Annotated in this window: 47 protein-coding genes and 2 pseudogenes (1 of these 49 only partly in view); 19 read left to right on the top strand and 30 right to left on the bottom strand. The window is 69.1% G+C overall.

All coding sequences use genetic code 11. The features are described 5' to 3' along the window. Nucleotides 1-379, bottom strand: partial view of an MFS transporter gene (locus tag P1K89_RS21515; protein WP_284618575.1) — the 5' end (the start) only. It extends 791 nt beyond the left edge of the window; the window shows 379 of its 1,170 coding nt (coding positions 1-379); it begins with the start codon at nucleotides 377-379; its stop codon lies beyond the left edge, outside the window. A gap of 178 nt (nucleotides 380-557) precedes the next feature. On the opposite strand from P1K89_RS21515, the gene P1K89_RS21510 reads away from it, so the two are divergent. Further along, complete coding sequence (locus P1K89_RS21510; RefSeq protein WP_284618574.1) at nucleotides 558-842, top strand: 2TM domain-containing protein; 285 nt, start codon at nucleotides 558-560, stop codon at nucleotides 840-842. Between the two features lie 27 nt (nucleotides 843-869). Here the strand turns inward: P1K89_RS21510 and P1K89_RS21505 are convergent, their stop codons facing one another. Further along, entirely contained in the window at nucleotides 870-2,411 is a 1,542-nt protein-coding gene (locus P1K89_RS21505; RefSeq protein ID WP_284618573.1) for a toll/interleukin-1 receptor domain-containing protein, read from the bottom strand. Between the two features lie 181 nt (nucleotides 2,412-2,592). Between P1K89_RS21505 and P1K89_RS21500 the strand changes: the two genes are divergently transcribed. The 3 genes from P1K89_RS21500 to P1K89_RS21490 are packed head-to-tail and all read left to right on the top strand — an operon-like array spanning nucleotide 2,593 to nucleotide 4,896. Next, entirely contained in the window at nucleotides 2,593-3,579 is a 987-nt protein-coding gene (locus P1K89_RS21500; protein ID WP_284618572.1) for a hypothetical protein, read from the top strand. Further along, nucleotides 3,576-4,328: a pseudouridine synthase gene (locus P1K89_RS21495; RefSeq protein ID WP_284618571.1), complete on the top strand. Its 753-nt coding sequence runs from the start codon at nucleotides 3,576-3,578 to the stop codon at nucleotides 4,326-4,328. The genes P1K89_RS21500 and P1K89_RS21495 overlap by 4 nt, the downstream gene beginning before the upstream one ends. Continuing rightward, nucleotides 4,315-4,896 carry a histidine phosphatase family protein gene (locus P1K89_RS21490; RefSeq protein WP_284618570.1) on the top strand — a complete coding sequence of 194 codons (582 nt, stop codon included), beginning with the start codon at nucleotides 4,315-4,317 and terminating at the stop codon, nucleotides 4,894-4,896. Before P1K89_RS21495 ends, P1K89_RS21490 begins: the two co-directional genes overlap by 14 nt. Here the strand turns inward: P1K89_RS21490 and P1K89_RS21485 are convergent. Beyond that, nucleotides 4,852-6,663, bottom strand: coding sequence for a diguanylate cyclase (locus P1K89_RS21485; RefSeq protein ID WP_284618569.1), 1,812 nt, complete (start codon nucleotides 6,661-6,663; stop codon nucleotides 4,852-4,854). The genes P1K89_RS21490 and P1K89_RS21485 overlap by 45 nt on opposite strands. Before the next feature lie 202 nt (nucleotides 6,664-6,865). Here P1K89_RS21485 and P1K89_RS21480 point away from each other — a divergent pair, with 202 nt between their 5' ends. After that, nucleotides 6,866-7,792 carry a DUF6929 family protein gene (locus P1K89_RS21480; protein WP_284618568.1) on the top strand — a complete coding sequence of 309 codons (927 nt, stop codon included), beginning with the start codon at nucleotides 6,866-6,868 and terminating at the stop codon, nucleotides 7,790-7,792. 16 nt (nucleotides 7,793-7,808) lie between these two features. Here the strand turns inward: P1K89_RS21480 and P1K89_RS21475 are convergent, their stop codons facing one another. Then, nucleotides 7,809-8,258 carry an SRPBCC family protein gene (locus P1K89_RS21475; protein WP_284618567.1) on the bottom strand — a complete coding sequence of 150 codons (450 nt, stop codon included), beginning with the start codon at nucleotides 8,256-8,258 and terminating at the stop codon, nucleotides 7,809-7,811. A gap of 42 nt (nucleotides 8,259-8,300) precedes the next feature. Continuing rightward, nucleotides 8,301-9,305 (bottom strand): alpha/beta fold hydrolase, encoded by a 1,005-nt coding sequence (locus P1K89_RS21470; protein ID WP_284618566.1) that lies wholly within the window; start codon nucleotides 9,303-9,305, stop codon nucleotides 8,301-8,303. Between the two features lie 199 nt (nucleotides 9,306-9,504). On the opposite strand from P1K89_RS21470, the gene P1K89_RS21465 reads away from it, so the two are divergent. The 3 genes from P1K89_RS21465 to P1K89_RS21455 all read left to right on the top strand — a co-directional run bounded on the left by P1K89_RS21465 (nucleotide 9,505) and on the right by P1K89_RS21455 (nucleotide 14,205). Next, nucleotides 9,505-9,996, top strand: a complete 492-nt coding sequence (locus P1K89_RS21465) for a VOC family protein (protein ID WP_284618565.1) — start codon at nucleotides 9,505-9,507, stop codon at nucleotides 9,994-9,996. A 91-nt stretch (nucleotides 9,997-10,087) separates the two neighbouring features. Then, nucleotides 10,088-10,621 (top strand): CHRD domain-containing protein, encoded by a 534-nt coding sequence (locus tag P1K89_RS21460; RefSeq protein WP_284618564.1) that lies wholly within the window; start codon nucleotides 10,088-10,090, stop codon nucleotides 10,619-10,621. Between the two features lie 89 nt (nucleotides 10,622-10,710). Then, complete coding sequence (locus P1K89_RS21455) at nucleotides 10,711-14,205, top strand: ATP-binding protein (protein WP_284618563.1); 3,495 nt, start codon at nucleotides 10,711-10,713, stop codon at nucleotides 14,203-14,205. Between the two features lie 22 nt (nucleotides 14,206-14,227). On the opposite strand, the gene P1K89_RS21450 is transcribed toward P1K89_RS21455, so the two are convergent. Then, the gene (locus P1K89_RS21450; protein WP_284618562.1) at nucleotides 14,228-14,737 is read right to left on the bottom strand and encodes a hypothetical protein; all 510 of its coding nucleotides are present in this window, start codon (nucleotides 14,735-14,737) and stop codon (nucleotides 14,228-14,230) included. 529 nt (nucleotides 14,738-15,266) lie between these two features. Next, nucleotides 15,267-15,902 carry a Crp/Fnr family transcriptional regulator gene (locus P1K89_RS21445; protein ID WP_284618561.1) on the bottom strand — a complete coding sequence of 212 codons (636 nt, stop codon included), beginning with the start codon at nucleotides 15,900-15,902 and terminating at the stop codon, nucleotides 15,267-15,269. 26 nt (nucleotides 15,903-15,928) lie between these two features. On the opposite strand from P1K89_RS21445, the gene P1K89_RS21440 reads away from it, so the two are divergent. The 4 genes and pseudogenes from P1K89_RS21440 to P1K89_RS21425 all read left to right on the top strand — a co-directional run. Then, nucleotides 15,929-16,693 carry an SDR family NAD(P)-dependent oxidoreductase gene (locus P1K89_RS21440; protein ID WP_284618560.1) on the top strand — a complete coding sequence of 255 codons (765 nt, stop codon included), beginning with the start codon at nucleotides 15,929-15,931 and terminating at the stop codon, nucleotides 16,691-16,693. A 26-nt stretch (nucleotides 16,694-16,719) separates the two neighbouring features. Beyond that, the gene (locus P1K89_RS21435) at nucleotides 16,720-17,640 is read left to right on the top strand and encodes a dienelactone hydrolase family protein (protein WP_284618559.1); all 921 of its coding nucleotides are present in this window, start codon (nucleotides 16,720-16,722) and stop codon (nucleotides 17,638-17,640) included. Continuing rightward, entirely contained in the window at nucleotides 17,637-18,023 is a 387-nt protein-coding gene (locus P1K89_RS21430; protein WP_284618558.1) for a darcynin family protein, read from the top strand. Before P1K89_RS21435 ends, P1K89_RS21430 begins: the two co-directional genes overlap by 4 nt. A gap of 142 nt (nucleotides 18,024-18,165) precedes the next feature. Continuing rightward, nucleotides 18,166-18,346: pseudogene (locus tag P1K89_RS21425) on the top strand (integrase); the annotation flags it as partial. A gap of 540 nt (nucleotides 18,347-18,886) precedes the next feature. Here P1K89_RS21425 and P1K89_RS21420 read toward each other — a convergent pair. Further along, nucleotides 18,887-19,360: an NUDIX hydrolase gene (locus P1K89_RS21420; protein ID WP_284618557.1), complete on the bottom strand. Its 474-nt coding sequence runs from the start codon at nucleotides 19,358-19,360 to the stop codon at nucleotides 18,887-18,889. A 160-nt stretch (nucleotides 19,361-19,520) separates the two neighbouring features. Here P1K89_RS21420 and P1K89_RS21415 point away from each other — a divergent pair, with 160 nt between their 5' ends. The 3 genes and pseudogenes from P1K89_RS21415 to P1K89_RS21405 all read left to right on the top strand — a co-directional run bounded on the left by P1K89_RS21415 (nucleotide 19,521) and on the right by P1K89_RS21405 (nucleotide 21,662). Further along, nucleotides 19,521-19,688, top strand: a complete 168-nt coding sequence (locus tag P1K89_RS21415) for a hypothetical protein (protein WP_284618556.1) — start codon at nucleotides 19,521-19,523, stop codon at nucleotides 19,686-19,688. A gap of 145 nt (nucleotides 19,689-19,833) precedes the next feature. Next, complete coding sequence (locus tag P1K89_RS21410) at nucleotides 19,834-20,514, top strand: M23 family metallopeptidase (RefSeq protein ID WP_284618555.1); 681 nt, start codon at nucleotides 19,834-19,836, stop codon at nucleotides 20,512-20,514. A gap of 114 nt (nucleotides 20,515-20,628) precedes the next feature. Next, nucleotides 20,629-21,662, top strand: a pseudogene (locus P1K89_RS21405) (pirin family protein). A 238-nt stretch (nucleotides 21,663-21,900) separates the two neighbouring features. Here the strand turns inward: P1K89_RS21405 and P1K89_RS21400 are convergent. The 9 genes from P1K89_RS21400 to P1K89_RS21360 form a co-directional block, all read right to left on the bottom strand. Continuing rightward, nucleotides 21,901-23,037, bottom strand: coding sequence for an ABC transporter substrate-binding protein (locus P1K89_RS21400; protein ID WP_284618554.1), 1,137 nt, complete (start codon nucleotides 23,035-23,037; stop codon nucleotides 21,901-21,903). Nucleotides 23,038-23,055: 18 nt separating this feature from the next. Beyond that, nucleotides 23,056-23,604: an amino acid synthesis family protein gene (locus P1K89_RS21395; protein WP_284618553.1), complete on the bottom strand. Its 549-nt coding sequence runs from the start codon at nucleotides 23,602-23,604 to the stop codon at nucleotides 23,056-23,058. Between the two features lie 2 nt (nucleotides 23,605-23,606). Then, on the bottom strand, nucleotides 23,607-25,016 hold the full coding sequence (locus P1K89_RS21390; RefSeq protein ID WP_284618552.1) for an amidase family protein: 1,410 nt from the start codon (nucleotides 25,014-25,016) through the stop codon (nucleotides 23,607-23,609). Nucleotides 25,017-25,032: 16 nt separating this feature from the next. Beyond that, nucleotides 25,033-26,250, bottom strand: coding sequence for an ABC transporter substrate-binding protein (locus P1K89_RS21385; protein ID WP_284618550.1), 1,218 nt, complete (start codon nucleotides 26,248-26,250; stop codon nucleotides 25,033-25,035). 42 nt (nucleotides 26,251-26,292) lie between these two features. Continuing rightward, entirely contained in the window at nucleotides 26,293-26,985 is a 693-nt protein-coding gene (locus P1K89_RS21380; RefSeq protein ID WP_284618549.1) for an ABC transporter ATP-binding protein, read from the bottom strand. Further along, nucleotides 26,979-27,728, bottom strand: coding sequence for an ABC transporter ATP-binding protein (locus tag P1K89_RS21375; RefSeq protein WP_284618548.1), 750 nt, complete (start codon nucleotides 27,726-27,728; stop codon nucleotides 26,979-26,981). The genes P1K89_RS21380 and P1K89_RS21375 overlap by 7 nt, the downstream gene beginning before the upstream one ends. Next, nucleotides 27,725-28,657: a branched-chain amino acid ABC transporter permease gene (locus tag P1K89_RS21370; RefSeq protein WP_439898018.1), complete on the bottom strand. Its 933-nt coding sequence runs from the start codon at nucleotides 28,655-28,657 to the stop codon at nucleotides 27,725-27,727. Before P1K89_RS21370 ends, P1K89_RS21375 begins: the two co-directional genes overlap by 4 nt. Nucleotides 28,658-28,772: 115 nt before the next feature. Beyond that, the gene (gene urtB / locus P1K89_RS21365) at nucleotides 28,773-29,648 is read right to left on the bottom strand and encodes an urea ABC transporter permease subunit UrtB (RefSeq protein WP_284618897.1); all 876 of its coding nucleotides are present in this window, start codon (nucleotides 29,646-29,648) and stop codon (nucleotides 28,773-28,775) included. Nucleotides 29,649-29,656: 8 nt separating this feature from the next. Then, nucleotides 29,657-30,487 carry a FadR/GntR family transcriptional regulator gene (locus tag P1K89_RS21360; protein WP_284618546.1) on the bottom strand — a complete coding sequence of 277 codons (831 nt, stop codon included), beginning with the start codon at nucleotides 30,485-30,487 and terminating at the stop codon, nucleotides 29,657-29,659. Between the two features lie 145 nt (nucleotides 30,488-30,632). On the opposite strand from P1K89_RS21360, the gene P1K89_RS21355 reads away from it, so the two are divergent. The 3 genes from P1K89_RS21355 to P1K89_RS21345 all read left to right on the top strand — a co-directional run bounded on the left by P1K89_RS21355 (nucleotide 30,633) and on the right by P1K89_RS21345 (nucleotide 38,230). After that, entirely contained in the window at nucleotides 30,633-32,009 is a 1,377-nt protein-coding gene (locus P1K89_RS21355) for an amidase family protein (protein WP_284618544.1), read from the top strand. Nucleotides 32,010-32,734: 725 nt separating this feature from the next. Continuing rightward, complete coding sequence (locus P1K89_RS21350; protein WP_284618543.1) at nucleotides 32,735-35,737, top strand: TonB-dependent receptor; 3,003 nt, start codon at nucleotides 32,735-32,737, stop codon at nucleotides 35,735-35,737. Nucleotides 35,738-35,875: 138 nt separating this feature from the next. After that, a complete protein-coding gene (locus tag P1K89_RS21345) occupies nucleotides 35,876-38,230 on the top strand; it encodes an alpha/beta hydrolase family protein (protein ID WP_284618542.1) in 2,355 nt (784 codons plus the stop codon). Between the two features lie 219 nt (nucleotides 38,231-38,449). On the opposite strand, the gene P1K89_RS21340 is transcribed toward P1K89_RS21345, so the two are convergent. From P1K89_RS21340 to P1K89_RS21325, 4 genes are all read right to left on the bottom strand, one after another. Continuing rightward, on the bottom strand, nucleotides 38,450-40,321 hold the full coding sequence (locus tag P1K89_RS21340) for an ATP-binding cassette domain-containing protein (RefSeq protein WP_284618541.1): 1,872 nt from the start codon (nucleotides 40,319-40,321) through the stop codon (nucleotides 38,450-38,452). Continuing rightward, on the bottom strand, nucleotides 40,309-42,105 hold the full coding sequence (locus P1K89_RS21335; RefSeq protein ID WP_284618540.1) for an asparagine synthase-related protein: 1,797 nt from the start codon (nucleotides 42,103-42,105) through the stop codon (nucleotides 40,309-40,311). The genes P1K89_RS21340 and P1K89_RS21335 overlap by 13 nt, the downstream gene beginning before the upstream one ends. Nucleotides 42,106-42,126: 21 nt before the next feature. Further along, on the bottom strand, nucleotides 42,127-42,792 hold the full coding sequence (locus P1K89_RS21330) for a lasso peptide biosynthesis B2 protein (RefSeq protein ID WP_284618539.1): 666 nt from the start codon (nucleotides 42,790-42,792) through the stop codon (nucleotides 42,127-42,129). 255 nt (nucleotides 42,793-43,047) lie between these two features. Further along, the gene (locus tag P1K89_RS21325; protein WP_284618538.1) at nucleotides 43,048-43,173 is read right to left on the bottom strand and encodes a hypothetical protein; all 126 of its coding nucleotides are present in this window, start codon (nucleotides 43,171-43,173) and stop codon (nucleotides 43,048-43,050) included. A gap of 366 nt (nucleotides 43,174-43,539) precedes the next feature. On the opposite strand from P1K89_RS21325, the gene P1K89_RS21320 reads away from it, so the two are divergent. Next, the gene (locus tag P1K89_RS21320; protein ID WP_284618537.1) at nucleotides 43,540-43,854 is read left to right on the top strand and encodes a hypothetical protein; all 315 of its coding nucleotides are present in this window, start codon (nucleotides 43,540-43,542) and stop codon (nucleotides 43,852-43,854) included. Here the strand turns inward: P1K89_RS21320 and P1K89_RS21315 are convergent, their stop codons facing one another. The 9 genes from P1K89_RS21315 to P1K89_RS21275 form a co-directional block, all read right to left on the bottom strand. Next, nucleotides 43,855-46,632: a conjugal transfer protein TraG N-terminal domain-containing protein gene (locus P1K89_RS21315; RefSeq protein ID WP_284618536.1), complete on the bottom strand. Its 2,778-nt coding sequence runs from the start codon at nucleotides 46,630-46,632 to the stop codon at nucleotides 43,855-43,857. A 22-nt stretch (nucleotides 46,633-46,654) separates the two neighbouring features. Beyond that, on the bottom strand, nucleotides 46,655-48,043 hold the full coding sequence (locus tag P1K89_RS21310; protein WP_284618535.1) for a conjugal transfer protein TraH: 1,389 nt from the start codon (nucleotides 48,041-48,043) through the stop codon (nucleotides 46,655-46,657). A gap of 84 nt (nucleotides 48,044-48,127) precedes the next feature. Further along, nucleotides 48,128-49,033 carry a conjugal transfer protein TraF gene (gene traF / locus P1K89_RS21305; protein ID WP_284618534.1) on the bottom strand — a complete coding sequence of 302 codons (906 nt, stop codon included), beginning with the start codon at nucleotides 49,031-49,033 and terminating at the stop codon, nucleotides 48,128-48,130. Then, the gene (locus P1K89_RS21300) at nucleotides 49,030-49,428 is read right to left on the bottom strand and encodes a hypothetical protein (protein WP_284618533.1); all 399 of its coding nucleotides are present in this window, start codon (nucleotides 49,426-49,428) and stop codon (nucleotides 49,030-49,032) included. The genes traF and P1K89_RS21300 overlap by 4 nt, the downstream gene beginning before the upstream one ends. Next, nucleotides 49,425-51,893 (bottom strand): type-F conjugative transfer system mating-pair stabilization protein TraN, encoded by a 2,469-nt coding sequence (gene traN / locus P1K89_RS21295; protein ID WP_284618532.1) that lies wholly within the window; start codon nucleotides 51,891-51,893, stop codon nucleotides 49,425-49,427. Before traN ends, P1K89_RS21300 begins: the two co-directional genes overlap by 4 nt. Before the next feature lie 557 nt (nucleotides 51,894-52,450). Beyond that, the gene (locus tag P1K89_RS21290; protein ID WP_284618531.1) at nucleotides 52,451-52,726 is read right to left on the bottom strand and encodes a hypothetical protein; all 276 of its coding nucleotides are present in this window, start codon (nucleotides 52,724-52,726) and stop codon (nucleotides 52,451-52,453) included. A 364-nt stretch (nucleotides 52,727-53,090) separates the two neighbouring features. Continuing rightward, nucleotides 53,091-53,666 (bottom strand): PIN domain-containing protein, encoded by a 576-nt coding sequence (locus P1K89_RS21285; RefSeq protein ID WP_284618530.1) that lies wholly within the window; start codon nucleotides 53,664-53,666, stop codon nucleotides 53,091-53,093. Continuing rightward, entirely contained in the window at nucleotides 53,663-54,130 is a 468-nt protein-coding gene (locus P1K89_RS21280; protein ID WP_284618529.1) for a helix-turn-helix domain-containing protein, read from the bottom strand. The genes P1K89_RS21285 and P1K89_RS21280 overlap by 4 nt, the downstream gene beginning before the upstream one ends. Nucleotides 54,131-54,519: 389 nt before the next feature. Next, nucleotides 54,520-56,187 carry a WD40 repeat domain-containing protein gene (locus P1K89_RS21275; RefSeq protein WP_284618528.1) on the bottom strand — a complete coding sequence of 556 codons (1,668 nt, stop codon included), beginning with the start codon at nucleotides 56,185-56,187 and terminating at the stop codon, nucleotides 54,520-54,522. Nucleotides 56,188-56,490: the final 303 nt, after the last annotated feature.

Genomic DNA, 56,490 nt, shown 5'->3' with positions numbered 1-56,490 from the left:
CTTCCAGGTTCACCACCAGCTCGATCGTGCCGATGCACAGCCCCGCCGGCAGCAGGCACAGGAACAGCGCCAGCGGCCCGCGCGCATGCGCGGCCAGCGCGTAGAACACCGGCAGCAGCGGCATCAGCCACAGCAGCGTGCGCCGGTGGCCGAGGCGCTCGACCGGCCGGCCGGCGACGCTCAGCGCGATCAAGGTGCCGCAGGCCGCACCGATCAAGCCGAGGCCGAGCTCGCCTTCGCTGACGCCCATCGAGCGCTGCAGCTCCGCCAGCCGCGGGAAGAAGCCGCCGAAGCTGAACGCGTACAGGAAGAAGGCCGCGAACACCTGGCGGTGTGCGGGCAGCGGCAGGGCGAAGCGGCGGACGGCGTGCAGGGCCACGGCGGGGTGGAGGGCAGGGCGCGGGAAGCGGGCGATCCTGCCACGGACGCCGGCCGCGTCTCGCGGCCCGGGGCCGTCGTTTCGCGCGCGCCGGCCGCCGTTTCGTCGCCGGTCGCTGGCCCGGCGCCGAGCGGCGACGCACGATGCGTCCATTCCCACCGACACCCGGAGACCGACGATGACCACCGACCGCGACAGCCTGCAAGCCCGAGCCCAGCGCCGCGTGCGCCGCAAGATCGGCTTCTTCATCCACGCCACCGTCTACGTGCTGGTGAACCTGGGCCTGTTCCTGCTGAACCAGGTCACCGGCGACACCCGCTGGCACCAGTTCCCGCTGCTGGGCTGGGGCCTGGGCCTGGCGATCCACGGCGCGGTGACCTTCCTCGGCCTGGCGACCGACGGGCTGCGCCGGCGCATGCTGGACCACGAGATGCGGGTGCTGCAGCGCGCCGAAGGGCGCTGAAGCGGCTGGACCGCGCGTCGGCGCGAATCAGCGCCCGTGCTGGACGATGCGATCGACCGAAGCCGCCAGCTGCTTGAACACGGCCTCGCGCTCGGCGGGGGCCATGCCCTGCAGCGGCTTGGTCATGTCGTTGACGAACTGGTATTGCTCGAGCCGCGCGGCGTCGCCGGACAGGTGGACGTCGCCGCCGTAGACGCACAGGACCTGTGCGCCGCCGGCTTCCGCTGCACTAAGCAGCGCTGGAAGCTCGGACTCGCGGATGAAGCTCGAGGCCAGGAAGTCAGGCGTCAGAACCACGATGGCCACGCGCGCGCGGCGCAGGGCCGCGTCGATCTCCGCACGCCAGCGGTCGCCGGGCCGGATGCGCGAGTCATCCCACACCTCGACCTTGTCCGGCGGCAACGCCCCGAGGTGGGTCCGGATTCGTTTGACCCACCCCGTCCGCTGTTCCGCCGCGTGCGAATAGCTGATGAACACCGTGTCGCGCTGAGCCTGGCCCGCCGGTGGCAGAAGGTTCGCCCGATCGATCTCGTCGAAGAGACGGTCGGCAGCGCCTTGCAGCTGCATCAGCTCCAGCACCTCCTGCAGTTCCCCGCGCGACACGTGGCGTCGCATCACTCGGTCGAGTGCGAGTCGCGCTTCCGGGAAGATCGTGCGGGTCTGGTCGAAGTCGGTCAGGATGCGGCCGCGGTGCGTACCTTCGACATACACGTCCTTCATCCAGTCGACGGCCTCGTCGAATGAACCGTCGATGTCCGGCCTGAACGTGACATAGGTGGCGTAGGTGCGTGGGGTGCCCTCGAAGGCGCTGACGAAGCTCACCGCCACCGTGGCCTCGGGCTCCAGGCGCGGCTTCGGCCGGCATCGCTCCACCGCGTCGACCTTGACGTACAGCCGAGGCATGCGCGCGGCGGCATCGAACAGCCGCGAGAAGGGGTCGGGCGGAAACGCCAGCGTGCCGCGCACGCGCGCGCAGAACGGCTTGCGCCCGCGGATGTCCGCCAGCAGTTCAAGGTACAGGTCTTGCGGGATCGCGATCGGAATGCCGGCATGCGCCACGCCGGCGGATGAAGCCGAGACGAGCCAATGCAGCGTGCCCTCGATCGGAATGGGCCTCAGCCGCACGCACCCGACGCCCCCCTCCAGCATCGACAACTTTCCTCTCGGTGCAAGCACCACGGTGTAGTCCGCGGCTGTGGAAGGCTCGCGATGCACGCCCGGCTTCCCCTGCTCAAGGCTGGGCATGCGGTATTGGAGAGCCTCGTCGCGCACCCATTTCGCGTGCGGCGCGTGGTAGAGGCCAGGAGCACGCGGAAACCAATCGAAGAGTACAAACCGGTCCAGCAAGACACGCATTCCGGGGATCAACTGGTCATCGATCACCTGGCGCCAGAAGTCCTCGTCGGCGGTGAACGCGATCTCACGCGCCTTGTCACGCGATCGAGGCGGCGGACGGCTGCCGGGCAGCAGGTACGACATGGTTCCGAACAGCGGCCTGAGCACCGCCGAGGCTTCCCATGACCCGACCGGCTGCAGCGGAACCTGCCAGCGCGTGAGGGAACGTTCCATCGAGCTTCTCCCCGTCTGGTGGGCGAGCCGGCGGCATGCGCCCGGACGAGGCCGAGCATTGGACCCAGGCGGTCTGCGCGTCAAGCGCCCCGTGGGGCGAGCGCCGCGCCGCCGATGGCGATCGTCCCCAACGTTGATGAGCCCTACACTGCCCCTCGATCACCGATCCGAGGGCCGCCCGATGGACATTGCCGTGCTCCAGGCCGACGCGCTTGCCGTGGCGGCCGATGTGCTCGTCCTCAAGCACGCACAGGGCCTGTACGGCGTCGACGCGCTGGTGGTGCAGCGCCTGGACAGCCACGCGGCGGGTGTGTTCCCGAAAGTGCCGCTGCCGCCGCCGGGCTCGGCCAGCCTCGTCGATTCCAGGGGCCTGCTCGGGGCCGCGGCCCTGCTCTTCATCGGCGTCGAGCGGCTCGGCGACTTCGGCTATGCCGAGATCCGCGCGTTCGCGCGCCGCACGCTCGAGGACCTCGCTGACCGGCTGCCGGACACGTCGAGCGTGGCGATGACCGTGCATGGCGTCGGCTTCGGGCTCGACGAGACCGAGGCCTTCCGCGCGCAACTGGCGGGCCTGCTGGAAGCGTTGCAGCGCGGCCGCTTCCCGCCGGCGCTGCGCCGCATCGCCATCGTCGAGCACAACCCGGGCCGCGCGCAGCGGCTGCAGCGCGAGCTGGCCGTCACCTTCCCGGGCGGCGCCATCGATGTGCCGCGCCTGCAGGGCCGCGCCGACCAGACGCTGCCGACCGCCGCGCTGCGCACGGCCGGCGCGCCGTCGCGCGACAAGCCGCATGTCTTCGTCGCGATGCCGTTCGCGAAGGAGTTCGACGACCGTTTCCACTACGGCATCGAAGCCGCGATCCGCAGCGCCGGCTACCTGTGCGAGCGGGCCGACATGGCCTCGTTCACCGGCGACGTGATCGCCTGGGTGAAGCAGCGCATCGACTCCGCGCGGCTGCTGGTGGCCGACCTGAGCGGCGCCAACGCGAACGTCTACCTGGAGATCGGCTACGCCTGGGGCCGCGGCGTGCCCACGGTGCTGCTGGCCGGCGACCAGAAGGAGCTGCTGTTCGACGTGCGCGGCCAGCGTTGCCTGGTCTACGACAGCATCCGCTCGCTCGAGACGCAGCTGACGAGGGAACTGCAGCAGCTGGGGACGGCCGCGCCGTGAACGCCAGCGATCCGGCAGCGGCGCCGCTGCGGCTGCTGCATGCCGACGAGCACCTGGTGGCGATCGACAAGCCGCCCGGCCTCCTGGTGCACCGCAGCGCGCTCGACGCGCACGAGGACCTCAACGCGCTGGACCTGCTGCGCGCGCAGCTCGAGCTGCCGCTGTGGACCGTGCACCGGCTCGACAAGGGCACGTCCGGCGTGCTGCTGTTCGCGCGCAGCGCCGACGCCGCGCGCGCGATCGGCGCGGCCTTCGAGGCCGGGCAGGTGCACAAGCGCTACCTCGCGCTGGTGCGCGGCTGGCCGGACGCGCAGGGCGAGATCGACCAGCCGCTGGCGCGCGACCCCGAGCGCCCGTCCACCGGCCAGCAGCATGTCGAGGCGTTCACGCGTTATCGAACGCTCGCGCGCCACGAATGGCCGTTCCCCGACGGGCGCCATGCGACGAGCCGTTACGCGCTGGTCGAGGTCGAGCCGCTGACCGGCCGCCGCCACCAGATCCGCCGCCACTTCAAGCACATCGGCCATCCGCTGATCGGCGACAGCACGCACGGCAAGGGGCCGCACAACCGTGCGGTGGCGGCGTGGCTGGGCACGGCGCGGCTGTGGCTGCATGCGGCCCGCCTGCAGCTGCCGGCATTCGATGGCCGCGCCGGTTGTGTGATAGAGGCGATGCCCGGCGACGAGTGGCGGCGCCTGCTGCCGGACACCGCACCGGCCACACCGGAGGTTCACGATGCAGCGCCGTGACGTGTTGATCGCCGGCCTCGCCGCCGGCTGCGGCGCTGCGCACGCTGCCAGCGAGGCCGACATCGCCGCGCGCCTGGCCGCCGGCGGCGTGGTGATCGCCTTCCGCCACTCGCTCGCGCCCGGCACCTACGACCCGCCCGGCTTCCGCCTCGACGACTGCGGCACGCAGCGCAACCTCAACGACGAGGGCCGCGCGCAGGCGCAGCGCATCGGCGCATGGTTCCGCGCTCGGCGGCTCGAGCCCTCGGCGGTGCGCTCGAGCCCGTGGTGCCGCTGCGTGGACACCGCGCGCCTGGCCTTCGGCCGCGCGGAGCCGTGGGCCGCGCTCGGCTCGCCGCGCGCCGGCAGCGAGTCGACCAGCGAGGCCGCGCTGACCGCGCTGCGGCAGGCGCTCGCCGTGGCGAGCGCCAGGCGCGGGCGCTTCGACGCGTGGGTCACGCACCAGTTCGTGCTGACGGCGCTGCTGGGGGCGCAGCTCGCCGCCGGCGTCGGCTCCGGCGAGGGCCTGCTGCTGGACGCCGATTCAGCCGGCCTGCCGCGACTGCTCGGCCGGCTCGCCCTCGCGTGAGCCGTCGCCGGCCATCGCGACCCGATCGCGCCCCGCGTCCTTTGCGCGGTAGAGCGCCATGTCGGCCGCCTGCAGCAGCTGGTCCAGGCTCATGCCGTCGGCGCGCACCGCGACGCCGAAGCTCGCGGTGAAGGCCACCGCCTGGCCGTCGGCCAGCACCAGCGGCGTCTTCGCGAAGGTCTCGCGCAGCCGCTCGGCGAGCATGCGGGCCTGTTCGGCGCCGGTCTCGGGCAGCAGCATCACGAACTCCTCGCCGCCCCAGCGCGCGACGATGTCGCCACCGCGGCAGGCGGCGCGGATGCGCTCGGCGACGTCGGTCAGCGTGCGGTCGCCGCCGGCGTGGCCGTGGCGGTCGTTGATGCGCTTGAAGTGGTCGATGTCCAGCACGATGGCCGACAGCGGCCGCGCATTGCGCGACGCGGTGAGGTACACCGGCAGCGCCTGCTCGAGGAAGCCGCGGCGGTTGTGCAGGCCGGTCAGCGGGTCGTGCTCGGCCAGCTCGCGGGCGCGCGCGCCGTCCTCGCGCTGGCGGCGCAGCCGCAGGCCCAGCGCCAGCGCCCAGATCGTCGCTTCGAGCATCACGCCGGCCTCGACCGCGTGGAAGGTGACGATGTTGAACGGCAGCACGCCCATCACCGCCAGCGTCGTCACCAGCGTGCCGAGCATGCTGGCCAGCGTCGCGACCACGAAGATGCCGGCCTGCTCGCGGCCGCGCCGCTGCGCCACCAGCCCGAGGCCGACCATCGATAACGTGAACAGCGTGATGTAGGCGAAGGCCAGGTGCACCGCGGCGAGCTGCACGTTCACCGCGATGAACAGCGCCATCGTCGCCAGCGCGCCGCGCACGGTCCAGCAGACGATGCGGTCGAGCCGCGGCGCGTGTTCCTGCAGCGCCAGGAAGCTGCGTGCGAAGGTCAGCCCGGCGCTGGAGAACAGCACCATGCCGAGCAGGATCGCGTAGCGGCCGATGCCCGGCGCGTCGGGCCAGGCCAGCTGCGGGCCGATGCCGGAGTACGCCAGGTGCATGTAGAGGTAGGCGCCGACGTAGCCGACGTAGCGCAGGTGGTTGCGGTCGCGCAGCGCCAGCCACAGCAGGCCATAGGTGGCCACCAGCGCCAGCAGGAAGCCGTGCACCAGCCCCATCCAGTGCTGCACGTCGCCCTCGATCGCGGCAGTGGCGTGCAGCGGGATCAGGCGCAGCGTCATCGCCGCGGCATCGACGCTGTCGGCGCGCACGAAGACCTCGCTGCGGCCCGGCGGCAGCAGCGTGTCGAAGCCGAAGCCCATGCCGATGCGCAGGTAGCGGCCGGGCGAGCGTTCGTCGCCGGCGGACCAGTGCTGCTGCGCGCGGTCCTGCGCGGCATCGCCGGCGACCAGCCAGACGTCGATGCGGTCGACCCAGCCCTCGGCCGCGTACAGGCGATAGGCCAGTGGCACGTCGCCCGGGTTGTGCACCACCAGGTGCATCCAGCGGGGCGGCGCGGCATTGCCGAGGTTGGGCACCTCGGCAGCCGACGGGCGGAAGGCCCCGGCGGCGAGCTGCGCGCGCGCACCGGCCAGGTCGAGCGGCCGGCCGGGCGTCTCGTCGAACAGGCTGGCGTGCGCGCCGAGCGGGCCGGTCAGCGCGGCGGCGGTGGCCGTCGTGCCGGCCGCCGGCGGCCCGGTCACGCCCTGCGGCCCGACCACCACCCCCTGTGCCCAGCACGGCAGCACCGCGGCCAGCCATGCCAGCACGGCCAGGCCCCAACGCACACACCCAACGCCCACGACGACCTCCATCCGGCGCGCGCGGCGTCAGGCCGCGCGCGCGAGGCGTGATGGTTACCGGGCGGGCGCCATCGACCCATCGCGACGAACCCTGATGCCGTGGCCCGCGGGGGTCTGAAGTGCGCCGAAGTGGTGCACCCGGCCGCGTTCGACGGCGCGCAGGTCCGCTGCCGTACGCAGGGCCGGGCGGCAGAATCGCGCGATGTTGTCCGTCGAGCTCGTCCGCCATCTGACCGTCGCCGATGCCGCGGGTGCGGCCATGCCGCTCAGCGCGGCCAGCGGCCTCGTCGCGTTGCGCGGCCACCTGGCGGTGGTCGCCGACGACGAGCACACGCTCGGGCTGTTCCGCATCGGCGACGCGGGACCCGGCCGGCTGCTGCCGCTGTTCGCGGGCGGCTTGCCGGCCGAGCACCATGCGCGCAAGGCGGCCAAGCCGGACCTCGAGGCGCTGACCGTGCTGCCACCCTTCGCCGGCCACCCGCACGGCGCGCTCTTCGCGGCCGGCTCGGGCTCGACGCCGAATCGCCGGCGCGGCGCGCTGTTGGCGCTGGACGGGCACGGCCTGCCGGCGGGCCCTGTTCGCATCGTCGACCTGTCGCCGCTGCACGAGGCGCTGCGCACGACGCTGGGCGAGCTGAACCTCGAGGGCCTGCTGGTCGCCGACGACGATGTCTGCCTGCTGCAGCGCGCGCACCGCGGCCTGCCGGTGGGGGCCTGCGTGCGTTATCGCCTGGCGGGCGTGCTGCGCTGGCTCGCCGGCGAAGCGGCGGCGCCCGCGCCGCGCACGATCGAGCACCATGACCTCGGCGCGATCGGCGGGGTGCCGCTGGGCTTTACCGACGGCGCCGCGCTGCCCGGCGGCGGCTGGCTGTTCTGCGCGGCCGCCGAGGACACCGCCGACAGCTACCTCGACGGCGCGAATGCCGGCTCGGTGGTCGGCCATGTGGATGCGCACGGGCGCGTGCGTGCCGTGCACGCGCTGGCATCGACGGCCAAGGTCGAGGGCATCACGATCGATCCGGACCCGGTGGCCGACACCGTGTGGCTGGTCACCGATGCGGACGACCGGCAGGTGCCGGCCGCGCTGCTGCGCCTGCGGCTGTCGGCCGTGCTGGCGCCGGCGGCCTGATCGTCGGGGCCGCCGATCAGCCCGGGATCTCGGGCTCGACCAGCCGCGCGAGGTGGCGCAGTGATTCCTGCCAGCCGAGGTAGCAGGCCTCGACCGGGATCGACTCGGGGATGCCTTCCTGCACGATGGTCACCTCGGTGCCGCAGGACACCGCCTTCAACGTGACGGTGGTCTGCATCAGGCCGGGCAGGTTGAGGTTCTCGTCGAAGCGGCAGTCGTAGCGCACGCGCTCGCCGGGCTGGAGCTCGAGGTACTGGCCGCCGAACGAATGGCTGTTGCCCGACGTGAAATTGGTGAACGACATGCGCCAGCGGCCGCCCACCTTGGCGTCCATTTCATGCACGTGACCCGTGAAGCCATTGGGCGGCAGCCAGCGCGCGAAGGCGTCGGGATCGGTGAAGGCGCGGTAGAGCTTGTCGGGCTTCGCGGTGAAGACGCGGTGCAGGCGGACGGTGTTGCCGGACATGGGGTGCTCCTGGGATAGTGGTTCGATCGGCTGGCAGAGTATTCAGCGCTTCACTTGCGACGCCCAGCTGCGCACATCGCTGCGCCCGTCGAGGAAGGGCAGTACGGTGGCTGCCAGCCGCGGCGACACGAACAGCTCGTAGTGCGTCAGGTCCGGCAGGATCGCGAGGCGATTGCGCGACATGTGCTCGCGCTGCCAGCCGGCATCGCGCAGGCCGCCGCCGAGCAGCTGGTAGAAGCGCACGACGTGCTCGGGCCGGAACATGTCGCTGTCGCCGTAGACCAGCATCACCGGCATCTTCAGCGTCTTGACGTCCGCGGCCCAGTCGTAGGGCTGGCGCATCAGCTCGCCCATGCGGTCGAGCAGCTTCGGGAAGTCCTGCGGCCGCGGCGCCACCTTGGCGTAGCTCTCGTACATCGGCGTGCCCTTCATCGCGTCGGCCATCGCGGCGCCGACCTGCGCCTGCATCGGCAGCATCTCGGGGTAGAAGCCGTCCTGGGCGAACGCACCGGAGGCCAGCACGAGGCGGCGCACCTTCTGCGGGTGCTGCACTGCGAGGCGGAACGCGACGCCGGCGCCCATCGAATAGCCGAGCACGTCGACCTGGCCGAAGCCCAGCTGGTCGAGCACGCCGGCCAGGTCGTTGCCCATGTCGGGCAGGCTGATCGGGCGATCGCCCAGCGGCGTGCGGCCGTGGCCGTGCAGGTCGACGGCGATCACGCGCCGCGACTTCGCCAGCGCCGGCAACACCGGGCCGAACATGTCGATCGAGCCGAGGCCGCCGTGCAGCAGCAGCAGCGGCTCGCCGGTCCGGCCGTGGATCTCGTAATAGTAGGCAATGCCGTTGGCCGTGATCCGGCCGCTGGCGGCCGGGCGCGGCTGGGCCGCCTCTGCGGCGGACTTCGCGGCGGGCCGCGCCGCCGGCTCGGCGGCCTGCGCCGGCGCGGCCCAGAGCAGTGCCAGCGTCGCGAGCAGGGCCATCAGGCCGGTGAGCAGGGTCGCATGCGGGCGGCGCGCGCGCCGGGCGGGGTGGAATGTCAGGTTCATCGGAAGCTCCTCGGGTGGTGGATGGCAGCCTGTTGCAGGCGCTCATCTGCACGACGATCGAACCCGGCCGGAATCGACAGCCGCCCACAAGGTTTTTTTGGTTCAACCTGTGTAGGAGCACTCCGACTCCCACCGCCGGCCACCCGGGTGGAAGATCGCAGGTCCGCGCGGTTCGCGCGCTGCGATCGAAGGAAATGCCATGCCCTCCAAGAAAGCGCCCAAGAACACCATCTGCATCTGGTACGACCGTGACGCCGAAGCGGCGGCCCGCTTCTATGCCGAGACCATTCCGGACAGCCGGGTCGGCGCGATCCACCGTGCGCCCGGCGACTACCCGTCGGGCAAGCAGGGCGACGTGCTGACGGTGGAGTTCACCGTCGCCGGCATCCCGTGCATCGGCCTGAACGGCGGTCCCACGTTCAAGCAGACCGAGGCCTTCTCGTTCCAGATCGCCACCGACGACCAGGCCGAGACCGACCGGCTGTGGAACGCCATCGTCGGCAACGGCGGCCAGGAAAGTGAATGCGGCTGGTGCAAGGACAAGTGGGGCCTGTCGTGGCAGATCACGCCGCGCGTGCTGATCGATGCGGTCACCGATGCCGACCCGGCGGTGGCCAAGCGGGCGTTCGACGCGATGATGACGATGAAGAAGATCGACATCGCGGCGATCGAGAAGGCCCGGCGCGGCTGAAGCGCATGCAAGCCCCGCGGGAATAGACACGCTGCCCGCCGCGTAGACGTCTGCACCACGGTCGTGGTGCAACGTGCGGAAGGAGCATGCGATGAAACGTTTCCCCTGGATGGGCGTGTCGATGGTCGTGCTGGGCGCTTTCGCGGTGACCGCCCGGGCCGACGGTCCGCCGGAGATGCGCGCGCAACTGTCCGGCTACAACGAGGTGCCGGCGGTATCGACCAAGGCGAGCGGGTACTTCAAGATGCGCATCGACCGCCAGGACGCGACGATCGCCTGGGAGCTGCATTACGAAGGCATCGAGACCCCGGTGCTGCAGGCGCACATCCACTTCGGCCAGCACTCGGTCAATGGCGGCATCTCGGTGTTCCTGTGCACGAACCTCGGCAATGGACCGGCCGGCACGCAGGCCTGCCCAGCGGGCCAGGCGACGCTGAGCGGCACCATCACCGCGGTCGATGTGCTCGGCCCGGGCGGCCAGGGGCTCGCGGCGAGCGAGTTCGACGAACTGCTCGCGGCCATGCGTTCCGGCGTCACCTACGCCAACGTGCACAGCCAGCAATTCCCGGGTGGCGAGATCCGCGGCCAGATCGGCAAGGGCGAAGGCGGCGGCCACAAGCACTGAGCCACCTGAAGCACGCAAGCCCGGGCGACGGCCCGCGCCCGGGCGGGCGCCATGGCTGCGGCCGCGCCGGCTGCTTATGATCCGGCGCGATGGCTGCCGTCGCCCCGCGCGAACCGATGCTGCGGCTGCAGCTGCTGGGACCTGCCTGCCTGCTGCGTGACGACGGCCGCGTGCAGCACGTCGGCACGCGCAAGGCGCTGGCACTGCTGGCGCTGATCGCGTTCGAAGGCGCCATGGCGCGCAGCACGCTGTCGTCGATGCTGTGGCCCGATGCCGAGGCCGGCGCGGCCCGCCGCAACCTGCGCCGCGAGCTGTTCCGCCTGCGCCGCGTGGGCCTGGGCATCGCCGAGTCCGACGGCGGCGGCCTGGCGCTCGAAACGGCGCTGGCCGTCGATGCGTTGTCGCTGCTGCACGAAGGCCGCGTGCCCGAGCGCATGGGCGTGACGATGGAGGGGCTCGATGGTGTCGGCAGCCCCGATTTCGACGCCTGGCTGCAGCGCTGGCGCATCCGCCTGGCCGATCGCCACGACGAGGCCCTGAGCGCCGCGGCCGACAGCGCCGAGCGCGGCGGCGACCTCCACCGCGCGCTCGAGCTGCAGGGCCGGCGCTGGGACGCCGACCCGTGCAACGAACGAGCGGCGATCGCCGTGATGCGCCTGCAGGCCGCGTCCGGCCATCGCGCCGCGGCCCTGGCGGCTTATGCCCGGCTCACCGCGGCGCTGCAGGCCGAGCTGGAGACCGCGCCGTCGCCCGCGGCGCAGGTGCTGGCCGCCTCGCTGCGCGGGGCGGAGAAGGCGCCGGCCGAGCCCGCCGCGCGCCCGGCGGTGGCCATCGTGAGGGACCCGGTGGCGAGTGCCCCGGTGGCGAGCGCCCCGATGCCGAACACCGGGCTGCCGGTGCAGGTGCCGTTCGTACCGCGCCATGCCGCGATGCAGCGCGTGCTGACCGCCTGGGGACGTGGCCAGCGCGTCTACCTGCACGGGCCGGCCGGCACCGGCAAGACGCGCCTGGCCAGCGAGCTGGCCGCCTCGCGCGGGCCCTGGCTGCGCGTCGCCTGCGAGCCGCACGACGCGCTGCAGCCCTGGGCCTCGGTGGTGCGCGTGCTGCGTGCGCTGCGCGCATCGGCGCCGGAGGTCGATCTGCCGGAATGGGTGCGGCGCGAGCTCGCGCAGCTGATGCCCGAATGGGGCGAGCCGGTGCAGGCCCTGGCCACCGACGAAGCGCGGCAGCGCCTGCTCGGCGCCGCGGCCGAAGCCTGGCGGCTGCTGATGCTCGACAACTTCAGCGCCTTCGTGCTCGACGACTGGCACTGGAGCGACGCGGCCAGCATCGAGCTGTGGTCGCGGCTGGACAGCGGCGAGGCCGGCGGCGGCAACGGTGTCGCGTGGATCGTCGGCTACCGCAGTGCCGAGCTGCCGCGCACCGCGCTCGAACGCATGCGCAGCGACATCGACCACCAGCGCGGAGCGGCCGTGGCGCTCGAAGGCTTCGCCGAGGCCGAGGTGCTGGCGCTGACGCACGCGCTGTCCGGCGCCGGTGGCGGGCGGCTGTTCTCGCAGCGCCTGCACCGGGCCACCGAAGGCAACCCCTTCTTCATGCTCGAGACGCTGCGCCACCTGTTCGAGCAGGGCCTGCTCTTCGCCGACAGTGGCGGCGAGGGCTGGAGCACACCGTTCGACGAGCAGACCGAGGCCTACGAGGAACTGCCGGTGCCGCCGAGCGTGCGCGCCGCGGTGCTGGCGCGGGTGCGCGCGCTGGGTGCCCCGGTGCAGCGGGTGCTCGAGGCGGCCAGCCTGCTCGGCGGCGAGATCGATGCGCGGCTGCTGGCGAGCTTCGGCGAGGCCGGGGCCCACCACGCCGTCGACGACGAAGAGGCGGTGATCTCGGCGCTCGAGCATGCACGCTCGGCGCAGCTGGTGCACGAGACCGCGAACGGCTGGCGCTTCGCGCACGACCTCGTGCGCCAGTCGCTGGTGCAGGGCCTGTCGGGCGGCCGCCGCCGGCTGCTGCACGAGCGGCTGGCGCGCCGGCTGGAGTCCGTCGGCGCCGCGCCCGCGCTGACCGCCGCGCAGTGGGAAGCCGCGATGCAGCCGGCCAGCGCGCTGCCCTGGCGCCTGGCCGCGGCGCAGGCGGCGCTCGAGGTGCATGCGCTGGCTGAAGCCCTGATGCACTTCGAGCAGGCACTGGCCGATGGGGCGCGTGGGGCGGACGCGGCCCGGATACACCTCGCGTGCGCCGCGGTGCATCGCCGGCGCAGCGACATGGCCGCCGCCGATGCGGCGTTCGCGGCCGCCGTGGCCGCGGCCTCCGAGCGCGATGCGGCGCCCGGCGCGGCGCCCGCCGATGCGGCATCGGCCGTGCTCGATGTGCTGGGCGTGCAGCTCGCGCGCGCCGAGCACCTGTGCCTGACCGACCGCATTCCCGAGGGCCTCGCGGTGCTGGAGGCGCTGGCGCCGGAGCTGGCCGGTGCGACCCCCGCCCAGCGCGCGATGGCGCTCGCCGTGCGCGGCTCGGGACTGATGCGCACCGGCCGCCTGCCTGAAGCGATGGCCGCGCTGGGCGACGCCGCGGCCCTGCTGGAGACGCTGCCGGCGCAACGGCAGGAACTGGCGACGCTGCTGCTCGACCTGGCGCGGTGCAGCAACTGGCACGGCGACCTCGACGCCTGCGAGCGCCATGCCCGGCGCGCGGTGGCGGTGCATGAATCGATCGGCAATACGGCCGGCCTGGCCAGTGCGCTGTCCTCGCTGTGCCTGCTGCACAACGTGAAGGGCGAGCGCGAGCAGGCGCTGGCGGTCGGCGAGCGGGCACGCGCCCTCGCGGCGCGCAGCGGCAACGTGCCGGTGCACCGCGAAGTGAATTTCCAGTTGCTGCAGGCCTACCTGGACGCCGGCGAGACCGACGCCGTGCTGCGGCTGCTGGACGAAGGCGACGCGCTGGCACCGGCGGCCGACAACCGCGGCCGCACCAACTACCAGGCGGCACGCTTCTTCGTGCACTTCCTGCGCGGCGAAGTCGAGGCGGCGCGCACGGCGGCGGCCGACCTGCTGCGCATGTCGCGCTCCCAGTCGAACACGCTGGCCCGCATCGGCTACCTGCTGATGGTGGCCGACCTGCACGTCGACCTCGGCGAGTGGGCCGCGGTGCGGCCGCTGCTGGACGAAGCGTTCGCCGCGTCCGCTGCGGTGGGCGACGCGGGCTGGTTCGCGTCCAACATGGCGATCAAGCAGGCGACGCTGGCGCTGGCCGAAGGCCGGCAGGCAGACGCGCTGGCGCTTCTGCCGACGAACGTGCAGGACGAGGTCGACGTGCGCTTCCACTGCGCCTACCTCGGCAGCGCGGCCGCCCGTGCGCAGGGCCGGCCCGACGAGGCGCGGCGCTGGCTGGACACCGTGGCCTTCGACGACGACGCGCCGGTGCATCCGCTGGCCTGCTGGCTGGAGCAGCGGCTGATGCTGGCGGCCGCGACCGCGCGCGCCGACCAGCCGGCACTGGCACGCGCCGAAGCGCTGCTCGCCGGGGGCAGCGTGCCGGTGCTGCTGCGCGAGCGCCTGCGCGCCGCGGTGGCCGCCGCGCCGCGGTGAACGCGCAGGCGCCGGGCGGCGACTACTGCTCGAAGCTGTACGACACGATGCCGGCCTCGACGCCGCCGATCACGTTCGGCACCGCGCAGCGCATGTTGACGCTGGCCGACCACGGCGTGACGCCGACCGGCGGCAGGTTGAGCTGCGCGCCGGCCGTGGTGGCGTAGTCGCCGGCGAGCGAGCCCGGGAAGACGATCTTCACCTGGTCGTAGGTCACGTTGGTGGCCGTCATCGAGCGCATGTAGCAGTTGAATTCCGCGACGTTGGCGGCGGTCTTCACGTGCACCGTGATGCTCATGCTGCCCGGCGTGAAGCCGTGGGCCTGCGTGCGGATGATCGGGCAGACGAAGTAGGTGGTGCCGGTGCCGGCGACCTTGTTGGTCATCAGCCCGGTCAGCGAGCGGCCGACCGCGCCTTCGGACGTGCACATCGTGCCGGGCAGCACGGTGGTGCCGGCCAGTGCCGGCACGCCGGCCTGGGCGGCCAGCGCGGCCGCGGCGATCAGGGCGCTGCGGAGATGATCGATCTGCATGGTGCGAGTCCTCGGTGGTGGGCGGTTGTCTGCTCGCGATGTCGCGAGGCCGGCACCACTGTGGTCGCGGGGCGTTGAAAAGGCGTTGCAATGCAGACGGCCGTCGATGTTTCACGCCCCCTTTGCCCCGCGCACGTGCGGAGCGCTGGCCCGCCGGCACTGACAGCAGCGGTGCCGAACCTGGCCAAGCTTATTCACCCGGATGCGTTCCGGTGGCGTCTGGCCTGGCAGGGAGCGCCGTGCTGGTCGGCGCGTTGCTGGCCGCGGTCGCCGTATTGCGTCGAACTGCGCCGGACACTGGTCCTCGCCGCAGCGAATCGGACGGCGAGCCCGAAAGGCGTGGTGGATGTTCGCGATCCCGTACAACTTCGTCGAGGACTTGTGGATCGTGCGCAATGCCTGCGTCGCCCAGGAACGCACGCCGGTCGCTCGGCAGGAAGCCGGATCGCGTCGCGCAGTCGATGTCGCGGAGCCGCCTCGCTGGTTCCGACGCCACTCGGAACCGCCGCGGGCGCGCTGGCGATCCTGGCTACTCCGGGGTTGGCGCCGCAGACCGCCTGAGCCTTGCCACGATCCGGTTCAGGCCGACCGGTGTCAGGCCGAGGTGCAGCGCCAGGTCCTTCTGGTGGATTCGCTTCGCCAGGCCGGGGTGCTGGTCGGCAAAGGCGACGTAGCGCTCCTCTGCAGTCAGGGTCAGCAACTCCTTCTCGCGCAACTCCTTCCGGGCCGCGAACTGCTGCGTCAGCACGAGCAGGGCCCGCGCCCATTCAAGGTGCCGGGCTGCCAATTGCTCGAGCAGGCGGTAGTCCACCCGCTCGACGATGGAGTCCTCGATGGCCCTGACCATGAAGCTCGCCCGGCCGCCGGGGACCAGCGCCGCGATGCTCGCGAAGTAGCGCCCTTCGAAGGTGAAGGACTTGATCCACTCGTTCCCGCCTTCATCGAGGTAGACCAGCTTGAGCAACCCGCTCCTGACGGCATAGACGTAGGGATGGGCACTGTCCTGCATGAACAGCGTGCCGCCGCGGCCGACATCGCAAAGTCGGAACTCGCTTGCGAGGGCGGCGGACTCAGGGAGGGAAGGCAAGCCGGCAGCGCCGTGGAAGAGGTCGAGCAGCACCCAGGGCGCAGCGGCCTCGCGATTAACCTGGGTTGATGCAGCCATCGGATGAGTTTCCTACATTCATCCGCATGACGAACCGACTGGACACTGCTGCGGCCACCAACCTCGGGCTTCGAGCCGCGCTCGTCACCGGCGCCACCTCGGGCATAGGCTGGCACCTCGCGCTGCAGCTCGCCGACGCCGGCGTGCGCGTCGTGGCGCTCGGGCGCAACCGCCACAAGCTGGCGGAGTTGTCGCGCTTGAAACCATGCATCCTCGCGCTGGAGGCGGACCTCGCGGACGTGAACTCGCTGCCGGGCCTCGCGATGCGAATCGGCGCGGCAGCGCCCGAGCTGAACTGCGTGATCCACAACGCGGGCATCCAGCACAACGTTCGTGTCGATGACGAGGGCTACGACCTGCGCGCGATCGAGGAGGAGCTCGACACCAACTTGCTTGCGCCCATTGCGCTGACCCGGGCGCTGCTGCCAGCCCTGCAGTCGCGGGAGCGGTCATGGATCGTGCACGTGTCGTCGGGCCTGGCCTATGCCCCGAAGCGCACGTCCGCGGTGTACAGCGCCTCCAAGGCGGCGTTGCACCTCTTCGGCGCGGGGCTGCGCTTGCAGCTCCGCGGGACATCGGTTCGAGTGCTTGAGGCCGTGATGCCGCTCGTGGACACGCCGATGACCCTGGGCCGGGGCCGCCGGAAGCTGGCTGCGGACGAAGCGGCCGCAGCCCTGCTCGCCGGCCTGTCGCTGCCCGGTGGTGTCTTCCACATCGGGCAGGCCAGGGCATTGCCGATCCTGCGTCGCGTTGCCCCCGGCCTCCTGGCCCGCCTGATGAGCGCGGGCTGATCGCTCACTCCTTTCGACACACACTCATGACACAGCTACTGCGCCGATCCGCGTCGCTCGTCACCTGCCTGCTTTCGCTGTCTTCACCTGCCATCGTCGGGGCCCGGCACGCGGGCTACGAGCCTGACCTCAAGACCCAGCTGGTCGTCTATCCCTTGCCGGGGACCAAGCTCTCCGGCGTCGGCAGGCTTCAGGTCCCGACGGATCTCTCTTCCGCGGAGGCGACGCGCGCTTCCGCCGCGACGAAGGTGCCGGCGGTGGTCATCGTGCACGGCACGGGCGGCATGGACGCGAAGGGGATCATGTACGCCCGCGCGCTGAACTCCGCCGGCATTGCCACGCTCGAGGTCGACCTCTGGAGCCCGAGGGGCCTCTCGGGTGGGTGGGATGGCCGCCCGAAGCATGTCCGCGAGAACTTGCCGGATGCGTTCGGCGCGCTGGCATTCCTTGCAGCCCATCCGCGCATCGACGGCCGGCGGGTCGGCATCATGGGCTTCTCGTGGGGCGGCGTGCTGAGCATGCTGGCGGCCGACGAGGCCAGCGCGGCCGAGCACGCGCAGGCCGGGCAGCGGTTCGCCGCTCACATGCCGTTCTATCCCATCTGCTTCGCATACAACCGGATTCCGGGCTACCCCTTCCGCGAGCTGACGGGCGCACCCATCTACATCTTGACTGGCGCGAACGACCGCTACGACGTGGACCCGCGCGCCTGCGACAAGCTGGCGGACTCGCTGCCGGACAAGCATCGGCCGCATGTCCGGGTGAAGGTCTACGACGGCGCGGAGCATGGGTTCAACAACCTCGACCGGCCGCGGCGATACCTCGATCCGTACCACGACCAGGGCAAGGGGGGCGAGGGCGGATCTACCCCGTTGCCAGCCGCTCGCCAGGACTCGGTCAGCGAAGCGGCGAGCTTCTTCGGCCGGACGCTGAAGGTCGCGCCATGAACCATGTGAACTTCATTCACCTGCGGGCCACGCCGCGCTGGCTTCGCTTGTCCCGGCAGGAGCGACGCGAGCGAGCGGGCCGCCATCTCGGCGAGGCGCTCCGGCGAGTGCCTGGCGTCAAGATCCGGTACTTCGATGCCGAGGCCTTCACGGCCCACTGCAGCGACGTGCTGATGGTCGAGGCCTCGGAACCACGCGAGCACCACTTCTTCATCGAGTCGTTGCGCGACTCCGAGCTGGTCGCGGACGAATACTTCGAGCTCGTCCTCGTGGTCCCGACGATCGAGGAGGGCTACCAGGCGTACGAAGAGGCGACGGGCCAGGCGGGCACGCGCGCAGGCCAGCAGGACCTGGCTGCGCAAGCGCAGGCGGCCGGGCGATAGCGCCACTCGACGCCGCGCCTGCCGACCGGCAGCCTTGCGTGCCGCCTCTCCTTGCGAGGAACGAAGGCGGCGCGTGTGCGAGCTGATCAATGACTACAAGGCGAAGCGTCTGACCGGCTTGACCAAGAGCCGGTCGACTTGAGCGCACATGCGTGCCCTGGGCGTGCCCCGCGACATCCTCCGAGATGTGCCTGAACCACAAGCTGAGCGGCGTGGAGGGCATGTACGACCAGCACACCTATTTTCCCGAACAACGTCGCCAGGCGCTGGCGACTTGGGTGCGGTTCTTCGTGACGTGTGAGGCTGATCTTGAGGACCGGTAGCGGCGTCGGGAAGCGTCCCCTCCAGTGGCTGCAAGGGGGCCTCGAGGAGGAGGTCCATGGGGGCAGGCGGACGGCGCGCGCCCGCGCGGGGAGGGCGCCTCTTGTCGCTCTGCCAGCTCTGAGCCAGATGGGCCGCGCTGTGTCCTCAAGCCAGACTGAAAGCCGCCCTTCAGGGTTTGTGTATTTCAACATTCGTTGAAAGCATGAAGAACAGTGAAAGAGGTCTTCCTCTACGACTGCTACGGTGGCGGCCTGTTCCTGACGTCGGATTAGAAGCGCCATCTCCCGGAACAGGTCTTCACCCAGGTCGGGAACGAGATCGCCGCACGACTTCGGACTCCGCTGGTAGTCCGACGTCACGGTAGTGCCGACATCTTCGAGGCATTCCGCAGCGCGTCGACGTTGCTTCCGAACTCGTGAAACTCCGCGGCGCGGACGCCTTGCTTGTCGATCGACCCGGAGCCGTGTCGGCTGGTCAAAGCGACACCAACCCGGGTGCAGCTGCCAGGGGCGGGGCGTGGGCTGCGACGCGGTCATTGCTCAGGCCGGCTTCACTGCCACTGCGGTGAGTTCAGGCAAGTGCTTGATCAGCGGCCAGTCGAGGGCCATCAGGACACGCGACAGGTTCCTGCCGCACCATGCGTCGAGGTCGTCCAGTGGCTTCCATGCGTAGGCGTCGACCTCAAGTGTCGGCCTGCCGGTGACGCGGTGCGGAAACGTCGTATGGCACCGGCAGTCGTCGACCCGAAAGGCATTGACCGCTACGTGCGCCGCATAGAGGTGCAGGCGCTTGGCAGGCAGGTAGTCGAAGTCACCGAGGTCTGACAAGGTTGAAGGGTCGAGAGCCAGCGACGTCTCCTCCCAGGTTTCGCGGACCGCGGCCTGCAGCGTCGACTCTCCCGGATCCGGGATGCCCTTGGGAAGGTCCCAGCGGGCTGTGCCCGTGGCGTGGCAAAGGAACAGTTCGCCTTGGGAGTTGAGCAGGACCACACCGCAGGAGACGACTTTCAACATGCCGCCAGCCTACACGGCAATGTGTCACGCGCCGTGTTCGACCCCGGCGCGTGGGAGCATGGTGGCAGTGTGGACGGCTTGTCGAACGGTGCCGGACGTCGCGACGGGCGACGCGCCGCTGGCTTGGCTCCCGATCCGATGGTTCTGCGGGCTCTCGAGCATGACCAACGTGACTGCGGAGGCCGGGCTGCGCGCTGTCGTGATCAGCTCTGGGGCGGTCGGCTGCGTGACGGCCATCGAGGCGATGCGGGCAGGGATGTCCATTGACAATGACTTCGTGCGAGACTTCATTCGGTTGTTCGCTTCTTTGCATGGCAGCTCCCCTTGAATTGGCATCCGGGGACAGGAACCCCCTCGCATGACTTACGGATTCAACAGATCGGGGCATTGCCAGCCTCGACTGCTGCTGCGAGACAGGCGAGCATCGCGGGGACAAAGTCGAGGGCATTTTCAACAGGTTTGTTTGGCACACGATGACACCGCCGCCGAGCATTCTCTTCCCGCTCTCTGGAGAGTGGTATGTTGGTGCCGATGGAACTGAGCCGGGGCACGAACTCGCGTTTGACTTCATGCGCCTGGACAAGCATCTCAAGGCGACGCGCCGTGCTGCGTGGCAGGAACTGCTGCTGGCCGTTCCCTATGGAGACTACCATGGCTGGGGGCAACCGATCCTCAGCCCATTCAAGGGCAAGGTAGTCACCGCCGTCGACGGCTGCCCGGAATCCCCGAAGAGCTACTTGAGCAAGCTTCTGGGCAGCGTCCGGTCATTGTATTCACCGCGAGACAAACGCAGGTTGGAAGATCTGAGCGCAAGTCAATCGGGAGACATCAGGGAGTTCGCGGGCAATCACCTTGTCATCGAGTCGCTTGAACATTCAGGAGTCTTTGCCTTCCTGGCTCATGCGCGACTGGGATCTCTGAAGTGCGCGGCTGGAGACGTCGTGAATGCACTTCAGGCTGTTGCCGAAGTGGGGGATAGCGGGCAATCCATGCTTCCTCATCTGCACTTTCATCTGATGGCCTCCCCGAATCCGCTGACGCAGCGGCTGATTCCTTTCAAGTTCTCGACCTTCGAGGCCAACATTGATGGAGACTGGCTGATTCAAAGAGACACGCTGCCGACTCGGAGGCAGAGAGTTCGCAGTGTTGCCTAGGCTGAACCAGCCACCGCCCCTGGCGCAGGCCGGGGCTTGGCCCTTCGTACGCCCGAGCGCGCCCATCCGATGGAAGATGTCGTGCATGACCATCTTCGACGAGTACAGCCAGCCATGACTTCCGCTCCGTCGCCCATCCTTGCCGTCAGGCCGCTGGGCTTCCCGTGGGAAACCGACGACCCGTTCCTGTTCTGCGTGCACCACGACGACGGCTATCCGCGCGGCAACGGCAAGATGGGCCCGGCTGCATCGCTCGCCGGCCGTGACATCGGCCAGGACTTCAGCCGAAAGGATGGCTGGAGCATGTACCACGGCGACGCCGTGCCCGGCTTCCCGGCGCATCCGCACCGCGGCTTCGAGACGGTGACCATCGTCCGCCGTGGCCTGATCGACCACAGCGACTCGCTGGGCGCGACCGCGCGCTTCGGCGGCGGTGACGTGCAGTGGGTCACTGCCGGCCGCGGCATCGTGCACTCGGAGATGTTCCCGCTGCTGAACGTGGACCATGCCAACCCGCTGGAGCTGTTCCAGGTGTGGCTGAACCTGCCCGCGCGCAGCAAGATGGCCGAGCCCCACTTCACGATGCTGTGGCGCGAGCAGATTCCGCGCCGCGTGCTACGCGATGCCGCCGGCCGCAGCACGGAGGTCACGATCGTGGCCGGCCGCTTCGGCGACGCCGTGGCCTTGCCGCCGCCGCCTGATTCGTGGGCCGCGCAGGCCGAAGCCGACGTCGCGATCTGGCTGCTGCGCATGGAAGCCGGCGCGAGCCTCGCGCTGCCCGCCGCAGCGGGCACGGGAACGCGCCGCACGCTCTACTTCTTCAGGGCACTTCAGCCACTGTCGCCACCCAGCCGGTTCGCGGGCCAGTGGCGATCACGCTGCGCGCTGATGCCGACGTGGCGCTGGCCAGCGGCGACACGGCCTGCGAGTTCCTGCTGTTGCAGGGCCGGCCGATCGCCGAGCCGGTGGCGCACCATGGGCCGTTCGTGATGAACACGCAGCAGGAACTGATACAGGCGATCGAGGAATACCGGCGCACCCGGTTCGGCGGCTGGCCCTTCGGCGACGCCGGCCCGGTCCATGGCAGCGAGCCGAGGCGCTTCGCGAGGTTTCCGGACGGCCGCGAGGAGGTGCCCGGTCGCGCTTGACAGCGTCATTGCCGCTTGCGAGTGGCTGGAATCGCCACGCCTCGGCGGGCGGGGGGCCTGGCGTTCGCAGAGAGCCGCTCAACGGATCTCGGCTCGAATTCATTCGATCCAAGCCACCTCATATCACGCCAATGACGCGGTGCAGCGGCTTTGGATCGCGCACAATTTCTGCCGGCCGTTCGCTAGCCTGCGCACTTTGCGTGCCATCCGGCCGTTCGGTGATCCGGGGCCGAGAGCTTCAGTTCAGCAAGCGTCCGCCGTCGCCGATGACGCTCAAGTCGACGAAGCGCGAGCCGTCGCGCCTCGTCGGCGTGAAGCGCACGACGAACCCGCCGAGGTCGAACTCATGCATCGACTCCAGCGCGGCGATCAGGCGCTGGCGCGTCGCGCCCGGTCCCGTCCTGCGCAGCGCCTCGGCCAGCACGCGTGCTGCCACGTAGCCTTCGAGCAGCGAATGCGACGCCTCGGTCCCCTTGGGCGCATGGCGTGCCAGATCGATCTCGAAGTCGCGCACCAGGCCGTGCGTCCTGCCGAGCGGGCTGGGCACGACCTGCGCGACGCCGATGCCACGCGCCCTTTCGGGACCCAGGGCCGGCCCGAGTGCCGAAGCATCGGTGATCGACAGGGCTAGGACCGGAGTCGCCGAGCGCTCGCCTGTGCGATAGCGCTTGAGGAACCCGATACTCGCCGGTGTGTTCGACAACAGGACGAGTGCCTGCGGCGACGCCTGCGCAAGCGTCTGCACGGCCGCATCGATCTCGCTCGTGTTGCGGCGATACGCGGCCTTCGCGACGATCGCCAGGCCCAGCGATGCGGCAGCCGACTCCAGTCCCACGAGCGCATCTGCGCCCAGCGCATCGTCCTGGTACAGCACGCCCAGGTTCTTCACGCCCATCACGGCGAACTGCCGCGCGATGCGAGCCGCCTCGTCGCGGTAGCTCGCCCTGAGATGAAACAGCAGCGGGTGCATCGGTGATCGCAGCATCGTGGCGCCCGAGCTGATGCCCACCACGGGAACCTGCTCGCGCTCGATGAGCCGGGCCTCCAGCAACGCCCGCATGTTCTGCGTGCCGACCAGCCCGAGCAATGCGAGCGGCCGGTCCTGCTGCAGGGCCTCGTTCACCAGCGCCACCGTCCGCTCCGGAACGTAGCCGTCATCACGCCGGGTCAGGCGGATGCGTTCGCCATGCACGCCGCCCGACTCGTTGACGCGCCGGAAGTACAGCATCGCGCCGTCGTGGTACTCCTGTCCGGCACGGGCCAGCGGCCCCGAGAACGGCGCCACCTGCGCGAGGACGATCTCGGCGCCGGCCGGGGTGACGGCGGTGAGCCACAGCAGGGCCAGCGCAATGCGCCAACGACGTCTTGCATGCATGTGCACGCTCCGGGTGGGTCACGGTCTTGCCGTGCGCGCGAGCGGCCGACCACCATCGGCCAGCGCAAGGGCGATCAGCAATTCGTCCGGCGCGGGCGCGTCGCCGGTCTGCAGCGTCACCGTGTCGAAGTGGTCGAAGCTCCACATGTCGCCGACGTTGTGCAACGGAACGTCTATGCCGGTGCCCGGGGCGGCGCGCTTCGCGGTCGAGGGCATGATCGACGTGGCATGCCGCAGCCGGGTGCGTACCTGGCGGCCGAAGCACGGATGCAGCAGCGCCGCGAGGTGCTCGAGCTCTCCGCCGGTGCCGACGATGCCTGCCTTGCCGTAGCTCTCTATGCAGGTGGCGGCGTCGCGTGGCCAGGCGGCCAGCGCCAGGTCCAGCAGCCGGTCGGCCAGCAGCGCACCCTCTTCGTGCATCGCGCTCAGGTCCGCGACGAACCGTCCGGCCATCGGGTTGCAGACGACGGCAGCAGCAACCGTGCGCCGCACCGGCCGTTGCAAGGCCTGCCCGGCTTCGCCCTGCACGTCCTCGACGAAGGTGAGCAGCTTGCGGATTGCCAGCATGGTCACGCTCCGAGGCGCTGGGCGGACGCGAGCGGTGCGCAAGGAAACCGCCCGCGCGCCTCCTCGTAGGCATGGCAGGCGCGCAGGACCAGGTCGTCGCGATAGCGCTGTGCCACCACCTGCAGGCCGATGGGCAGGCCCTTCGCGCTGCGCCCGCACGGAATGCTGGCCGCAGGCTGCATCGTCTGGTTGCACCACGAGGTCAGCGGTGGCGCGCAGCGCAGGTCAGCCGGCAGCCCGGGTACCGGTGGCGGATGCCGGTGGAAAGCCGGTGTCAGCAGCAGGTCGTAGCGGTGGAAGAAGCGGTGCATTCCCCAAGCGAGCTCATGCCGTGCCTGAAGCGCATCGGTCAAGGCGCTGGCCGGCAGGCAATGCGCGATGTCGGCCAGTTCCAGCAGATCGGGGTCGAACTCGCTGCGCTGGTGCGGGGCCGCGGCGCGGACAGTGTGCGACACGCGGCACATCCACTGGATCGAATGCATGCGGCTGCTCATGTAGCCGTGCAGCGGTGGCGGTCGGTCGACGATGTCCACATGTGCGCCGAGGTCCTCGAAGACGCTGGCGGCGGCCGCCACGCTGCTGGCGATCTCGTCGTCGACCTTGGTCAGGCCGAGGTCCGGGCTGAACGCGATGCGCAGGCCCTGCACGCCATCCTGCAGTCCGTCGCGCCAGTGCAGCGGCGCGTGCGGCGCGATCTCCCAGTCGTCGTGCCTGGCGCCGCACAACACCTGCAGCATCAGCGCGGCATCGTCGACGCTGCGCGACATCGGTCCGATGTTGGACAAGCGGGTAGGGTCGTCGCCCGCGGCGGTGGGCACCCGCTTGAACGAGGGCTTGAAGCCGAACACGCCGTTCCAGCAGGCGGGGATGCGGATCGAGCCGCCGCCGTCGGTGCCCAGCGCCAGCGGCCCGATGCCCAGTGCCAGCGCCGCGCCGGCGCCGCCGCTGCTGCCTCCCGAGGTGAGCGTCCGGTCCCAGGGGTTGCGCGTGCAGCCGGTCAGCGGACTGTCGGTGACGATCTTGTGGCCGAACTCCGATGTGGTCGTCTTGCCGAAGATGATGGCCCCCGCCTCGCGCAGGGCGGCCACGGCCGGCGCGTCGACGTCGATCAGATGGTTGGCCGGCAAGGTACGCGAGCCGAAGCGCGTGGCCATGCCGCGCGTGGCGATCATGTCCTTCACCGACACGGGAACGCCGTCGAGCGGCCCGCGCGGGGCACCGGCACGCCAGCGGCGCTCGGACGCCGTGGCGGCGGCGAGAGAGCCGTCGACATCGATCTCCCGGAAGGCGTTCACGTCGGGCTGGCTGGCATGCGCGTGGTCCAGCACCGCCTGCAACACCTCCAGCGGCGAAAGCCCGCCTGTCGAGTAGGCGGCCACCAGCTCGGCCGCTGTCATCTGCAGCTCATCCATCACGTCGTTGCCCCGCTCAGGTCGCTGCGGCGCACTGCGGGGCCACCGGGCCCATCGCGCTCAGCAGCGCGAAGCTCGAGTCTGGCTTCGCTCGTGCGATCAGGCTCTGGCACAGCAGGTGGCCGCCGCCTGGGGCGACCCGTACCTCGCCGCGCGGCGCGGCCAGCGTGACGCCGGCCAGCGCTGCCTTGACCTTCGCCCCGTCAACGGAACCCGCGGCCTTGGCGGCGGCGGCGAACAGCTTCGCACCGACGTAGGTGCTCTCGCCGTGCGGCAGCATCACGACATGCGATCCGATACGCAGCGGCGTCGAGTCGGCGAACTGGCGCGTGTAGCCGTCGAGGAAGCGCTTGTTCGCGTCACCGGCCACGCTCATGAAGTATGGCGACACGCCGATGTTGCCGGCCGACGCCCCTTCGGTGGCCAGCGCGAGCGATTCATGCGTGATGTCGGTGACGAGCTGCGGCTTCATGCCGAAGCTGTGGTACTGCTTGACGAACGTGATCGGGTCGTCGCCGATGCTGTGCCACACCAGTTCAGGCCCGAGCGACTGCACCTGCTGCAGGGTGGGCGCGAAGTCGCGCGTGCCGAACGGGAAGAAGCGCACGCCCATCAGCCGGCCGCCGTGGCGTTGCAGGGCCGCGGTGACCTGGGGGATCAGCGTGTAGCGCGTGGTGCCGAAGTCGCTGGCGATGATGTACATCGTCTTGCCGACGTTGCTGACCACCCATTCCACCAGGGGCTCGACGCGCTGGTTGCTCGCGAGCCCCGTGGTCAGCAGCTGCGGATGGCAGCGCCCCTCGTCGAAGTTCGGAAAGACGACGAGGCGGTCGGTGCCCGCGACCGCCTGCAAGGCGGCCTCGCGCTCCATCGGCAGGACCATGCCGGTCAGCATCGCGACGCTGTCGTTCATGACGAGCTTGCGCGCCTTGTCGAGCGTCACCTTGCTCGACATCTGGCTGTCCTCGGCGATCACCTCGATCTTCTGGCCGAGCAGGCCTCCGGCGGCATTGATCTCGTTCACCGCGAGCAGCAGGCAGTTCCGGTTCGTCTCGCCCACGCGTGCCAGCGGGCCGGACAGCGGGCCGACGAAGCCGATCTTCACCGGGCCGGCAGCCCGCGCGCCCATCGGCACGGCCAGGCCGGCAACGGAGGCCAGCATGCCGCACGCCGCGCGGCGCCGGTCGATCGGGTGGCCGGCCATCGCCGCGGGCTTCACGGGTGTCGTGCTCATCGACGTCTCCTCTCGTGGAATGACGGGTTGTCGAGCGCCGGTTCAGACGGCCAGCAGGCGCTCGAGGGTGTGGATGTCCGCATCGGGATGGCCTTCGTGGACGACGCGGCCGTTCTCGATCACCAGGCAGCGATGCGTCGCGGCGAGCACCAGGTCGAGGTTCTGCTCGACCACGATCGCCGAGATCTCGAGCTCGCTGCACAGCGCCGGTATCAGCTCGCCCAGGCGCTGCACGATGTTGGGTTGCACGCCGTCCGACGGCTCGTCGAGCAGGAGCACCTTCGGGCGGCCGCACAGCGCCCGGCCGATCGCCAGCATCTGCTGCTCGCCGCCCGACAGCGTGCCGCCGCGCTGCTTCAGCCGCTGCTTAAGGACCGGGAAGTAGCGGAACACGGCCTCCGGGACGTCGTCGGCCGCCAGGCCGGCAGCGCGGGTGCCGGTGCCGAGGTTCTCGGCCACCGTGAGCCCGGGAAAGATCCAGCGACCCTGCGGGACGATGCCGATCCCGGCGCGCGCGACGCGGTGCGTCGGCAGGCCGAGCAGCGGCTCGCCGCGAAACTCCACATGGCCGCTCGCATGCGGCAGCAGGCCCATGATCGCCTTGACGAAGGTCGACTTGCCTGCGCCGTTGCGCCCGAGCAGGCCCAGCACCTCGCCGCGCGCAAGATGCAGGTCGATGCCATGCAGCACGGGCGCACCGCCATAGCCGGTGACGAGGTTCCGCACGGTCAGCATGTGGCGCTCCCCGCGCGCACGCGCTGCCGCCCGAGGTACAGCTCGCGGATCTCGGCGTCGGCCTCGATGTCCTCGAAGCGGCCGTCGCGCACCAGGCGACCCTGGTGCATGACGAGCGTGCGGCAGGCCAGCCGCCTCACGAAACCCATGTCGTGCTCGACAACGACGACGGCGCAGCCGCGCGCGGTGTCGCGCAGCAGCGCGGCAAGGCGCTGGGTCTCGTCGGGGTTCAGGCCGGCGGCCGGTTCGTCAAGCAGCAGCAGTCGCGGTCGGCACATCAGCGCCATGCCGAGCTCCAGCCACTGGCGTTCGCCGTGGGACAGCACCTCGGCGACCACGTCCGCCCGGTCTGCCAGCCCGACGAGCGCCAGGACGCTGTCCACGCTGGCGGACTCGCCGCTGCGAGACGAGGCCACGCCGAGCCCGGCGACCAGCAGGTTGTCGTGCGCGCTCAACCACGGAAACACATTGGTGCCCTGGAACTTGCGCACGACGCCCTCGCGCACGAAGTGCTCGACCGGCCGGCCGGTCGCGTCGCGGCCGCCGACATGCACGCGGCCGCTGCCGGGCTTCAGGAAGCCCGAGACCAGGCCGATCAGGCTGCTCTTGCCCGCGCCGTTGGGACCGATCACGCACACCAGCTCGTTCTCGCCGATCGTGAGGGCCACCTCCTGCACCGCGGCAATACCGCCGAAGCGAATGCCGAGTCCCGCCACCTGCAGGATCGTCGACGGCGCGGTCATGCGGTCACCTCGCCCGGCTTGCCGTCGACCTTGGCCGCGGGCGACCGCTCGCGGCGCCGCCATCCGCCGAGCAGCCCGGCCAGGCCGCGCGGCGCAAACATCACGAATGCGAGGAACGTGACGCCCAGGATCAGCGGCCACCATTCGGTGGCGTGGCTGCTGAGCTGCTGCTGCAGGCGCGTCAGCGCCACGGCGGCGAGCACCGGCCCGAGCAGCGTGCCGCGGCCGCCGATCGCGACCCACAACATCACCTCGGTGGCCAGCGTGATCGAGAACACGTCCGGCGCGACGACACCCGAGACGCCCGCCATCAGCGCGCCGGCAAATCCGGCCACCGCGGCCGATGCGCTGAATATCGCCAGCAGGTGGGCCGCGGTCCGGTAGCCGCAGCTGCGCGCGCGCAGCTCGTTCATGCCGATGGCCGCGAGGATGCGGCCGTAGGGTCCGCGGAACACGAGCCAGGAGGCGAGCAGCACGCCGGCCAGGCACCCGACGACCAACGCGTACGATCCGAGCACCTGCTGTCGCGCGTCCCCGCCCACGATCGGCGGGACCGAGAGGATGCCGACGTCGCCGCCGGTCACTGACTGCCAGCTCGTCGCGATCTGCTGCACGATCATCAGCAGCGCGATCGTCATGATCGCGAAGAACTGCAGCCGCACGCCCGCGAAGAGCAGCAGTCCGCCGAACAACGCGGCGATGCCGGCGCTGCACGCGACCCCGAGCAGCATTCCCGGCAGGGGAGCGACGCCCCATTGCGTCGTCGCGATCGCGAAGGCATAGGCGCCGATGCCCAGGAACGCCGTGTGGCCGAGCGTCAGCAGCCACCCCTTGCCCCAGACGAGGTCGTAGCTCAGCGCGAAGAGGCCCAGGATCATGGCGTCCCGCATCGCCATCGTGGCGTACGGCGACGCAAACAGAGGGAGCATGGCCAACGCTGCCAGCGCACATCCTGTCGCACCGAGGAACACGGCGTCGCTACGGGTGAGCCTGGGTTGCTGCAGCCAGCGCAGCAGCGGGTGGTGAACTTGCCGGTGCATCGCGTCAGCCCTTGCCCAGCATGTGGTGGGTCGCGCTGAAGCCAGGCAGCAGGCCTTGCGGTCGCCAGCGGATGAGCGCGATCGCGAGCACCAGCACGAGGGCCGACGACAAGGACGGGTCGAGCTGGTAGTTCAGCAGTGTCTCGACGCTTCCGACCAGGGCGCTTCCGACGACACTGCCCGCGACCGAGCCGATGCCGCCCACCACGATCACGAAGAAGGCCTTGCCGAGATAGGTCAGGCCGAGCTGCGATTCGACCGCGGCGAAGGGTGCGACCAGCACGCCGGCGAGCGAGGCCATGCCGGCGCCGACGCAGAAGGCCAACCGCTTCAGGCGCTTCGTGTCGATGCCGACGGCTTCCGCCATGGAGGGGTTCTGGATCACGGCGCGCAGCTCGATGCCGAACCGGGTGCGCGCGAAGACGTGGATGCAACCGGCGATCGCCAGTGCCGCGACCGCGATCGCGAACAGCCGGTATGAGGGGTACGTCGTGCCAAGGAAGGTGAGCGTGCCCGGCAGCGGTGTCTGCACCGCCTGCGGATGCTTGCCGAACGTGAGCTCGAGCGCCTTCTGCAGGATGAGGCTCAGGGCGTAGGTGGCCAGCAGCGTGTCGAGCGGCCGGTGATAGAGGAACCGGATCACGGTGGCTTCCAGCAGCAGTCCGAGTGCGGCGCCGATGAGCGGCGCGAGCAGCAGCGCCGCCCAGTACGCTGTCGATCCGCCGACACCCTGCGCCACGGCGAGCGTGAACGCGCCGATCGTCACGAACTCGCCGTGCGCGAGGTTGACGATGTCCATGACGCCGAAAACGATCGCCAGGCCCAGCGCCACGAGCGCCAGGATCGAGACGACGCTCAGCACGTTGAGGATCACGGTCAGCATCGCCCTCACTCCTTGGTGCTGGTCTTGCGGCCAGCGCGGCTCGGGCGCACGCGAAGGTCCAGATCCGAGTCGAGGAGCAGGCGTTGCTTGACCACGCCCTGGAGCTTGCGCACGTGCGCCTCCGCTTCGTCAATGTGCTCGAGCATCAGCTGGCGCACGGCATCGGCGTCGTTGCGCTTGATGGCATCGAGGATGCCGCGATGTGCGTGCACGTTGGCCGAACCGAAGCGCTGGTACTGCTGGTGCGTCGTCGCGCCTCCGAGTTCGACGACGTGCCGCAGCAACTGGTTGATGAGCTGCGCGACGAGCCTCAGCAGCGGATTCGGGTTCGCGTTGGCGAGGATCTCGTGGAAGTGCAGGTCCTCCTGGCGCTGCTGCGCGCTGACGTCCTCGGATGAGGACATGGGCGAGCAGAACGCGATGCTGCGTTCGAGCGCGGCCACGTCGGCCATCGTCAGGTGCGGCAGCGCGCCCGCGGCGAGCTCCGGCTCGACCAGGCGCCGAAGCGCATAGATGCTTTCAACGTCGACTTCCTTGAAGAACAGGTAGTTCTGCACCGACTGCACGGTGCGCTGCAGCGGAACCTCGACGACGGTGGCGCCGCCGTTGGGCCCGGTGCTGATTCGCACGAGGCCCTGCACCTCGAGCGCCTTCAGTGCTTCGCGCATCGTCCCCTTGGCGACGCCGAAGTGCGCCTGCAGCTCGCCTTCCTTCATCAGCTTGTCGCCCGGACGCAGGTTCTTCTCGGTGATCCAGCGCTTGACCTGCTCTGCGACAAGGTCGCCGCGCTTGAGCGCCTTGGCATCGAACTGCGGATCGTTGGAGGGTGCGGGCATGTGGCTGGCCGGTGCTTATTTATACGCATAGTAATGAAGTGCAGGCGGCGACGGCCACTAGGGCAATCACCCATACGGTGACCGCTAGGCGTTCCAGATTTATGCCTATAAATTAACGCGCATTGACTACTGGGAGACATGCAACATGAGGGACCTGCTAGTCCTGAGCGCAGCCGAGCTGCGCGCGGCCTACGAGGCTGGGGCGATCTCGCCTGTGGAGGTGACCGAGGCGGTGGTCGCCGCGGCGGAAGAATCGAGCGCGCGCCTCAATGCGTTCACCTGGATCGATCGCGACGGTGCGCTCGCGCAGGCGAAGGCAGCGGAGCGGCGCTGGCGCGCAAACGCCGCCCTCAGCCCGCTCGACGGCGTGCCGATCTCGATCAAGGACAACCTGGGACTGCAGGGCAGCCCCACGCTGTTCGGGTCGCGCGCGGTGTCAGCGTGCGATGCCGCGCTGCCCGACAGCCCCGCCGTCGCGCGCCTGCGCGAAGCGGGCGCCGTCCTTTTCGCCAAGACGACGCTGCCTGACTTCGCGCACAAGATCGTGACGGACAGTCCCGGCCATGGCGTCACCCGCAACCCCTGGAGCGAGCTGCATTCGCCGGGCGGCTCCAGTGGAGGGGCGGCCGCTGCCGTCGCAGCGGGCATCGGGCCCCTGGCCCTGGCGACCGACGGTGGCGGCTCGATCCGGATCCCGGCGGCGTTCACCGGCACCTTCGGCTTCAAGCCCAGCTTCGGACGCGTTCCGCACTATCCGCGCGGACCGTTCGCGCTGCTCAGCCACGTCGGCCCGATCTCGCGCACCGTGGACGATGCAGCGACCATGATGTCGGTCATCGCAAGGCCGGACGTGCGCGACTGGTATTCCTTGCCACCGCTGCAGGACGACTACGCGATGAAGCTGCCCGGCGGCGTCGCAGACCTCGCAGTGGCCTACAGCCCGCGGCTCGGCCTGGATGCGCCGGCGGACCCTGAGGCTGTGGAGGTGATGCGCGCGGCCGTCGACAGGCTGCGCAGCGCCGGCATGTCGGTCGAGGAGGTCGACCCTCCGCTGATGGCCGAGTGCAGCCGCATCCACGGGATCCTCTGGTGCGTCTTCTGCGCCCGCCTGGCCGAGCGAATCGGCGAGGCGCGCAAGCTGCTTGACGACTCGTTGCGCGAGCTCGCGTCGATCGGCGAGAGCATCGACGCGGCGACCTTGATGACGGCGTTGCTGCAGCGTGGAGAGATCGGCAGGTCGGTCAACGAGTTCATGCAGCGCTACGACGTGCTCCTGTGCCCCACGCACACGGGCAGCGCGCCGAAGCTGGACGAGATCGATCCGAAGCACCCGCCGACGCCTGTCTTCACGCAGTGGTGCAACCAGCTCGGGCTGCCGGCGGCGAGCCTCTTCTGTGGTCTGGCGCCGCAAGGCCTTCCCGTCGGGTTGCAACTGGTTGGCCGGCGCTTCGAGGATGGTGCGCTGCTGGCGGCCGGCCGGGCCGTCGAAGCGGTCCTGGGTTCACCGCGCTGGCCGCGCTGACGGTCGCGCGACGCGCAGGACCGCCGGCGTAGCCGGCGCGCACGCCGCGTACCCGACGGACTCTCATGCGCTGTGCGGGTCCCGGGCCCGCCTGCGAGCGCAGCGCACGCCGAACCGGACTCGCGAAGCAAGGTCTGATGGTGGCCAGGCAATTGCCGCGAGGCGATGTGGGGGGGTGCCTCGCGTCGACGTGCTCCGACATAGTCGGGATGTTCAGCGCGCGTCGAGTCGACCGAAAGTCGCAGACGTCGCACACGCCATCGGTTGCCGGCTGTCGAGCCGGTGAATGCGCTTGACGGAGTGCTCGGGGCCGCAACGGCGCCCGCCAGTGCCTTGGCTGGGGCGCATATGCGGATGCAGGGAGTCGCTGTCGGCCTCGGCTGGAGATCCCGCTCCTGGATTGGTCGGCTTCCGGTAGATATCAGTCAAGGTACGCGTCAATGGCCTTCCTTGCCGAACGCCTGGGTCGTTGTGGCGCACGAGCTCATGTGGTCATAACACTGGTCCTCGTCGCCTGCGTGCAGGTCCTGGCGGGTTGGTCACGGTGGCAGGCGCACGCCGGGCAGTCCGAACGCAGCTGTGAGCCGGACGTATTCGGGCTTGTTGCCTCCAACTAGGGCAAGTCCCAGAGGAAGTGGGTGGCATCGCGACGTCATCCATGCATCAGCACAACGAGTCTCGTGAGGAAGCAGATGTCGTTCGGAGTACATCCTCCCCGTCGTTCCATGGAGCCGAAGCGATGCAGGGGCAGTTCCGTCGCGCTGGTGGCGCTGCTGTTTTCGCACGCCACCCTCGCCGCGGCGCAGCGGCCTCCGGGCGAGCGCTTTGCCATCGAGAGCCCGGCACAGCCGTTGGCGGATTCGCTGAGGTCGATCGCGAGGCAGACCGGCATGTCGATACTGTTCGATCCGGGCGTGGTCTCGAACCGTGTCTGCCGTGCCTTCTCAGGCCGCCTGACCGGTGCCGAGGCCGTTGCCCGTGCCCTGGACGGCACCGGCCTCACAGCGTCGGTGATGGAGGACGGCTCCGTCGTGGTGAGGGCCGCCCCTGGCGAAGGCGGTGCGCCGGACACCGCGCGGCCCGGTCCGCGCAGTTCCGTCGGCGATTCACCCGGTGCGCCTGATGCCGCCGGCAGGCTCGCCCAGGCGCCTTCCCGGCAAGCCCAGGAAGGCGGCCCCGTGCCGACGGCAACGGCCAAGAATGCGATCGAACCCACGAAGATCGAGATCACCGGATCACGCATCAAGCGGATCGAGTCCGAGGGACCCCTTCCGGTGAACGTGTACGGCAGGGAGGACCTGCTGCGCAGCGGGCAACCGACGCTGGAGCGCTTCCTGAGCGGGCTGAACGAGGCATCGGTCAGCGCCGGCGAGGGCGGCCAGAGCGCCCTGATCGGCCAGGGCTCGGTGCAGCTGCGCGGGATGCCGGTCGGCTCGACGCTGGTCATGATCAACGGGCGGCGCGTCCATGCGGTCGGTTCGTCCTCGGCGAACTTCTTCAACCTGAACCTGATCCCCATCACTGCCATCGAGCGCATCGAGATCGTGCCCGTCGGCTCGTCGGCCATCTACGGTGGCGATGCACTCGCCGGCGTGGTGAACGTCATCCTGCGCAAGTCGATCGACGGCTTCGTCCTGGACGCGCGCATGGGGAGCGGGAAGGGCATCGGAGACGGCAGCATCTCGTTCGCGACGGGCGGTGGCGATGCGCAGGGCTCCTTCGTGCTGATCGGCTCGCATGGCAGGACGACGCCGCTGATGATGGCCGAGAGATCCTTCTTCAGGGACATGGACTACAGGCGCTTCGGCGGACCGGATGCCCGCACGCGGAACTGCGCGCCCGGGACGGTCACGAGCGGCAATGCGGGGAGCCTGCCGGGCCTGAACGCAAGCCTGGCAGGCATACCTCGCGCAAGCGCGGACTCGCCACTCACGATCAGTGATTTCCTCGCGACAGCCGGACAGCCGAACCTCTGCAGCACAGTGGCCAACGGCAACGGATTCGCCCTCGTTCACGAGACGGAGGACACGGCGCTGCATGCAGCCGGGCAGCGGCGCATCTCGCAGGACTGGTCGGTCTTCGGCGAACTGACCTTCAACCACAACAGCGCGCGCTCGCAGGAGAGCGCACTCCTGCTGAACAATGTCCTCGTGGGCCCCGGCAATCCCCACAACCCGTTCGGTGCTCCGGTCAGGGTGACTGCGCGACTGGGGACCGGCAACGGCATGACCGGCATCGATCGCACTTCCGACTTCACGCGCGCGGTGCTCGGTGTCCAGGGCGGGCTCGGCTCGGGGTGGGATGTGGAGGCCGCGCTGTCATCGTCCATCGACGACGGGACAAGGCGGCTGCCGAACGACACCGTGAATGCGGCGGCTCGGACCTCGGCCCTGGCGTCGGCCGACCCGTCCACTGCGCTGAACCCGTTCACCACAGGGCGCGCCGCGAGCGACGACGTCCTGCATGCCATCTGGTCCGACACCGTGCGGGACTTCCGCGGGAGGAAGGACATCGCGTCGGTCTTCGCGACCGGCACCACGGGCATGCTGCTCGGCACCCCCGTCGAGGTCGTCGCCGGCGCCGAGGCGTCGCGCGACCGCTACGAGACGTCGCAGGCCGGGCCGCTCGGCTTCCGGATCGACCGCAGCCGGAGTGCGAGTGCCGTGTTCGGGGAGGTGCGCCTTCCGCTGCTGCGAGGACAGGCAGCCGAGGGACGCGGCCGGACCATCGCCGCCCTGACACTGGCGGGTCGCCGCGACAACTACAGCGACTTCGGCGGCGCGAACACCTGGCAGGCCGGGCTCGAGTTCCGCCCGCTGCCCACGGCATTGATCCGCGCTGCGGGGGCGACCTCGTTCAAGCCGCCCACGCTGCTGCAGACGGGGTTCGACACCTCCACGTTCACGACCGAACTCTTCGGGCTCGTGGACCCGGCCCTGGCCGGTGCACCCATCATCGGTGGCGAGGTTGTCCGCGGGCCAAACCCCGGCCTGAAGCCCGAGCGCGGGCGCGCGCTGTCGCTGGGCGGACTCTGGGAGCCGGATCCAGGACTGCGCCTCGGGCTGTCGGCGTGGCGCGTCAGGATCAAGGACATGATCGCGACGCTGGCGCCGCAGTCCGCGCTGGACCACGAGGCCCTGTTCCCGGGGTTCGTCCTGCGCCAGCCTTCGGAGGGCGCCGGGGTACCGGGTGCGGTGACCCGGGTCCTGTACTCGGAGGTGAACTTCGGCAGGCTCGACACCGCCGGCGTGGACCTGGAGGCTTCCGCCTCCGGACGCTCGGACCTCGGGAAGTGGACCGTCGCGGCCAGCGCCACACGCACGATCCGCTACGACGTCATGCTGGCGCCGGGCTCTCCGGTGGAGCATCGGCTCGGGCGCCGGGCGACGGACTTCTGGTCTCCCAGGTGGAAGGGCCGCCTGTCCGCCGCCCTGGACCTCGGGGCATGGAGCCTGGCATTGGCGAGCAGGCACGTGGGCACCTACCTTGACATCGGCGGAAGCGGTCGGGAACTCGGCGGCGACTGGGTGCACGACCTGTCGGCCACGCTTGACCTGAAGCGGCTCGGACTCTCCATGGCGGGGGCACGCTCGGCATCGTTGACGCTTGGCATCCTGAACCTCGCCGACCGGCAGCCTGACTTCGTCGGCACGCACCCGCACTACGACGTCACGCAGTCTGACTGGCGGGGGCGCTACGGCACGGCCCGGCTGACGGTCAACTGGTAGCGCCCGGCGCAGGATCCGAACGCGCGGCGCACGCCGCGCTCCCTAACACGCAAGCACAGTGGCCTGCCGGCAGGCAGGCCCTGCGCAGAGCCGCGACCATCGAATATGCTGAACCGGACTCCTTGGCACCCGCTGGGCATGCCGCACCGACTCATCACCGCAGTCTTCGCCGTGCTTCTGTTGTGCGCCGGGGGCGTGCCTCGAAGTGCCGCCGCGACGGCGGTCGGCCCCACGGTCAGGGATGTCGTGGAGTTCACATCGATCGTGCACGGCCAGGACGAGGACGAGTTGAACCGGCAGGTCTCGCCCGACGGCAGCCGTGCCTTCATCGTGACGCGCCGCGCGGACGTGCGAGGCGACTGCACCCGTTACGAGGTCCGCATGCTGGACCTCGACCGCGATCGACTGGCCGCCGGCCGGCCACGACCTCCCCGGACAGTGTTCACGATCGAGTCCTCGCAGGACAACGATTCCGTCGACCCCGTCGTCCGCGAGCCCAGGTGGGCAGGCAACGGTGCGCTTGTCTTCCTGGCGCGGCTCGATGGCTCGGCCCGCCAGGTGTTCAAGCTGGACGTGGCGACGCGCCGGCTCGAGCAGTTGACCCGCGAGCCTCGCGGCATCGAGAGCTTCGCGATCTCCGAGGACCTGCGGCGCATCGTCTACACATCCTTCGATCCGAACCCGGCGCTGAAGCCGGGTGCGCGCAGCGTCGTCGTCGGGAACAACTCGTTCTGGGACGTGAAGTTCGGCCAGAACGACTTGCGGGCGCAGCGGCGGCGCTATCTCTTCCTCACCACCGAGAGCGGCTCGCGCAAGCCCGCGCGGCAGCTTGGCGAGTCGATGCCGGAGAACGGCTTGCGGCCGCGCGTGGACATATCGCCGGACGGTCGCTGGGCGGTGCTGCCGGTTCCGACGCCGCAGCGGCAGCTCGAGTGGGCAGGCATGTTCCCATGGGTCAGGGAGATGACCGCCCGATTCGGGCCGGCGGTGTCGATCGACCCGCTCGGGTATTTCACCAGCCCGGGCAGCTACATCCCGCGTCGACTGGTCGCGTACCGCCTGTCCGATGGCAGCGCGCAGGCCATCGTCGATGCGCCCGATGATGCTGCGAGCCCTGCGTCGCAGATGCGCTCCGACCGCCTCTGGCTGCGTGACGGCCGCTCGGTGATCCTTGCTGGGACCCTGCTTCCCAGGGGCACCGGTGCGCGGGACGGTGCATCGCACGTGGTCGAGTACTGGCCGGACAGCAACAGGTGGGAGGTGGTCGCTGCGCTCGAGCACCGCCTGGACAATGCATACGGCACCGGCGGCGGGCAGGACGGCTTCGTCGTGCTCGATGGCGAGAAGAGCCGGCGCTTCGTGCGACGCGATGGTGGCGGCTGGCTCGAGCTCGGCAGGGCCGATGCAGCGAGTCCTGCGGCCTCGTCCGCAGCACAGGCGACCGCAGCCTGGAGGCTGCGCATCGACCAGAAGCCAGACCAGCCGGCCGATGTGATTGCCGTCGGTCCCGCCGGGAAGCATGTGCGCCTGACCCACCTCAACCCGCAGTACTCCGCGGGCGACTGGGGCACCACCCGCTCCTACGCCTGGACGGATGCAAGGAATCGCCAGTGGGTGGGCGGCCTGATGCTGCCCGCGGGCTTCGTCCCGGGCAGGCGCCATCCCCTGGTCATCCAGACCTACGGCTATTCGCCTGAGAGGTTCTACCTCGACGGTTCGAACGTCGCCGACGGCTACACCAGCGGGTTCCCGGGACGGGCCTTCCTGCGCGAGGGCATCCTGGTGCTGGCCCTGCCGACCAGGCCGGTCGGCAGGGCGCGTGCGGACTTTCGCGAGCGCATGCAGGCCTTCCTGGATTCGACCGAGTCCGCCATCAAGTCTCTGGTGGCGGACGGCACGGCCGATCCCGGCAGGATCGGCATCATCGGCTTCAGCATGACCGGCGAGCAGGTGCTGAACCTCGTGACCTTCTCCGACGCCCCCATCCGTGCCGCATCCTTGATCGACGGCGATGCCAATACCTTGTTCTCGATGACCGTGTCCTATGGCGCCAGGGACGGCATCCTGTCGAAGAAGGAGGCGACCAACGGCGGGGGGCCCTTCGGGGCAGGGCTGGAGCGCTGGATCCGGACCGACCCGGCCCTTCACACCCATTGCGTGCGGGCGGCGATGCGCATCGAGACCTACGGCCCCTGGGTGCTGAACAACTGGGACATCCATGCGCTGCTGCGTCGCCAGTACAAGCCGGCGGAGATGGTCGTCCTGCCCGGGGGCACGCACAACCTCGGCCGTCCGGGCGACCGGATGATCTCCCTGCAGGGCAACGTCGACTGGTATCGCTTCTGGCTGAAGGGCGAGGAGCGCTCGGAACCATTCCTGCCCGACGAGAGCACCGAAACCTTGCGCACGCAATATGCGCGGTGGCGGCAGATGGCGGAGTTGAAGCAGGTCGAGGACAGGAAGCCGCGCTGTTCGGACGTCAGCCCCTGGTAGCAGCTGGTCCGGCTTCCCACGGGATGAAAGATGCGAGAAAGCTGCCTTCCCTGCAATCGTTGCAGGGAAGGCCGGAAGCCCGAGCCGGGAGGGAGGAGGAGGTTGGCTCGGGAAGATTCGACGTGAAATCATACAAACGCATGAAGGACGCGGCACCCCTGGAATTCATGCGCTCGCCCAAGGCCTTGGGACGCACGGACATTGGGGATGGTGCCCAGGCTATGGTGCGCCGGCTCCGGGCTGCATCTGCCAGAGGCGGGCGTATTCGCCGCCACTGTCCAGCAACTCGGCATGACTCCCTCGCTCAGCGATCCTCCCGTTGGAAAGCACGACGATCTCGTCGGCATGCCGAGCCGTCGACAGGCGATGGGCGATCGTGATCGTGGTGCAGCCCGCGGACGCAGCCCTGAGGCTCGACAGCAGTGACGCTTCGGTCTCGCCGTCCAGCATCGAGGTGGCCTCGTCGAAGATGAAGATGGACGGTTGCCTGATGACTGCGCGCGCGATGGCCAGGCGCTGGCGCTCGCCGCCCGAGAGCTTCAGGCCGCGCTCGCCGACCAGGGTGCCGTAGCCGCCGGGTGTCGAGACGATGAAGTCGTGCAGCTGCGCCAGCCGTGCAGCGGCCTCGATGCGGGTCATCGATAGCCGCGGGTCGCCCATCGCGATGTTGAACGCGATGGTGTCGTTGAAGAGCACCGTGTCCTGGGAAACAACCCCGAACCTGGCGCGCAGTTGCGAGAGCGGCATTGCATCGATAGGCGATCCGTCGAGGCTGATGGTGCCTGCCTGCGCGTGGTACAGGCGAAGCAGCAGGCGCGCGAGTGTGGACTTGCCGGAACCGCTCGCGCCGACGATCCCGATGCTCCGGCCAGGCGGGATGTGCAGGTCCACCCCATCGAGCGCCGGTGGGCTGCCTGCATAGGCGAAGCGGACCTGGTCGAACCGGATCTCGGGCGGCCGCGCGCGGGCAGCGGCCGCGTTGCCAGCCTTCGGCGTCTCGTGCCGTGTGTCGGGCTTGCCCGGTGCCGGCATGGGCAACGACGCCTCCGCGGGCCGATCCAGCACGTCGAGTTGCGGCCGCACGAACTCCATCGCCTGGGAGAGGTCGCGCAGCGCGGATCCCACCATCTCCAGCGGGCGCACGACCTGCAGCATGTAGACGGTGGCCATGACAAAGCCGCCGAGGGTGAGCGCGCCTTCCGCGACAGCGCGGACCGAGATCAGGAGCGAAGCCGTGACGGAGACCGCCAGGATGGCGGCGATCGCCAGGCCGGTCATCGCGCGTTGGCGATGGAGCGCGCGCCAGCGGCACTCGACGCCGGCCGTGGCCGATGCAAACCGTGCCAGTGCCACAGTTTCCGCGCCGAAGGACTTGATCGTCTCGATGTTGACGAGGTTGTCGTTCAGGACTGCATGCAGGTCCATGGTGGCGCCTGAAAGGTCGCGGGCCCGGCGCCTGTACGGCGGCCCGGCGATGCCGAAGGCAGCCAGGCAGGCGATCGCAGTGGTCGCAAGGATCGCGACCAGCAGGGGCTGGTCGAGGCGGACCATGATCGCGATGACGGCAACCGTCTCGACGACCACCGGAACGACCGTCGCGAGGATCGTGCTGATGATGAGCTGGCAGCCGGCCGTCGCCTGGTAAAGGCCGTGGATGACGGCGCCCGTGCGGCGCTCGAGGTGGAACGCGAGCGGTAGTGCGAGCAGGTGGCCGAAGAAGCGCCGGTTGAGGCTGGCGCCGATCTTCTGCTCTGCAGCGCTCGCGGCCAGGCCGCGCAGCTCGGTCAGCACCCGGCTGCCGCATACGGCGGCAACGTAGCAGGCGACGAGGATGGCCGGGGAAGGCGGCAGGTTCTCGCTTGCCGGTGATCCCGGCGCACCCACCGTGTCCACCAGCCACTTCAGTGCCAGTGGCGTGAGCGCAGCCAGGAGCGCGCCCGAAATGACCAGGAGGAGGGCGAGGCCGAGCTGGCGCCTGGCATCGGAGGAGGCTGCCTCCAGCATGAGGCCGAGGATCCTGCGAACTGTCCTGCTCCAGCTGTCCGGGGGCTTTCGTGCGGCGTCCTCGCTGCGCGCGGTCATTCGGTCCATCGTCGTATCCACGCCTCGGTCGAGATGAGGTCGTGGATCTCCACGACATTGCCGGAGAGGGTCGACGGGCGGCCGGACAAGGCCTCCTCGACCTTGTCGCGGCGGAGGATGCCGCGGCGGACGAGCTCTCCGTCGAGCAGGAGGGAGCGCGCGAAGGCGAGGTTGTCCAGCAGCAGTGCCTTGACCATCTCCGACATGCCGCCCTTGGACCGCCGCGCCGCAATCTCGGGGGGCAGGTCGGACGCGAAGGCCTGCCGGGCCAGCGCGCGGCCGTGGCCGCCATGCGCCAGCACGTAGGTGGGCAGGGCCAGGCACAGCTCGATGAGCGGCTGGGACAGGAAGGGGTTGACGAGCTCGGGAGCGCGAGCGCCCTCGAAGGGGTCGTAGTAGCCGCCATGCGCCAGCAGGATTTGCAACTGCATGAGCTTGCCGATCGGCAAGCCGTCGACGTGACGCATGGCCGGATGCTCGAAGGGCGCCAGTGCGTCGGCAGCCAGAGCCTCGGGGTCGATGAGCGACCCCGCGCCAGGCGAGTCATGCGGAAGTGGGCCGGAGCGAAAGCGGTCGGCGAGCGCGAGCCGCAATGTCTTCCAGAGCGAGAGACCACCGAGGCGCGCTGCATCCAGCGCCGCGCCCAGGAAGCCTCCGTCGAGACCGCGCAGGCGAAGGTAGTCCGCTGCCGGCCACCAGTGGTGAAGCTCGAAGAACAGCTGGTCGCCGCCACCCCCCGTGAACATGGCAGGAGCACCATGCGCCCGGGCGACCTCCGCGTCCGAACGGGCGGTGCCGATGCGGCCGACGTAGCTGGTCGGGCTCGGCGTCCTCGCAATGCGAAGTACCCCATCGAGGAGAGTGGCGGACGGTCGTTCAAGCTCCACCAGCTTGCGATCGAACCTGGCAGCGGCAAGCCTGGCATATGCACGCTCGTCGCTGTTTGCGCCCGGCGAGTGGTAGTTCAGGCAGGTGACGTCGGCTTCGATCTCTTCATGCGCCAGGCAGGCGAGCAGCATGGAAGAGTCGACGCCGCCCGACAGGCGCAGCAGCACCCTGGGATAGCACGAGGCCCATGAAGCTGCGCAGTGGAGCATGGTTCGCCTGAGCAGCGTGGCCGCCTCGGCCAGGTCCTCGGTGGCGACGACGCGCGCATGGTCGGTGGCGTTCCAGACGAGCGCACGTTCCGGCCTCGGATGAACGAGGTAGACCGCTTCACCCGCGACGACCTGAGTGACGCCCTCGAGCGCGGTCTCGCGGCCACTCGGCTCGCCAAGCCGGACCTGTGCGGCGAGCGCGCTCCACCTGATCGCCGGGCGGGGAATCGAGGGCATCAGGTCGATCACGTCCTCCAGCCAGGAGAAGGCGATGTACACGCCGTCGTGCTGCATGAGGTGGCAGGGCAGGGTGCCGCTGGGGTCCCTGACGATGGAGGTGATGCCGGTCGGCGATCGCACGAAGGCGACATATCGTCCCCAGTACCCGCCGACGAGCGCCCGGCCGCCGCTCTCCTGCAGGCGCTCCGGGTCATCGATGGAATCGACATGGACGGGCACCGTGAATGTGTCGAGCCGGACGCGCAGGAACAGCTTGCCCAGGATGACGCCGCGAGGCCCGAGGTCGTAGTGGCGGTTGGCCCCCCCGCGGGCGCCGGTCATGAACACATCCAGGCCCGGGGTTCCGGCGACGCGTGTCCAGTCGGCGCGGTCCTTGACCGTGGCGCAAAGGCGCGCCGCCGCGGCGTTGGCGGCTTCGCTGGCGTCGTTCCAGGCGATGCCGAGGAAGCGGAACATGGCCGGCTGCTTCCGGGACGCTCAGGCGCGCAGGATCGGGCGGTAGCTGCGCACGTGCTCGTGGTGGTCGTTGAGCACGAGCGGACCGCTCTGGACCCACGAATGCGCCGTGAAGGGATGGGCCTTCACGCCGATGATCCAATGCGGATGCATGTCCTCGGCCGCGAGAAACTCGAGCAGCGCGAGCGAGTCGAAGAGGCACTTGTCGCGGACGGTGAAGGCGAGCGGACGCAGCCGCAGGTAGACCGCGACGGCATCGCGCAGCGCGGCCTTGTCGACGGAAGTCCGCGATGCCGACCGCTGGCGCCGCGCCGACACCGTGGTGGCGATGGACTGCAGGGAGCGGAAGCGCAACGACAGGTAGGCCTTCGAGGCGGCCTTGAGGAATCGGAAGAGCGTCGCCGTTGTGATCGGTGCGCGATCGGGGGACGCGTGCTGCCCTTGAAGCGTTGCCTCGGGGCGTTCGAACGGCGCAGGTACGGGCTCGTCGCGAGGCTCGTCGGACAGGAGGTCCTGGGCGACAAGCCTGGCGGCGAGCCGTGAGACGTTCACGGACTCGATGGGTGCTTCGGCGCCATCCGTCGGCCTGGAGGCAAGGGGCCAGCCGGTGACGAGACTCGCCAACGCCAGCGCCTGGCTGGGACCGACACCAAGGTACCGACCACGAAGGAGGTCGAGGAGGATCACCTGGCCATCGACTTCGCATGCGCGCACATGGCTTGCAAGGTGAAGGCGTGCATCGCCTTCGGATGCCGGGGCACGAGGAGCTTGAACGCGCGTGAGCATGCTGGAGGCCGGTTGGCTGGCGGTCGCGGGAGGCGCCCGGACTGCCGGGATGGCAAGGGACGGGCACCGGGCACATCTCTCCCGGTGCGGGGGGCGCCTGGGCTATCGGAGGAAGGCGTGCCGCGGCACGCCTCCGGGTCGCCTAGCGGCGGCCGATCAGTCCTGGAACTTCAGGACCGGGTGGTCCTCGGGGTTGGGCCCCTTCGGGCCCTCCGTCACTTCCTTCGCGTCGCCGAGGTCGACGACTTCGGCGTCCTGCGCCTGCTGCTGGTCCTTGTTCATGGGAACTTCCTTCACGTTGGTTGCGTTGGCTTTGCCCTTGGCCGAATGCCTCAGGCGGTTCCACGTTAGGGGCGATGCCCCGCCCGGACCAGTGCCTCGGCGGGATGGCCGCTCACGTTCGGGGGAAGGCAAGGCGGTGGCAGCCGCATGAGGAATGACGTGCGCTGCCGGGCGCTGCCGCGCGGCCAATGACGACGTTGTTGTTCGGAGACCGGCAGGAGTAGCGGCCCATGCTCGCAAAGTCGATGGCGATGGCCTATGCTCGGATCGACTCTCGTTCCCGAGAGGCCTTGCCACGCGTCGACCCTTGCGACAACGCATGGCCCGCTCAAGCATTGAGCCTTTCAAGCAGACTGGAGCTTCGCCATGCGAAAGCTGATCTTCTTCGGTGCCATCGCGCTTGGCGCGCTCGTCGGGATGCTCTGGGCGATCAATGACGATTGGGGAACGCGAGTGGTGATGGCCGGCGTCGGGGCGCTGTTCGGAACTGCGATGGGGGGAGCCGCTACCGGTCGCGGAAGCGGAGGGCGGCGTCGGCTCAAGCTCGATGACGGCGTTCCAGCAAGTTGGTCAGACGAATTGGCTGCGAACTTCTGGCGGGACCGAGGCCATCCTCCCTTCACGAAGCCGTGGGATGCTCTGCCGGATCGACACATGCTTGATCCGGACAAGGTCGAGTGATCACTTGCGATCGAGTAGCCGTCGGACCGCCTCCTTGGCCGTGTCGACTGAATCCTTTGCGTCAGCGGCCACTCGCTGGGCGGATCGTTTGAGGAGTGACGTGCGCGAGAGCAGCGTCCCGTCCTCTGTTCGGGACGCATCGACCTTTCGCTCGAATGTGTCGTCTCGATCGCGCGTGTCTTGCTGGATGCTTGCGCCTTGCGTCCGAATCTGTTCACGAACATTCGACCGGCGATATCCTGGCGGCTTTCCTGACCGAGCCTCCTGTGCGGATCTTGCGACATCGGCGTCATTGCGCTGGCGCTGCAAGTCCGGATCGGCTTTCGACGCGAGGGTTGTCGCCTCCTGCCGGTGCTGCTCCCTCACGGGCTCGAACGATACGGGGATGGCGGTTCGATCCGAGAACGTTCGGCTGGGACGGAGCGACTGGCGGGCAAGCTCGGCTTCCATGAGGGCGCGCGCAGCAGCGCTTGTTCCTCCGTAGTCTTCGGCGTAGCGCCTGAACATTGCGAGGTTGTGCGGATCCTGGGCCAGGTCAATCGAGATGACTTCGCCTCGTTCGTAGGCAGAGGCCACGCGCTCGGAGTAGGAGGTTCTCTCGGCCAGGCTCGCGTCCGCACGCGCGGCGCGTGCCGCGCTGGTGCTCAGGCGCGACGCCAGTTCCCTGGCTTCACGTTCGTCCTGGGCAGCGACGGTTGAAAATGCCGTATCGCGAGAGATGCGATCGCCGAACTGCTTGAATTCCGACAGTTGCTTCGACGTCATCGCGCCGAGAATCTTTCGTTGGTCGTCAGACAACGCTGTGGAGTAGCCCTTCGTGGCATCGCCCGTGATCCTTGCCCCCGCAATTGGGGTGGAGATTCCAAGTTGGCCATGCGCACCGAAAGCGATCTGGGCAACCTGCGATTGCGCTAGTCCAGTGGTGTCCGAGACCGACCTGGTGATCTGGTCGAGCCGGTCGAGTGCCTGTCCGAACTGCTCGAAGCTGCTCGATGTCGAACCTGTCGAGGTTCTGGTCGATCGCAGTTTCGCGACACCCTTTGAGAATGCTTCGGTGAGGACGGCGGATCGTTCGTTCGTGGCCGCGACGGCTTCGCTTCTTGCTGCGTCGACCTGCCTGCCGGCGTCCTGCACGTCCTGCTCGCTGACGCGCACGGAGACCACCCGTGACGCGAAGCCCTGGTTCCTCATGAGGCTCATCGCGGTCTTGCCGGTGAGCACGTTCGTCGTTGTTGTATTCCCGGTGAGATCGCTCTGCCACGTGCTCATGAAGGCGGAACTGCGGTCGGGCGACAGTCGCATCTGGTCCATCGAGACGTTGCCCATCGAGAGGTTGCCGGCGGCTGCGCTTCCCGTGGCCCCCGAGACCATCCCCTGCAGGCCGGAGAGGCCGCCCACCAGTGCAGTGCCGAAGGTCTCCATGCGCTTGAGCGCCGCCCAGGCGAGGAAGGGGATGCTGATGGCCATGTACCCGACCACGGCCTCGCCGGAGACGGCGCGGGAGTAGATCGTTGAAGCCGTCTGGAGGGCAAGCGCCTTCGTTCCCGTTCCCAGGTCGGCCGCAGCGGCCAGGTCGTAGGCCGCGTAGATCGACGCCATGTAGTTGAGGATGGCGTACAGCGGCGGCCACAGCTGGATCCAGATGAGGACCGAGGCATAGCCCTTGAACGCCAGCATCGTCTCGCGCCCGTTGGTCAGCAGGAGCAGCAGCACCATCAGCGGGAACACAGCGTAGGTGATCGCTTCGACGACGTTGCGCAGGACCGGCAGGGACTGTTCCGCCACCTTGCCGTAGGTGATCCAGGCAGCGTTCTGCTGGGCCACGGCCTGCGCACGCCCGACCGCCAGCACCATGGCCGCCGGGTCGTTCACCTTCTGCCCGATGATGCTGCTGGTGTCGTCGATCGCGTTGAGGACTGCGTTCTGGCGAATGAGGTCGGATGCGGTGGATGCCGCGGTGGCCAGGCCATTGCGCAGGTAGGCCTGCTGGATCTGTCCGGCGATGACCGACGCTGCCGTCGCTCCGGGGAGGGTTGGCTGCATCTGGAACGCCAGCTTGCCCTGGATGCGCGAGAGCTGCACCGGCAGGCGCCCGTCGAGGTTGGACCGCGCCACGGGACAGGTCTCGACGGTCATGCTGCTACCTGTGCTCGAGAGCGTCGTGAATCGAGCAGGATTGGGCGAGCCCATCAGGGCCCACACGTCCGCGGATCGCGAGAAGACGCCCGGATCGAGCGTGCCGTCGACCAGGTCGTACATGGTGCAGTTGTGGATGAAGTTGATCAGGTCGGTCCTGAACGCCGGGTCCTGGAAGACGACTGCACCGGTGCTGCGGACCAGCCGGTTGCCGAACATCAGGCCGTTCTTCTCGTAGCTGAGCTCGGAGGGCAGCGCGCCAGCGCCAGGTATCACCTGGAACGCGGTCTCGAAGAGGTTCGTCAGCGTGTGGCCGATGGTGCTGGAGACGCTGCCGAGGAATGCGATCCCGAAGGGGACGTTCGACACGACCTTGACGGCGGAGCCACCCGTCTTGTCGACGATGCCCACGTCGACGCGGGGAACGATCAGGACCGAGAAGACGAGGACCACCGTGGCGAGCCATTTCCAGCCCTGCAGCTTCTCCGGTGCGAACGCGTAGGCCACGAGCGCAGCGGCAAAGCCGCAGAACGCGACCGCGGCGACCGCGGCCATGTAGTCGGGGGAGGAGTGGATCGCGGCTGCCGCGTTGAAGATGCCGAAGAGGCTGTCGGCGTTCTGGTAGGCGTAGATCTCCCACATGGCTGCTCCGGGCGATGCGCTGCTAGCGCCGCTGGAGCGCGGCCTGCTGGCCCAGCATGTCCATCACGTGCTGGGGCATGCTGGAGCGCAGCTGGCGCTCCAGTTCCTCCAGGTGTCCGGAGACAGCGCGGAACGAGCCGACCTTCTGGTACAGCACGCTCTTCTCCTGGGACAGCTGCAGGAGCATGGACTGCGCGCGCTGGCGCACCTGGCTGGCCATCTCGCGCTGGTCCTGCTGCAGCGTGTAGGTCTTGTCGAGCGCCGCCATGCCCAGGCGCAGGTTGCGTTCCAGGAACACGTAGGCGTAGTCGGCGGCGATGACGTCGCGGTACTGTGCGATCAGGCTGTCCGCGAGGCCGGAGCCGGGGATCGTCGAGCCGATCGACAGCATGCGGTAGACCGGCTCCGTCGTCTGGTTGACGAAGCCGACCTCGGCCGAGTTGTTCGGGATCGCGGTGCGCGTCGCGATCTTGTCCGCGATCGAGCGCATCATGGCCTCGACCTTCGCGGTGAAGGGTGTGTGCGCGTACGCGGTGTTCAGCGAGACCGCGTCGCACTCCGAGTAGTTGTTGCAGCGAAGCAGGTGCTGCGTGACGCCGGATCCCGCCCCGGCGGCCTGGCCGTAGAGCAGCTGGCCGATCGAGGTGATGGTGGGGGCGATGGGCTCGGGGTCGCGGCCGGCTTCCTCGGGGAAGTAGATCACCGTGCCGACGATGCTCATGATGAGCTCGCGCTCCTGGTCGTCGAGGTAGCTGCCGGCGCGCTGGAGTGCCTTCCAGGTGAGGTTGCCGACGAAGGGCGCCCGGTTCCGGATGTTCGGGTCGCCGGAGGAGCGCGCAGTGCCCAGGACGCCGGGCCGGTCGCTGGCGCAGCGGCGCCGCGCGGCATCCCGGTCACTCTCCATGCCCATCGTGATGGCCAGGTCAGCGCAGGCTTCCTGCGAGCTGAAGCCGGCTGCGTCGGCGGCCGTGCTGACGATCGCCTTCGCGGTCTCGCAGGAATTGATGCGGGCGTTGTTGATCCAGGTCTCGAGGCCCTTGGCCCACTTCGTCAGGCCGCCGAGCATCGGGGAGACGGACTCGAGCGCCAGCTGGAATGCGACACCAGGCAACGCGGCCGTGATGTTCTTCAGCATGTTCTTGAACTCGGTCGCCGAGATGTGGGAGAAGGATCCGCCGAACACGTCGATGCCGCCGCAGCCGGCGCGGGCGCTCGGGAACTGGATCGCGGCGAGCTGGTAGACCTTGCTCGGCGAGCGCATGAAGAGGCTGCCACCGGTGTAGGTGTTGAAGGCCTGGCCGCGGAAGGCGCCCGGCGCGGTGTAGTTGCCGATCGTGCCCAGGTTGTCGAACATGCTGTTGACTTCGCTGTTCAGGTCGCCGGCGAACGCCTGTTGCTGCGATGCCGTCATCGAGATGACAGTGACGAGCGAAAGCAGATGCCGGGCTTGACGCCTGGCTGGACGATGACCTTGCATGATGGGTTCCCTTCTTCGTCAGCGAGACCGGCCGGTGGCCGAAGCGAGGGTGGGGGAATCGAGTGGTGCCGCCGGAGGGGGCGAAGCGACCGTCGCGATGCGCTCGATGAGCTGAGCCTCGGACAGCACGCCGAAACCGATGGGCGTGATCAGGCCGCTGTAGGGCTGGGCGAGATAGACCGCGGGCACCTGGCCGACGCGCAGCGTCGTGGCGATACCGTTGTCTCGCCGGGCATCCTCGAACCCGGGCAGGGTGCCGCCGTCGATGGTGACCGCAATCACCTTGAGGCCATGCTTCGCGCTGAAGGCCTCGAGCGTCGGCGCGAACGCGTGGCAGTAGGAGCAGTCGCTGCGGAAGAAGAACAGCAGCACGTGGTCGCGGCCGAGGGAAGCGACCTGGCGCGAGCGCTCCGCGGCCTGGGCCTGCTCGAAGACCTCCAGCGCCCTGGCGTTCACGGGGCGGCCCTGCAGCGTCGGGTCAAGCTCCGGGTCCGACCATGCAATGCGCTGGGCGACGTCGGCGAACGTCGAGGCCTGCGAGACCACGCGTGCCTCGATCGCCATGTAGCGGCGCACGTTGGACTCCGTGGGGCGAATGATCGCGACGCTGCGGGCTTCGTCCAGCTCGCGCTGCAGGCGCTCAAGCTCGCGCACCTCGGGCGGCTTGTTCTCGTGGCTGGGTACGCGTGCACCAGGCTTCGGCTGGCGGGGTGTGGGCCGTGCAGGCGCGAGCGGCTTTGCTTCCGGTTCCTCGTAGAAGTGCCAGCCCCGCCATGCGTCCTGCCAGTACGCCCGCGATGAGTCCAGGTCTTGCGCGGGCGCGGCCAGCGTTGAAAGGGCCGCCAGCAGGAGGACGACAAGGCGACGCTGGCGCAAGCCTGCCTGCAACCGTCCCTTCGGCCGTGGAGGATCCTGACGCTTCATTGCAGCGACCGCGGTGGCTTGCCGTCGCGGCAGTAGTTGATGCCGATCTCGATGGTCTGCCGTCGACCTTCCCGGGAGCCAGGCAGGCGCACGCCCTCCTGCCAGATGCGAAGCTGGAGCCGGCTGCAACCGGGCTGCGCGAACCGTCGCTCGGTGGAGACGTCGATGTAGACCGGAGACGTTCCACGGAAGCGCTGGGTGAGCGCGTCGGCCACCTGGCCGGAGAGCGTCCCCTTGGCGCGGCCGTCGGGTGCCTCGATCGCCGCGAGCATCAAGCTCTTGATGTCCTCGACCGGGGTTCGTTCCGGCCCCGATGCGGAGAGGGAAGGCGCGCTGCCGGCGAGCACCGTGGCCAGCACTGCCGCGACGTGGCGGGCGGACACCGGGCGGATCACTGGCATCTCCCCTGGCCGTAGTAGCAGGCCGGGATCCGGGCGGCGTTGCCTCCCTGGAGGGAGCCGAGGTCGGGCAGGACGGGAACGAGCGATGCGTAGAACTCCGACAGGTCCATGGCCGCGAAGTCGAGCCGCTGCAGCTGGGCCAGCGTGAAGCCGGAGCAGTCCGGGCTGCCAGCCATTCCCCAGCCCTTGCCGACCTGCGCGCGGCCCTGTTCGTTGACGATGCGGGCGAGCTTCGAGTTGAAGCAGCACTTCGAGGTGGTGTGCTCGACGCAGGACACGCACTTGCCCAGGACCATGAGGCACGAGGAGCAGTAGGTGCCTACGGTGTGGCAGAGGCCCGCGCCTTCCTTCATCGCGAGCCGGCCTTCCGGCTCGTTGCAGGACATCATCGACAGGACGATGTAGATGATGATCGCGATCACCAGGGACCAGGGGTCGAAGGCGACGACAACGCTCTCGCCCGAGTAGACGGCGACCGAGCCGGCGGGCAGGGCGGCGCCGTTGACCGCGATGGTGACGCCATAGCTCGTGAACGTGCCGCTGAACCCGCCGCTCATCAGCAGCGCGGAGAGACCCTGGTAGATGAACTGCTGGTTCTGCGAGTCCATCAGGATGTCGTAGACGAGGCGGGATCCGGTGCCGAAGATGCTCTGGTTGTTCATGCCGGCGCCGGCGCCATCCGCGTAGCAGCAGTTCTTCAGCAGTCGGTCGCGGCAACGGTTGTCCTCGCCCTTGAAGACCTGCATGCGGTCCGCGTCGAGGTACACGCCCGCCTCGCGCGTTGCCTCGAGCATCGACATCGTGCGAGCGAAGTCCGGGTCCTTCGGCGCCGAGATGTCGAAGCAGCTCGTGCCGAGGCAGTAGACGTTGGTGGGGCAGTTGCTGGCCGTGGTGACCGTCTCGGGCGCGGTCGCGCACTCGTAGACGTCCTCGAAGAGTTCGCAGGCGCCGGTGCCGGCATTCGTGCGTCGACAGGTGGAGGTCTTGAACGTGCAGCCGGCGGCGGCCAGAGATGCGCATTGGTCGGGCGGTGTGCTGCCTGCGCAGGACATCGTCCGCGTCTGCTCCCAGCAGGCGCGGGTGACGGGCACGCCATCGATGGTCTTCGTCGATGGTCCGTCGGTGCAGGTCGGTTCGCTGGCCACCGTGCAGCGACCGTCGCCTGCGAGCGGCGGGCAGTGATCGTCCCAGCGATCCGCCTGGACGAAGGAGGATGTGGCGCGGTCGTACGTGAGCAGCATCGTCGGGATCGGACCAACCGCGGGGTTGGGCAGCCAGCCGACGACCGCACGTGTGCTGTGCAGGTTCCAGTAGATGCCGGGGATCGATCCGGTGACGTCGCTGCCGACCAGGGGCGTCGGCTCTTCCGACGGCGCGTAGCAGGTGTTGGGATCCAGTGACGTGGCCGAGCAGCCGGCATCCCCCTGGCAGGTGGAGTTCACGATGTTGCCGCCCGACTGGGTGCCGCTGGGGCAGGGGCCGTAGACCTTGAGGAAGGGCTCGGCCTCGGTGCAGGTGATGTCCGCGTCGCCGCCCCCGGTGCATGTGCGGATCAGCTCTGGCGCGACCATCGCCTTGAGGCTGCAGGAGGCTCCGCTGCAGCTGTTCTCGACCACCCATAGCCCGGTGCGGATCGGCTGGCCCTGCATGCCCGTGGACGTTTCCAGGGTGGCGGCGAGGATCGGGAACACGGCAGGCGCGCTCATGTCCACGTCGAAGAAGCTCAGCGCTTCGCCGTTGCGGGTCACGCGGAAGTGCTGCCGTGCAACGGAGCGATCCGGCAGGCACTGGACGTCGAGCCCGTAGTGATCGACTTCCGCATGCCCGACCCAGTCGCCGGGCTTGCAACTGGTCGTGCGCGTCACCGAGACGTCCAGGGTGCTCGAGCACTGGTAGTTGCCGATGCCGACGTGACGCAGGCAGGCCTGCGGCTTCACACCTCCGGGAGTCGTGGTGACCGTTGTCTTGCAGCCGCTGTAGTAGCTCGCCAGGCTGCCGAGCTCCATGGAGGGGCTGCGGTTGATGGCGCGCGCTGCGGCGACGGCAGGGTCGTCGGTTCCTACGTAGGGACGCGGCGTGTTGGCCGAGGTGACGGCGCCCTGCTGGTCCTGGCAGACCGGGTCGGTGGGCGTCAGGGCGCAGGCTGCGAGCCGGGCGCTGCCCTTGGCGGCCAGGTTGGGCTGGCGGTAGTGGCTGCGCTCGGGTGGCGTGGTGGTGTAGCCGGGGACGACCGTCGCTGCGCTGGGTGCGTTGACGGTGCTGCCGGCGGTCGTGTTTGCGACCCGCCCCGCATTTACACCTTCAGCGTGCGGATCGGCTCGCAGCTTCGCCTGAGTGAGCGCGAGGCATGCAGCCGTGAGGCAGGCCACCAGCTTGCGCAGCGCCGATGCGCGTCGCGATGTCGCGCACAGCCGCGCGGCCGGCGTGCCTGCGGTCTTGGGGTGTGGGCTTGTTCGCACAGCCCATCGTGGTGCCGGCGCAGCGCGCTGTCAGGCCGGAAGAAGGGCGTAGCTCGGTGGGGTTTCGAGCTCAGATCGCGTTGCGGGCTTCACGCAGGCGCCTCCACCGCACATTCGGATCACGAGCCTCAGAGTCCGTGGACGATGGACCGGACTACTGGCTCTGAAAACTACAGCTTGTTCGGTCGGGCTGCCTCGGTTTGTTCGGTCGGGCTGCCTCGGCTTGCGGCTACTACGGCACTGCACCGCATCGAAGGCCTCCTGGTCGACGAAACGGCCATGGTGGCGCATTGTCGGCAAGAGGTCTTGATCGGCGTACGCACAGCCGGTCTCCTCGGGATCAGATTGCTGGGCCTTGGACGCTTGGTCTGGCATGTGACCGCCTCCGTCAAGCAACGGGCGCAACAGCATGGGCCAGCACTGCGAGCGGACCACATAGAACGGCGTCTCCAGTTCGCCGCCGGAGCCTGTGCCCCAGGTTGACAGCCGAGTCGTGCCAACGGGGCTGGTGCGGACTATTTCGTAGCGCCGGTAGTTGCGGTAGTCGGCAAGCTCCTTCAGCGCACGCTCGCCGCACCCTGATCGTTGGCAAGCAGCAGTCGACGAATTTCTTCGGCGGCGGTGCGTTGCTTGTCAGTGAGACGGGGCGACTCGAAGATCGAGCCGCGGTCCTGCTCGAGACCGTCCACGGCGCCCTCGACAGCATCGAAGAATTCGTGCACGCCCTGCATGCGCGGTATCCAGTCCCACTCCAACTGGAAACTGTCGTTTCCGAAGCGAATGTCCTTCAGCTGCCGATTGAGTCGGGTCAGCGTAGCGGCACCCTGCTTCACGTCATCGCGTACCTTGAAGCAGAAGCCGCTGGTAAAGACGTGGTTGAAGCCGCTCTCGGCCTCAATGAGCGAATGGGCGTTCTCGGCGAGACCAAGCGCGCGTTGCCGTTGGAGTCGTCGAGATAGGCGAAGCTTTCGCTGAAGGCCTTGCCCGCCCGGGTGAGCTTGAGCGTTGGCTTGAGATCGACGGGGTCGCGATAGTCCTCCAACTACAGAGCACGCAAAGCGGCTGCACAGAGCTCGCGGTTGTCTTGCGCGAGCGGACGGAAGAACTGTTCGCGGGGCGGGACGAAGAACTGCACCGGTCTCCTCGCTCAGGTCATGGTTCGGCAGTTCCGCCGCCCCGCTCGCATCTTCCTCGGACTCACAGCACACCTCGAAACGTCGCCAGCCCCTTCACGGTCTGCGTCAGGCCCTGCTTGAGCAGGATGTCGAGATATCGGTCGATCTCCATCGGCGGGTTCTTGAGCTGCTGGCGCTGCCGCTGCGCAGCGGCGACGACCGCGGCCGGATCGAGATCGAAGAGGTTCTCGACGAACACGTCAGGGTGTTGGGCTTCGAGCCCGAACGACTGCAGAACTTCTGCCGGGAAGTCCTTCTCGTTGAAGGTCACGATGACGCTCGCATGGCAGCGAATCGCGGCTGCGAGCACGTGCCGGTCGTCGGGGTCTGGAAGTGCGAGGCCCTCGATCAGGGCCGAATGCCCTGTCACCATCGCGTCGGGGATCGCTCGATCCATCAGCTCCGAAGTTCGATCGAGTTGCGCGGCCGTGAGGTCCGGTCGGTTCTTCAGCACGTTGCGCTTCCACTCCTCGTGGATCTCGGCGCTCCACCGCGCGCGAAACCGCCCGGACAGGCCGAGCCACATGAGGAAGTCTCGTAGCGGCGCGGGGTAGAGCACGCAGGCGTCGTAGACCGCGGTGAAGGGCGAGTTCCTCATTCGTAGCCCAGCCGAAGCTCCTGGGCTTGCTTCGCCAGATCATCCATCGCTTCAGCGCTGGCACGGTCACGCTCAGCCTTGAATCCCATCAGGTCGGCGAATCGGATACGCCGATGCTTGCCGGCCTTGTGGAAGGGCAGCGCACCGGTCTCCAGCAGCTTCACGAGATGCGGGCGGGACACGTTCAACATGTCGGCGGCCTCCTGGGTCGTCAGCTCGGCGTGGATCGGCACGACTTTGACGGCGTTGCCCTCTGCCAACTCCGCCAGGATGTCAACCAGCAGGCGGAGGGCGGACGTCGGCAGCTCGACTTGGTGAGCTTGGTTCTTGTCGTCGAAGATCTGGATACGCTGGGTCTCGACCCGGGTACTCAGGTAGGCAGCCAGCGCGCGTTGGCTCTGCATGGCCGCCGCGACCTCGCGCGCGAGCGGCAGCGTGGTGTCGATGGTGGGGGCCTGGGTCATGGCGAATTCCGAAGGGTTCGATGGCTCGATCCTAATCGAAACAAACGAAAAACGCAATAAACGAAACGCTGATCAGGCAAGAGGCGGAAGGACGGAGATCGCGTCAGCCGGTGCGAGCGTCGGGTGCCGATGCCCAGGGCGCGCTGCGAGTCATCGCAAGAAGACACGTGTCGAAGTCAGGTTCTGCCGCCGGAGGTAGGTCGCCCGCAAGTGGGGTGCGGCACGAGATTCTTCCGCTGTCCAGGGCGACGTGCGTCGGGTGTGCGACGAGGCCCGCTCGCGCCAGCCCGGCCGAGAGCTGGAGGCGGTTCTGACCTTGATGATCTCGTGGATCGCCCAGAAGTCTCGTGCTCTTTCGAAATGAAAGGCTACACCAACAAACGTCAACGTCAGGGCTTCTGTTTCTTGGGAGCCGGCTCAGAAATCCTCGGGGTCACAGCTCGACCGCCGCTGCATGCCGATGTCGAAGAGGTACTGGTGCAGCGATGCGCGGCGGACGCGGCCGAACTTGGCTCTGGCTTGCCCGACGTACGACCGGTGATTGCGAATCCGAGACCTCGCCTGGTCGTATTGCAGGTCGCCGCTTCAACGTGCCCGGATTCTTCGGTCGTCAAGCGCGGGAAGGTGGGACGATGCGGGCCTGCCTCACCCATGTGCCGCGACCACTCGGCATCGCACAGGTTGCGGATCGCCCTTCGATCGGCTGCCTCCAGGAGGTCATCGATCCGCGCCCTCCAGATCCGGACTGCTCCGTCGAAGCTGGCGGTAAGCACTCTTGCCCCGTCCTTCGAGATCCGAACCCTGCGGACGTAGCCGGTGTGGCCTGGAAGCAGCACGCTTACCACGGCGCCTTGGCTGTCGCGCCTCCATAGTCTGGCGGTCCGATCCATGCCGCCCGTGACGATGAGGTTGCCGCGCACGGCCACGTCAAAGACCAACCCGTTGTGGCCTCTCAGCTCGGTGGAGCGCACCGACAGGTCCCGTGGGTCCACTTGCCAGAACCGCGCTGTGCCGTCGGCGCCGCCGCTGACCAATTCGTTCTTCTCGCTGAACGCCAGGGCGGATATCCAGTCGGAGTGACCGCTGAGCACGACCTGCCGAAAGCTCCCGTCCGCAGCCTGCTGCCACATCGTGGCCTCGTGATCGTAACCCGCGGCCGCGAACCAGCGCCCATCCTCGCTGACGACGACCGACATCACGTCCCGCTTGTGCTTGCCGAGCAGGTGGCTGGATCTCGGGGCGCCCGACGCATCCAGTTCCCATAGATGCACTTCACCCGAGGCGCTGCCAGTTATCAATCTCTTGCCCAGCGGATCGAAAGCGAGCGCCCTGACCTTCGGCAGCGGCAGCTTGCCGGCACTCACGAGATCGGATTCGGTCGCCTTCCAGAGCCAGACCGCCTCTTCCGAGGCCACCGCAATCAGTTCGCCCGTCCGGCTGATGCCGGCTTCAATGAGAGGCATGCCGGTGTCCACGGTGAGGGGCGCGGCCAAGCCCCCCTCGGCTGGGCCGAGGGACCAGACCCAGATGCTGCGCGGCTTCTTGGAATCGATGAAGTCCTGTGCATCCGATCCCACAAGCCGGTTTCCGTCTGCGGAGAAGGCCAGCTTGCTGGCCATGTGAGCCTTTCCCTCGAGCACCAGCGGAGACAGTCCCGGCGCACGCTCCCGCAGGTCCCAGACCCGGGTCTTCTGCAGCGTGCGGCTGGACGTCGCTACCCTTCGCCCGTCGTCGCTGAAGACGGCCTCGAAGTCGTAGTAGTAGCTGCTGGCAAGGTCCTCATGGTCCGGCAGGATCACCGGCTCCTCGTCGAGTCCCCATAGGCGCACATGCGCATCGCTTCCCGCGCTGGCGAGCAGCCTGCTGTTCGGCAGAAAGAGGAGGTCCTTGACCGTGTGGTCATGTCCGCGCAGCACGCGCGCCGCCATCCCGCTGGTCGCGCGGGCGAGGTCCCACAGCAGGATGATCATGCCTCCTGTCGTGGCCAGGTATCGGCTGTCGGCGCTGAACTCGATGTCGGCAACGAAGTTGCCGTCATGCCCTGCCAGGCTCGTCACGAAGCTCAGGGCACCGTCCTGTTCACGACGCCAGAGACTGACTGTGCGATTGGAGGCTTCGGCCGCCAGCCACTTTCCATCACGGCTGATCCTGAGCGCGTCGCCCGCCCTCGTGTCTCGCGCCAGGACGCGGAGCGCTGGCGGCGAGCTTGACCGATCCAGGGGGATGGACCACTGGTAAGCGCTCCTCCAGACACGTCCCTTGCGGACGTGTCTATTTGGCGCTAGGAGGCGTGAGCCGCCAGGGCAGCAGGGCTTCGAAGTCGTCGGCGGTCTTGGCCTTGGGCAGCTCCACCAGGAGCG

The organism is Aquabacterium humicola, from assembly GCF_030167915.1.
Lineage (GTDB): Bacteria > Pseudomonadota > Gammaproteobacteria > Burkholderiales > Burkholderiaceae_C > Pseudaquabacterium > Pseudaquabacterium humicola.
The sequence above is the reverse complement of the archived record's forward strand: the minus strand, read 5'-3'. Positions and strand labels throughout refer to the sequence as shown.

Excerpts from the sequence above, each read along its gene's own strand:
- P1K89_RS21510 (WP_284618574.1), top strand. The coding sequence starts at position 558 with ATGACCACCGACCGCGACAGCCTGCAAGCCCGAGCCCAGCGCCGCGTG.
- P1K89_RS21505 (WP_284618573.1), bottom strand. The coding sequence starts at position 2,411 with ATGGAACGTTCCCTCACGCGCTGGCAGGTTCCGCTGCAGCCGGTCGGG.
- P1K89_RS21500 (WP_284618572.1), top strand. The coding sequence starts at position 2,593 with ATGGACATTGCCGTGCTCCAGGCCGACGCGCTTGCCGTGGCGGCCGAT.
- P1K89_RS21490 (WP_284618570.1), top strand. The coding sequence starts at position 4,315 with ATGCAGCGCCGTGACGTGTTGATCGCCGGCCTCGCCGCCGGCTGCGGC.
- P1K89_RS21480 (WP_284618568.1), top strand. The coding sequence starts at position 6,866 with ATGTTGTCCGTCGAGCTCGTCCGCCATCTGACCGTCGCCGATGCCGCG.
- P1K89_RS21475 (WP_284618567.1), bottom strand. The coding sequence starts at position 8,258 with ATGTCCGGCAACACCGTCCGCCTGCACCGCGTCTTCACCGCGAAGCCC.
- P1K89_RS21470 (WP_284618566.1), bottom strand. The coding sequence starts at position 9,305 with ATGAACCTGACATTCCACCCCGCCCGGCGCGCGCGCCGCCCGCATGCG.
- P1K89_RS21465 (WP_284618565.1), top strand. The coding sequence starts at position 9,505 with ATGCCCTCCAAGAAAGCGCCCAAGAACACCATCTGCATCTGGTACGAC.
- P1K89_RS21460 (WP_284618564.1), top strand. The coding sequence starts at position 10,088 with ATGAAACGTTTCCCCTGGATGGGCGTGTCGATGGTCGTGCTGGGCGCT.
- P1K89_RS21455 (WP_284618563.1), top strand. The coding sequence starts at position 10,711 with ATGGCTGCCGTCGCCCCGCGCGAACCGATGCTGCGGCTGCAGCTGCTG.
- P1K89_RS21450 (WP_284618562.1), bottom strand. The coding sequence starts at position 14,737 with ATGCAGATCGATCATCTCCGCAGCGCCCTGATCGCCGCGGCCGCGCTG.
- P1K89_RS21445 (WP_284618561.1), bottom strand. The coding sequence starts at position 15,902 with ATGGCTGCATCAACCCAGGTTAATCGCGAGGCCGCTGCGCCCTGGGTG.
- P1K89_RS21440 (WP_284618560.1), top strand. The coding sequence starts at position 15,929 with ATGACGAACCGACTGGACACTGCTGCGGCCACCAACCTCGGGCTTCGA.
- P1K89_RS21435 (WP_284618559.1), top strand. The coding sequence starts at position 16,720 with ATGACACAGCTACTGCGCCGATCCGCGTCGCTCGTCACCTGCCTGCTT.
- P1K89_RS21430 (WP_284618558.1), top strand. The coding sequence starts at position 17,637 with ATGAACCATGTGAACTTCATTCACCTGCGGGCCACGCCGCGCTGGCTT.
- P1K89_RS21420 (WP_284618557.1), bottom strand. The coding sequence starts at position 19,360 with ATGTTGAAAGTCGTCTCCTGCGGTGTGGTCCTGCTCAACTCCCAAGGC.
- P1K89_RS21415 (WP_284618556.1), top strand. The coding sequence starts at position 19,521 with ATGACCAACGTGACTGCGGAGGCCGGGCTGCGCGCTGTCGTGATCAGC.
- P1K89_RS21410 (WP_284618555.1), top strand. The coding sequence starts at position 19,834 with ATGACACCGCCGCCGAGCATTCTCTTCCCGCTCTCTGGAGAGTGGTAT.
- P1K89_RS21400 (WP_284618554.1), bottom strand. The coding sequence starts at position 23,037 with ATGCATGCAAGACGTCGTTGGCGCATTGCGCTGGCCCTGCTGTGGCTC.
- P1K89_RS21395 (WP_284618553.1), bottom strand. The coding sequence starts at position 23,604 with ATGCTGGCAATCCGCAAGCTGCTCACCTTCGTCGAGGACGTGCAGGGC.
- P1K89_RS21390 (WP_284618552.1), bottom strand. The coding sequence starts at position 25,016 with ATGGATGAGCTGCAGATGACAGCGGCCGAGCTGGTGGCCGCCTACTCG.
- P1K89_RS21385 (WP_284618550.1), bottom strand. The coding sequence starts at position 26,250 with ATGAGCACGACACCCGTGAAGCCCGCGGCGATGGCCGGCCACCCGATC.
- P1K89_RS21380 (WP_284618549.1), bottom strand. The coding sequence starts at position 26,985 with ATGCTGACCGTGCGGAACCTCGTCACCGGCTATGGCGGTGCGCCCGTG.
- P1K89_RS21375 (WP_284618548.1), bottom strand. The coding sequence starts at position 27,728 with ATGACCGCGCCGTCGACGATCCTGCAGGTGGCGGGACTCGGCATTCGC.
- P1K89_RS21370 (WP_439898018.1), bottom strand. The coding sequence starts at position 28,657 with ATGCTCCCTCTGTTTGCGTCGCCGTACGCCACGATGGCGATGCGGGAC.
- P1K89_RS21360 (WP_284618546.1), bottom strand. The coding sequence starts at position 30,487 with ATGCCCGCACCCTCCAACGATCCGCAGTTCGATGCCAAGGCGCTCAAG.
- P1K89_RS21355 (WP_284618544.1), top strand. The coding sequence starts at position 30,633 with ATGAGGGACCTGCTAGTCCTGAGCGCAGCCGAGCTGCGCGCGGCCTAC.
- P1K89_RS21350 (WP_284618543.1), top strand. The coding sequence starts at position 32,735 with ATGGAGCCGAAGCGATGCAGGGGCAGTTCCGTCGCGCTGGTGGCGCTG.
- P1K89_RS21345 (WP_284618542.1), top strand. The coding sequence starts at position 35,876 with ATGCCGCACCGACTCATCACCGCAGTCTTCGCCGTGCTTCTGTTGTGC.
- P1K89_RS21340 (WP_284618541.1), bottom strand. The coding sequence starts at position 40,321 with ATGGACCGAATGACCGCGCGCAGCGAGGACGCCGCACGAAAGCCCCCG.
- P1K89_RS21335 (WP_284618540.1), bottom strand. The coding sequence starts at position 42,105 with ATGTTCCGCTTCCTCGGCATCGCCTGGAACGACGCCAGCGAAGCCGCC.
- P1K89_RS21325 (WP_284618538.1), bottom strand. The coding sequence starts at position 43,173 with ATGAACAAGGACCAGCAGCAGGCGCAGGACGCCGAAGTCGTCGACCTC.
- P1K89_RS21320 (WP_284618537.1), top strand. The coding sequence starts at position 43,540 with ATGCGAAAGCTGATCTTCTTCGGTGCCATCGCGCTTGGCGCGCTCGTC.
- P1K89_RS21315 (WP_284618536.1), bottom strand. The coding sequence starts at position 46,632 with ATGTGGGAGATCTACGCCTACCAGAACGCCGACAGCCTCTTCGGCATC.
- P1K89_RS21310 (WP_284618535.1), bottom strand. The coding sequence starts at position 48,043 with ATGACGGCATCGCAGCAACAGGCGTTCGCCGGCGACCTGAACAGCGAA.
- traF (WP_284618534.1), bottom strand. The coding sequence starts at position 49,033 with ATGAAGCGTCAGGATCCTCCACGGCCGAAGGGACGGTTGCAGGCAGGC.
- P1K89_RS21285 (WP_284618530.1), bottom strand. The coding sequence starts at position 53,666 with ATGAGGAACTCGCCCTTCACCGCGGTCTACGACGCCTGCGTGCTCTAC.
- P1K89_RS21280 (WP_284618529.1), bottom strand. The coding sequence starts at position 54,130 with ATGACCCAGGCCCCCACCATCGACACCACGCTGCCGCTCGCGCGCGAG.